Annotated in this window: 55 protein-coding genes and 3 pseudogenes (1 of these 58 cut by a window edge); 30 read left to right on the top strand and 28 right to left on the bottom strand. The window is 49.9% G+C overall.

Annotated features, from left to right (window positions below; translation table 11 throughout):
• A protein-coding gene (locus tag CWE07_RS06870) for a protein adenylyltransferase SelO (protein ID WP_111569250.1) crosses the window boundary here: on the top strand, positions 1 to 105 show its 3' end. The gene continues 1,413 nt to the left of window position 1, outside the view; the window shows 105 of its 1,518 coding nt (coding positions 1,414-1,518); its start codon lies off the left edge, out of view; its stop codon occupies positions 103 to 105.
• Positions 106 to 143: 38 nt separating this feature from the next.
• On the opposite strand, the gene CWE07_RS06865 is transcribed toward CWE07_RS06870, so the two are convergent.
• From CWE07_RS06865 to CWE07_RS06855, 3 genes are all read right to left on the bottom strand, one after another.
• Complete coding sequence (locus tag CWE07_RS06865; RefSeq protein WP_126818989.1) at positions 144 to 2,189, bottom strand: putative bifunctional diguanylate cyclase/phosphodiesterase; 2,046 nt, start codon at positions 2,187 to 2,189, stop codon at positions 144 to 146.
• A 106-nt stretch (positions 2,190 to 2,295) separates the two neighbouring features.
• A complete protein-coding gene (locus CWE07_RS06860) occupies positions 2,296 to 4,413 on the bottom strand; it encodes a tetratricopeptide repeat-containing diguanylate cyclase (RefSeq protein WP_111569252.1) in 2,118 nt (705 codons plus the stop codon).
• A 238-nt stretch (positions 4,414 to 4,651) separates the two neighbouring features.
• Positions 4,652 to 5,485, bottom strand: coding sequence for a hypothetical protein (locus tag CWE07_RS06855; RefSeq protein WP_111569253.1), 834 nt, complete (start codon positions 5,483 to 5,485; stop codon positions 4,652 to 4,654).
• A 180-nt stretch (positions 5,486 to 5,665) separates the two neighbouring features.
• On the opposite strand from CWE07_RS06855, the gene CWE07_RS06850 reads away from it, so the two are divergent.
• A complete protein-coding gene (locus CWE07_RS06850; protein ID WP_111569254.1) occupies positions 5,666 to 6,994 on the top strand; it encodes an MFS transporter in 1,329 nt (442 codons plus the stop codon).
• Positions 6,995 to 6,997: 3 nt separating this feature from the next.
• Positions 6,998 to 7,459 carry an EVE domain-containing protein gene (locus CWE07_RS06845; protein WP_111569255.1) on the top strand — a complete coding sequence of 154 codons (462 nt, stop codon included), beginning with the start codon at positions 6,998 to 7,000 and terminating at the stop codon, positions 7,457 to 7,459.
• On the opposite strand, the gene CWE07_RS06840 is transcribed toward CWE07_RS06845, so the two are convergent.
• A complete protein-coding gene (locus CWE07_RS06840) occupies positions 7,451 to 7,801 on the bottom strand; it encodes a TspO/MBR family protein (RefSeq protein ID WP_111569256.1) in 351 nt (116 codons plus the stop codon). The two genes, CWE07_RS06845 and CWE07_RS06840, sit on opposite strands and share 9 nt — an antisense overlap.
• A gap of 149 nt (positions 7,802 to 7,950) precedes the next feature.
• On the opposite strand from CWE07_RS06840, the gene CWE07_RS06835 reads away from it, so the two are divergent.
• The gene (locus CWE07_RS06835; protein ID WP_111569257.1) at positions 7,951 to 8,901 is read left to right on the top strand and encodes a 1-phosphofructokinase family hexose kinase; all 951 of its coding nucleotides are present in this window, start codon (positions 7,951 to 7,953) and stop codon (positions 8,899 to 8,901) included.
• On the opposite strand, the gene CWE07_RS06830 is transcribed toward CWE07_RS06835, so the two are convergent.
• Positions 8,898 to 9,251, bottom strand: a complete 354-nt coding sequence (locus CWE07_RS06830; RefSeq protein ID WP_111569258.1) for a hypothetical protein — start codon at positions 9,249 to 9,251, stop codon at positions 8,898 to 8,900. The genes CWE07_RS06835 and CWE07_RS06830 overlap by 4 nt on opposite strands.
• Before the next feature lie 9 nt (positions 9,252 to 9,260).
• Entirely contained in the window at positions 9,261 to 10,208 is a 948-nt protein-coding gene (locus CWE07_RS06825; protein WP_111569259.1) for a DMT family transporter, read from the bottom strand.
• Between the two features lie 100 nt (positions 10,209 to 10,308).
• Between CWE07_RS06825 and CWE07_RS06820 the strand changes: the two genes are divergently transcribed.
• Entirely contained in the window at positions 10,309 to 10,890 is a 582-nt protein-coding gene (locus tag CWE07_RS06820; protein WP_111569260.1) for a TlpA family protein disulfide reductase, read from the top strand.
• A 4-nt stretch (positions 10,891 to 10,894) separates the two neighbouring features.
• Here the strand turns inward: CWE07_RS06820 and CWE07_RS06815 are convergent, their stop codons facing one another.
• Positions 10,895 to 11,890, bottom strand: a complete 996-nt coding sequence (locus CWE07_RS06815) for an NADP-dependent oxidoreductase (protein ID WP_111569261.1) — start codon at positions 11,888 to 11,890, stop codon at positions 10,895 to 10,897.
• A gap of 148 nt (positions 11,891 to 12,038) precedes the next feature.
• On the opposite strand from CWE07_RS06815, the gene CWE07_RS06810 reads away from it, so the two are divergent.
• Positions 12,039 to 12,215, top strand: coding sequence for a DUF6435 family protein (locus tag CWE07_RS06810; RefSeq protein ID WP_111569262.1), 177 nt, complete (start codon positions 12,039 to 12,041; stop codon positions 12,213 to 12,215).
• Here the strand turns inward: CWE07_RS06810 and CWE07_RS06805 are convergent.
• The 3 genes from CWE07_RS06805 to CWE07_RS06795 form a co-directional block, all read right to left on the bottom strand.
• Entirely contained in the window at positions 12,195 to 13,256 is a 1,062-nt protein-coding gene (locus CWE07_RS06805; RefSeq protein ID WP_181452262.1) for a homoserine dehydrogenase family protein, read from the bottom strand. The genes CWE07_RS06810 and CWE07_RS06805 overlap by 21 nt on opposite strands.
• Before the next feature lie 69 nt (positions 13,257 to 13,325).
• Positions 13,326 to 13,739 (bottom strand): alternative ribosome rescue aminoacyl-tRNA hydrolase ArfB, encoded by a 414-nt coding sequence (arfB, locus tag CWE07_RS06800; protein ID WP_111569264.1) that lies wholly within the window; start codon positions 13,737 to 13,739, stop codon positions 13,326 to 13,328.
• A gap of 26 nt (positions 13,740 to 13,765) precedes the next feature.
• Positions 13,766 to 14,317: a glutathione peroxidase gene (locus CWE07_RS06795; RefSeq protein ID WP_111569265.1), complete on the bottom strand. Its 552-nt coding sequence runs from the start codon at positions 14,315 to 14,317 to the stop codon at positions 13,766 to 13,768.
• Positions 14,318 to 14,436: 119 nt separating this feature from the next.
• On the opposite strand from CWE07_RS06795, the gene CWE07_RS14490 reads away from it, so the two are divergent.
• From CWE07_RS14490 to CWE07_RS06775, 6 genes are all read left to right on the top strand, one after another.
• Positions 14,437 to 14,937, top strand: a complete 501-nt coding sequence (locus tag CWE07_RS14490; protein WP_241974087.1) for a hypothetical protein — start codon at positions 14,437 to 14,439, stop codon at positions 14,935 to 14,937.
• On the top strand, positions 14,856 to 15,173 hold the full coding sequence (locus CWE07_RS14695) for an FAD-binding domain-containing protein (protein WP_420836541.1): 318 nt from the start codon (positions 14,856 to 14,858) through the stop codon (positions 15,171 to 15,173). The genes CWE07_RS14490 and CWE07_RS14695 overlap by 82 nt, the downstream gene beginning before the upstream one ends.
• Positions 15,122 to 15,295: a hypothetical protein gene (locus tag CWE07_RS14380; protein ID WP_181452270.1), complete on the top strand. Its 174-nt coding sequence runs from the start codon at positions 15,122 to 15,124 to the stop codon at positions 15,293 to 15,295. The genes CWE07_RS14695 and CWE07_RS14380 overlap by 52 nt, the downstream gene beginning before the upstream one ends.
• Before the next feature lie 224 nt (positions 15,296 to 15,519).
• Positions 15,520 to 16,551 (top strand): efflux RND transporter periplasmic adaptor subunit, encoded by a 1,032-nt coding sequence (locus tag CWE07_RS06785; RefSeq protein ID WP_241974086.1) that lies wholly within the window; start codon positions 15,520 to 15,522, stop codon positions 16,549 to 16,551.
• Positions 16,552 to 16,563: 12 nt separating this feature from the next.
• Complete coding sequence (locus CWE07_RS06780) at positions 16,564 to 19,626, top strand: efflux RND transporter permease subunit (protein WP_111569268.1); 3,063 nt, start codon at positions 16,564 to 16,566, stop codon at positions 19,624 to 19,626.
• Between the two features lie 125 nt (positions 19,627 to 19,751).
• Positions 19,752 to 20,267 (top strand): nuclear transport factor 2 family protein, encoded by a 516-nt coding sequence (locus CWE07_RS06775; protein WP_111569269.1) that lies wholly within the window; start codon positions 19,752 to 19,754, stop codon positions 20,265 to 20,267.
• A 3-nt stretch (positions 20,268 to 20,270) separates the two neighbouring features.
• On the opposite strand, the gene CWE07_RS06770 is transcribed toward CWE07_RS06775, so the two are convergent.
• From CWE07_RS06770 to katG, 3 genes are all read right to left on the bottom strand, one after another.
• The gene (locus CWE07_RS06770) at positions 20,271 to 22,334 is read right to left on the bottom strand and encodes a S9 family peptidase (RefSeq protein ID WP_111569270.1); all 2,064 of its coding nucleotides are present in this window, start codon (positions 22,332 to 22,334) and stop codon (positions 20,271 to 20,273) included.
• 343 nt (positions 22,335 to 22,677) lie between these two features.
• Positions 22,678 to 23,277 (bottom strand): NAD(P)H:quinone oxidoreductase, encoded by a 600-nt coding sequence (gene wrbA, locus CWE07_RS06765; RefSeq protein ID WP_111569271.1) that lies wholly within the window; start codon positions 23,275 to 23,277, stop codon positions 22,678 to 22,680.
• A 273-nt stretch (positions 23,278 to 23,550) separates the two neighbouring features.
• On the bottom strand, positions 23,551 to 25,791 hold the full coding sequence (gene katG, locus CWE07_RS06760; protein ID WP_111569272.1) for a catalase/peroxidase HPI: 2,241 nt from the start codon (positions 25,789 to 25,791) through the stop codon (positions 23,551 to 23,553).
• Between the two features lie 298 nt (positions 25,792 to 26,089).
• On the opposite strand from katG, the gene CWE07_RS06755 reads away from it, so the two are divergent.
• Positions 26,090 to 26,887: an acyl-CoA thioesterase gene (locus CWE07_RS06755; RefSeq protein ID WP_111569273.1), complete on the top strand. Its 798-nt coding sequence runs from the start codon at positions 26,090 to 26,092 to the stop codon at positions 26,885 to 26,887.
• Positions 26,888 to 26,902: 15 nt separating this feature from the next.
• Here the strand turns inward: CWE07_RS06755 and CWE07_RS06750 are convergent, their stop codons facing one another.
• The 5 genes from CWE07_RS06750 to CWE07_RS06730 form a co-directional block, all read right to left on the bottom strand.
• The gene (locus tag CWE07_RS06750) at positions 26,903 to 27,775 is read right to left on the bottom strand and encodes a pirin family protein (protein WP_111569274.1); all 873 of its coding nucleotides are present in this window, start codon (positions 27,773 to 27,775) and stop codon (positions 26,903 to 26,905) included.
• A 25-nt stretch (positions 27,776 to 27,800) separates the two neighbouring features.
• Entirely contained in the window at positions 27,801 to 29,813 is a 2,013-nt protein-coding gene (locus CWE07_RS06745) for a PhoX family protein (RefSeq protein WP_111569275.1), read from the bottom strand.
• A 66-nt stretch (positions 29,814 to 29,879) separates the two neighbouring features.
• The gene (locus CWE07_RS06740) at positions 29,880 to 31,196 is read right to left on the bottom strand and encodes an ATP-binding protein (protein WP_111569276.1); all 1,317 of its coding nucleotides are present in this window, start codon (positions 31,194 to 31,196) and stop codon (positions 29,880 to 29,882) included.
• A 31-nt stretch (positions 31,197 to 31,227) separates the two neighbouring features.
• The gene (locus CWE07_RS06735) at positions 31,228 to 31,899 is read right to left on the bottom strand and encodes a response regulator (RefSeq protein WP_111569277.1); all 672 of its coding nucleotides are present in this window, start codon (positions 31,897 to 31,899) and stop codon (positions 31,228 to 31,230) included.
• A complete protein-coding gene (locus CWE07_RS06730; protein WP_111569278.1) occupies positions 31,896 to 32,243 on the bottom strand; it encodes a PepSY domain-containing protein in 348 nt (115 codons plus the stop codon). Before CWE07_RS06730 ends, CWE07_RS06735 begins: the two co-directional genes overlap by 4 nt.
• 159 nt (positions 32,244 to 32,402) lie before the next feature.
• Between CWE07_RS06730 and CWE07_RS06725 the strand changes: the two genes are divergently transcribed.
• The 6 genes from CWE07_RS06725 (at position 32,403) to CWE07_RS06700 (ending at position 38,054) form a co-directional block, all read left to right on the top strand.
• Complete coding sequence (locus tag CWE07_RS06725) at positions 32,403 to 32,840, top strand: PepSY domain-containing protein (RefSeq protein ID WP_111569279.1); 438 nt, start codon at positions 32,403 to 32,405, stop codon at positions 32,838 to 32,840.
• 143 nt (positions 32,841 to 32,983) lie between these two features.
• Positions 32,984 to 33,625 (top strand): cupredoxin domain-containing protein, encoded by a 642-nt coding sequence (locus CWE07_RS06720; protein WP_111569280.1) that lies wholly within the window; start codon positions 32,984 to 32,986, stop codon positions 33,623 to 33,625.
• The gene (locus tag CWE07_RS06715; protein ID WP_111569281.1) at positions 33,615 to 35,948 is read left to right on the top strand and encodes a putative bifunctional diguanylate cyclase/phosphodiesterase; all 2,334 of its coding nucleotides are present in this window, start codon (positions 33,615 to 33,617) and stop codon (positions 35,946 to 35,948) included. Before CWE07_RS06720 ends, CWE07_RS06715 begins: the two co-directional genes overlap by 11 nt.
• On the top strand, positions 35,945 to 36,793 hold the full coding sequence (locus CWE07_RS06710; protein ID WP_111569282.1) for a DUF3034 family protein: 849 nt from the start codon (positions 35,945 to 35,947) through the stop codon (positions 36,791 to 36,793). Before CWE07_RS06715 ends, CWE07_RS06710 begins: the two co-directional genes overlap by 4 nt.
• A 12-nt stretch (positions 36,794 to 36,805) precedes the next feature.
• Positions 36,806 to 37,231, top strand: coding sequence for a group I truncated hemoglobin (locus tag CWE07_RS06705; RefSeq protein WP_111569283.1), 426 nt, complete (start codon positions 36,806 to 36,808; stop codon positions 37,229 to 37,231).
• Between the two features lie 178 nt (positions 37,232 to 37,409).
• Positions 37,410 to 38,054 carry a LiaF domain-containing protein gene (locus tag CWE07_RS06700; RefSeq protein ID WP_111569284.1) on the top strand — a complete coding sequence of 215 codons (645 nt, stop codon included), beginning with the start codon at positions 37,410 to 37,412 and terminating at the stop codon, positions 38,052 to 38,054.
• A 23-nt stretch (positions 38,055 to 38,077) separates the two neighbouring features.
• Here CWE07_RS06700 and CWE07_RS06695 read toward each other — a convergent pair whose 3' ends face one another.
• On the bottom strand, positions 38,078 to 38,761 hold the full coding sequence (locus tag CWE07_RS06695) for an ABC transporter permease (RefSeq protein ID WP_111569285.1): 684 nt from the start codon (positions 38,759 to 38,761) through the stop codon (positions 38,078 to 38,080).
• A 91-nt stretch (positions 38,762 to 38,852) separates the two neighbouring features.
• On the opposite strand from CWE07_RS06695, the gene CWE07_RS06690 reads away from it, so the two are divergent.
• On the top strand, positions 38,853 to 39,236 hold the full coding sequence (locus CWE07_RS06690; protein WP_181452264.1) for a MerC domain-containing protein: 384 nt from the start codon (positions 38,853 to 38,855) through the stop codon (positions 39,234 to 39,236).
• A gap of 149 nt (positions 39,237 to 39,385) precedes the next feature.
• Here the strand turns inward: CWE07_RS06690 and CWE07_RS06685 are convergent, their stop codons facing one another.
• The gene (locus CWE07_RS06685) at positions 39,386 to 39,682 is read right to left on the bottom strand and encodes a hypothetical protein (RefSeq protein WP_111569287.1); all 297 of its coding nucleotides are present in this window, start codon (positions 39,680 to 39,682) and stop codon (positions 39,386 to 39,388) included.
• A gap of 26 nt (positions 39,683 to 39,708) precedes the next feature.
• Between CWE07_RS06685 and CWE07_RS14690 the strand changes: the two genes are divergently transcribed.
• On the top strand, positions 39,709 to 39,795 hold the full coding sequence (locus CWE07_RS14690; protein WP_111569314.1) for a YgaP family membrane protein: 87 nt from the start codon (positions 39,709 to 39,711) through the stop codon (positions 39,793 to 39,795).
• 82 nt (positions 39,796 to 39,877) lie between these two features.
• Here CWE07_RS14690 and CWE07_RS06675 read toward each other — a convergent pair whose 3' ends face one another.
• The gene (locus CWE07_RS06675; RefSeq protein ID WP_111569288.1) at positions 39,878 to 40,087 is read right to left on the bottom strand and encodes a cold-shock protein; all 210 of its coding nucleotides are present in this window, start codon (positions 40,085 to 40,087) and stop codon (positions 39,878 to 39,880) included.
• A 215-nt stretch (positions 40,088 to 40,302) separates the two neighbouring features.
• Between CWE07_RS06675 and CWE07_RS06670 the strand changes: the two genes are divergently transcribed.
• A complete protein-coding gene (locus tag CWE07_RS06670) occupies positions 40,303 to 40,722 on the top strand; it encodes a secondary thiamine-phosphate synthase enzyme YjbQ (protein ID WP_111569289.1) in 420 nt (139 codons plus the stop codon).
• 7 nt (positions 40,723 to 40,729) lie between these two features.
• Here CWE07_RS06670 and CWE07_RS06665 read toward each other — a convergent pair whose 3' ends face one another.
• On the bottom strand, positions 40,730 to 40,924 hold the full coding sequence (locus CWE07_RS06665) for a zinc ribbon domain-containing protein (RefSeq protein ID WP_111569290.1): 195 nt from the start codon (positions 40,922 to 40,924) through the stop codon (positions 40,730 to 40,732).
• A 226-nt stretch (positions 40,925 to 41,150) separates the two neighbouring features.
• On the opposite strand from CWE07_RS06665, the gene CWE07_RS06660 reads away from it, so the two are divergent.
• Positions 41,151 to 41,978 (top strand): MipA/OmpV family protein, encoded by an 828-nt coding sequence (locus CWE07_RS06660; RefSeq protein ID WP_111569291.1) that lies wholly within the window; start codon positions 41,151 to 41,153, stop codon positions 41,976 to 41,978.
• On the opposite strand, the gene yjjJ is transcribed toward CWE07_RS06660, so the two are convergent.
• From yjjJ to CWE07_RS06645, 3 genes are all read right to left on the bottom strand, one after another.
• Positions 41,975 to 43,360, bottom strand: a complete 1,386-nt coding sequence (gene yjjJ, locus CWE07_RS06655) for a type II toxin-antitoxin system HipA family toxin YjjJ (RefSeq protein WP_275541010.1) — start codon at positions 43,358 to 43,360, stop codon at positions 41,975 to 41,977. The two genes, CWE07_RS06660 and yjjJ, sit on opposite strands and share 4 nt — an antisense overlap.
• 169 nt (positions 43,361 to 43,529) lie before the next feature.
• The gene (locus CWE07_RS06650) at positions 43,530 to 44,147 is read right to left on the bottom strand and encodes a thiol:disulfide interchange protein DsbA/DsbL (protein ID WP_111569293.1); all 618 of its coding nucleotides are present in this window, start codon (positions 44,145 to 44,147) and stop codon (positions 43,530 to 43,532) included.
• A gap of 17 nt (positions 44,148 to 44,164) precedes the next feature.
• Positions 44,165 to 45,019: a restriction endonuclease gene (locus CWE07_RS06645; RefSeq protein WP_111569294.1), complete on the bottom strand. Its 855-nt coding sequence runs from the start codon at positions 45,017 to 45,019 to the stop codon at positions 44,165 to 44,167.
• A 191-nt stretch (positions 45,020 to 45,210) separates the two neighbouring features.
• Between CWE07_RS06645 and CWE07_RS06640 the strand changes: the two genes are divergently transcribed.
• Positions 45,211 to 46,911, top strand: a complete 1,701-nt coding sequence (locus CWE07_RS06640) for a class I SAM-dependent methyltransferase (RefSeq protein WP_181452265.1) — start codon at positions 45,211 to 45,213, stop codon at positions 46,909 to 46,911.
• Between the two features lie 170 nt (positions 46,912 to 47,081).
• On the opposite strand, the pseudogene CWE07_RS06635 reads toward CWE07_RS06640, so the two are convergent.
• Positions 47,082 to 48,207: pseudogene (locus CWE07_RS06635) on the bottom strand (IS3 family transposase).
• A gap of 477 nt (positions 48,208 to 48,684) precedes the next feature.
• Between CWE07_RS06635 and CWE07_RS06630 the strand changes: the two are divergent.
• The 6 genes and pseudogenes from CWE07_RS06630 to CWE07_RS06605 form a co-directional block, all read left to right on the top strand.
• A complete protein-coding gene (locus CWE07_RS06630) occupies positions 48,685 to 50,061 on the top strand; it encodes a DNA cytosine methyltransferase (protein ID WP_111569296.1) in 1,377 nt (458 codons plus the stop codon).
• Positions 50,062 to 50,092: 31 nt separating this feature from the next.
• Positions 50,093 to 50,953: a hypothetical protein gene (locus CWE07_RS06625; protein ID WP_111569297.1), complete on the top strand. Its 861-nt coding sequence runs from the start codon at positions 50,093 to 50,095 to the stop codon at positions 50,951 to 50,953.
• Positions 50,954 to 50,966: 13 nt separating this feature from the next.
• The gene (locus CWE07_RS06620) at positions 50,967 to 52,094 is read left to right on the top strand and encodes a ParB/RepB/Spo0J family partition protein (protein ID WP_111569298.1); all 1,128 of its coding nucleotides are present in this window, start codon (positions 50,967 to 50,969) and stop codon (positions 52,092 to 52,094) included.
• Between the two features lie 4 nt (positions 52,095 to 52,098).
• Positions 52,099 to 53,772 carry a DEAD/DEAH box helicase gene (locus CWE07_RS06615; protein WP_111569299.1) on the top strand — a complete coding sequence of 558 codons (1,674 nt, stop codon included), beginning with the start codon at positions 52,099 to 52,101 and terminating at the stop codon, positions 53,770 to 53,772.
• A 9-nt stretch (positions 53,773 to 53,781) separates the two neighbouring features.
• On the top strand, positions 53,782 to 55,011 hold the full coding sequence (locus CWE07_RS06610) for a hypothetical protein (RefSeq protein WP_111569300.1): 1,230 nt from the start codon (positions 53,782 to 53,784) through the stop codon (positions 55,009 to 55,011).
• Between the two features lie 165 nt (positions 55,012 to 55,176).
• Positions 55,177 to 55,329, top strand: a pseudogene (locus CWE07_RS06605) (transposase family protein); the annotation flags it as partial.
• A 40-nt stretch (positions 55,330 to 55,369) separates the two neighbouring features.
• Here CWE07_RS06605 and CWE07_RS14485 read toward each other — a convergent pair.
• Positions 55,370 to 56,851: pseudogene (locus CWE07_RS14485) on the bottom strand (IS3 family transposase).
• Between the two features lie 17 nt (positions 56,852 to 56,868).
• On the bottom strand, positions 56,869 to 56,965 hold a 97-nt coding region (locus tag CWE07_RS14630; RefSeq protein WP_338022191.1), incomplete at its 5' end, for an IS3 family transposase.

Genomic DNA, 56,965 nt, shown 5'->3' with positions numbered 1-56,965 from the left:
CAACAGGCATTAAGCGATCCGTTCACTCAACGTGACGGGCTCGAGGCGTTTGCAACGCCAGCCGCCGCTGACGCGCAAGTAACGACCACATTTTGTGGCACATAGTTGAGTACGTGGCACGTAGCTGCGCACAAAAACATACGTTATGAAGGTAGCCAGCTATCCGCAAATTCATTGATGCGCATGGGGCGCGCAAATAAGTAGCCCTGCGCAAATTGGCAACCTGCTGCCACCAGCCAAGCGGCGTCTTGCTCGGTCTCAACCCCTTCCGCCAACACTTGCATACCCAATTCCCGTACCATACCAATAGTTGCGCGCACTATGGCTTGGCTGCGTTCCTGGTCGGTAATACCCATAATGAATGCTTGATCGACCTTCACCTTAGTCGCATTAAATTGCTTTAAATATGCCAGCGAGGAATAACCCGTACCAAAATCATCGATGGCTAAACTGATGCCGAGTTGCTTTAGTAGTGAGGCAGTTTTCAACGCGCCTTTTGGGTTGTGCATCAAGCCAGACTCGGTGATTTCAAGCTCTAGCTGGTGCCCGTTGATGTCGAACCGATCTAGCAACTGCTCAAGCCAGATACCGAAATCCGCTTGTTCAAACGACGCCATCGACACGTTCACCGACAAGCGCTGAGATAGCCCTCTGCCTTGCTGTTGCCATTGCTGTATGGCTTGGCAGCTTTGCTGCAGAACAAACTTATCCAATGCGCCAATAAGGCCGCGCTCTTCTGCAATGGGAATAAAATCAGCGGGCGAAATTCGCCCCATTAAAGGGTCATGCCAGCGTAGCAAGACTTCGCCGCCGGATAATTCACGCGTGGTGATATTAAATTGGCCCTGCACGTACAATTCTAATCCAGTACCGTCCTTTAGCGCTTGTTGCAGTTGACCTGCAATCGCAACCTCACGCTCCACCTTTTCGCTCATTCTCCGATCATATATCACCACATGGCTAGGTGAATGCTTGGCTTGATACATAGCAACATCGGCGTGGCGCAACAGGTCGGCACTGTTGTCGCCATGGTGAGGATAAATAGCCACACCAAAACTGGCACTGATATCGTAGCGCCCCTCACTCACGCGCACCCCATAGCGCAATGTCGCTAGCAAGCGCTTCACTACGGAGTCCAATAGTTTAGGGTCGGTTTCTTCCACAACCAATACGAACTCATCTCCCCCAAGACGCGCTAACAGGTCATTATCACGCACTTTAGCGGCAAACCTAGCGGCGACTTCCATTAATACTTTGTCGCCCACGACATGACCTTGGGAATCATTAATTTCTTTGAATCGATTCAGGTCAATAAATATTAGCGAGAACTGGTCTGACTGGCGGCGTACTGCGGCTATTTTGCGGTTAAGCTGATCGAGGAAATAGCGCCGGTTTGGCAAATCAGTCAGTGGGTCGTAATAGGCGAGGCGCTCGATACTGTCTTGGGCGCGACGCATCTCGGTGATGTCTTCCTTAACCGCCATATACCGATAGATTTGGCCTTGGGCATCGCGCACGGGCGTAATACTGACGGTTTCAATAAATTCTGAGCCATCCTTGCGCCGATTGATAAGCTCACCGCGCCAGCTATCACCTTGGGCTAACAAGGTGCGCATTTGTTGATAAACCAATGGCGAGGTTTTACCGGATTGGATTAGCTTTGGCGTATGCCCAATCACTTCATCGCGGGTGTAGCCACTATTGTCAACGAACGCATCGTTGACGTAGACAATGCGTGCGTGCAAGTCAGTCACCATCACGCTATTAGAGCTTTGATTAATGGCTTGAACCAACAACGCATTGTGGGCTTCTTCGTTACGTAACGCGTTAAAGTGTTGGCTTAGCTGTTGCTGCATTTCATTCATGGCTTGAAATATGCGTGCCACTTCGCCGTGATCATCCTGGGTCGGCATCGGCGTATTTAAATTGCCATCTGTAATCGCGCGGGCAAAGAGCTCAATACGCGCCATAAAACTTTTAAAATGCCCGACGGTTAACCAAGTAAACCCAAGAGCAAAACTAATCAGGCCAAAAGTAACCACGCTGGATTGCCAGAGGTGCGCACTTTGAAAAATGATTTCTGGCATCATGCTCAGCGCGAGCAATACAACCATCACCAACGCATATAGCCAAAGCCAGCGTGAAAAGGCCATTCGATAATTCAACAAAGCTTTCAGTCTGGCTATCACAGCGCAACCCTTGGTTTAAATTGGTCAGCGTAACATAGCGCAGAGGCCTCAAGTTTGATCTGACGCAACCTTTAACCCGCGCAGTCTAGCGTATTGGACTTCCTGGTTACTTGGGCGCTTGCTGTGGCCCCTCCACATAGACGTGGGTTACCCAGTCGGCCCCAATCACACTGGCGATATCGGTAAATAGTAATGTTTGCGTGTCTGGACTCAATGGCCGATGCACCTTGATCAGGCCATTGACTTGGTTACGGCCATGGGCTTTACCGTAATAGAGCAACACATCCGCCAATTGAATAGCGCGTTCCCAATCGAAGTTCGCGTCACTGTCTGTGCTTAATGGCAGGGTGACAAAACCCGCGGTGGCAGTCACGCGAATGGACTGGCCCGCATAAGTCATTGGCTGCTCACCAATAGTGTTGAGTAGGCGTCGAGCAAAATTTGGTAATGCTTCAATATGGGTGTGCCTTAGTACGATCAAGAACTCTTCACCGCCCCATCGCACCACAAGATCACTGTCACGACATACCCGCTTTAAGCGCTCTGCCACTGTCGTCAGTACTTCGTCACCAGCAGCGTGACCCTCAATATCATTGACTTGCTTAAACAAGTCGATGTCGAGTAAGAATATCGCATCGGTTTCACTTGGCAAACGGCGGTGGCTTTCCATTGCCTGTTGCAAGGAGCGACGGTTCAACAAACCAGTTAACGGGTCTCGAATCGATTGGTCATGTAAGGCTTTATTTGCCTCATTTAATCTGTTGTTCGCGCGGCGCAAGCTGCGTACGAAGAAAATAAGGATGCACAAACCCAGCACCGCCACCAATACAACCAATTGTACAATACGCTGCTGTAGTTGCTGGTTCGACAGTTGCTCGGCCTGTAGCTGGCCTTGTTGATGCAACAGCTCGATGCGACGGTTTTGCTCCTGGCTACGAAAACGTAACTGTAGCGCACTCACCACACGGTCACGCTCGCTACGGAATAGGTCGTCACGCAAGCGCCGCTGCTCTAACAAGGTCTGCGCCTGTTCCTCATAACGCCCACTGAGCTCATACGCGTGTGCCATAAAGCCAAGCCAATCAGCAACTTCAGACTGACGGCCATATTCTCTGAACGCGTCAGTTGCTTGCTCCATTTGCTCAATACCGGCGGCATAGTCACCCTCTAACACTTGAATATAGCCAAGGTTAAAATAAATCACCGGTGTGTCTTGCTCTCGCTCCAGCTGGTTCGCGATGCCAAGCGCCTCCAGTAATATAGCGCGCGCAGCATCGTACTGCTCCGCCAGCAAGTAGACCGAGCCTAAATTATTGCGGCCAATCAAGCGTACCCGCGTATCGCCTAAGCGGTCCGCCCAATAAATAGCTTGTTCAAAACTTTGCTTGGCAGTGTGAGGGTCAAAAGTGCGCTCGATAAAACCCTTTAATACATATAAGTCGGGCAAGCGTGCATGCAGTTCACTGTCCAGTGCAAGCTCAATGGTTTCAATCGTCGTGGCAAGCGCCGCCTCATCATTGCGCAATTCGCTTTGAATGCGCGCAATGTGCAGATTTACAAATATGAGCCGTCGGTTCGACAATTCGCGGTCATTATTTTGCATCACATCGTGGGAGCGTAAAAAGTACTCCAAGGCTTCCTCATATTGAGAGTTTTCCTGCAAAATTCGGCCAATCAGATGGTTAGCAAAGAAACTTAAGCGAGGACTGCTCACTTGGCCCACTTTGTCTTCGAAGCGGAAAATTCGCGCCATGGCTTGGCGTGGTTGTTGGTCAAACAGGAGTAATTGCGCTTCAGCTAACATCGCTTCTAGCTGTGCGTCCCGGCTGCCACTTTGCTGCGCGCGCTGCTGCAAATCTGCTACCAGAGCAAACGCCGCAGCGCCGTCACCTTCTGCCAACAGCAACTCATAGGCACGGTAACTCTTCGCGCGCACGTAGGTATCAATCGGGGTGGTATCGTCAAGTAAGGCTAAAATGGCGTGAAAACGCTCACGATTGGGCGGGTAGAAACCGACCTCAAGGGCAGCATCTAATTGCTGCTCAAGGGCTTCATCACGGAACGTTGAATAACTCGTGGTCACGGCTTGCGTGGCTGTCATTGCGGGAGTTGAAACGGTGGTTGCTGGTGACACTGCGTTTACTATAGGTGTAAGAACTTGCCAGCCGATGAGAACAGCGACAAGTAAAATGGACAGCAGCAACGGCGTCTTAAGCTTAAGCATGATAGTGGATTTTTCTTATTATATTTCTAATTAAATAAGAATATATTATAAGACACAAGTGAACAATCCTTGTTCACTTGTGATTACTAATAAACGACTTACTTTTAACAGTTTACATAGCCTATCTTGCTGAATCTTAGAAGATTAACGCCAGCAAGATCACTAAAGGCAACGGCAAACCAAGCATCCAAAGTAATAAAAATTTCATCGTGTGATTCCTTCTCAAATGAGGTTTAGTTTAAACTTGAGCACCTAATACGCTGTCACGCTGACGCCCACCAAAGGTGGCCATTAACGCAGCGAAGAACGCACCTGCCAGCAATGCGACAAACATCCAAATCGCTGTCCATGCAGCAGCTCGGCGCGCATCATCAACCATTTCCAAGGCTTGCTGGTAATACGCTTCAGCATCGCTAATCACCGTATCAACGCGGTCGGCCGCATTGTTGCGTGATAGGTCTGAACGCGCTTCAACCATGTCAACTAAGTACTCACGGTCGCTGTCGCTCATTTCACCGTCACGTAAGGTACGCACTAAAATGGCACTGACCTCGTCGATGCGGCCCGCATCAGCACTTTCGTCCCAGTTCTCAGTACGTAATAAACGACGCGCATAGAAGTCTTGCTCATCAAGAACTTGCTCAGCCGCTGACATGCCTTGGTCTGCTGCGCCAGATACTGCTTTTGCACCGCCCATCATGATCGCTGCCGCACTACCGCTGAAAAACACTACCGCGACTAAAGTCGACACCGACCATGTGACTAAGCCGTGTGCTGTATCACGAAAATAGACTTCGTCGGTATGCACATCAGGCCACTTGGTGCGTAAGCGCCCAGCTAAATAACCACCTAAACCGGCGGCCGCCAATTGAATGATAATCAACCAAACGATAGAACCGAAGCCAATCGTTTGAGCATCGACACCTTCGCCCGACCACGGTGACACGCTAAGTAAACCAAAACCAAAGCCTAACACCATCAACAAGAAAGATAATGCTGCAGCAGCTGCTGCCCCAGCAAACACAGCGCCCCAGGAAACGGCTGAGGTGCTATTAGAAGAAAGTCCCGCCATATGTGTTGTCCCTAATTAGTTAACTGAAAATATCTCGCGCTAAAACCACTCGCGAGGGTCTATGTGCTGACCGCAGTTTGCGATCCCCTGCCAACAAGCGTAGACAAATGTGGACGAAATGCTGTGAACTTAACGGAATTACGGTAACATTTACACTTTCCCGATTAACGTAGCGCCTCCATGAATACATTCAAACCCGCACCGCCTAAGGTGTATCGCTGGGCCATTTTGTTTTGCGTCAGTTTGGCCATGTTTGGCAATTACTACGTGTACGACTCACTCTGGCCGATTGTCGATTTACTACGCGAAGACCCGGGCTTTAGTTATGCGCAAATTGGCATGCTATCAACGGCATATAATATTGCCGCTTTGCTGGTGTTGTTAGTTGGAGGCTATGCAATTGACCGCTTTGGCACTCAAAAGGCGCTGTTGGTATTTGCGCTTATTTGCTTAGGCGCTGCAGTATTGACCGTCGCGACGTCACGCTATGAAGTGATTTTGGCTGGTCGCTTTTTATTAGGGGTGGGCGCGGAGCCTCTGATAGTGGCTGCAACAACGGTATTGGCGAAATGGTTTAAAGGCAAAGAATTAAGCTTTGCGTTTGGCATTAACCTGTCGATTTCACGGTTAGGTTCGGCTTCGGCCGACTGGTCAACCTCGTTTGCCAGCCCGCTCTACACCAATTGGCAAGACCCGTTATGGCTTGCCAGCGCAGTCGCTGGTATTTCAGTCACCGCTGCCATGTTGTACTGGATTTTAGAAAAGCGTGCCCAACAGCAATACCAGGTCGGTGAAGTCGTTAGCGCGAACGACGATAAAATTGACTTCAAAAGCTTATACAAATTTCCTTTGGCCTATTGGTACATTGTCGCGCTATGTGTGGTGTTTTATGCCACCGTATTCCCTTTTCGTAGTTTTGCGATTGATTACTTCCAGCAAGCCCACGGTATCACCCGCGAAACCGCAGGCTTGTTAAGTAGCTTATTACCCGTCGCTGCGATTATTTTAACTCCACTTTTTGGCTTACTGGTTGACCGTGTCGGCCGGCGCGGCTTGTTTATGGCAGCAGGGGCTATCGTGATGCTGCCATTATTTGTCGCAGTCACCTATTTGCCAGCAGGCCCCGATGTCTACCTGTGGATACCTTTCATCGGCAGTGCGATGGTGCCGCTGACATTGTTCATTGTGATTTTCTTACTTGGCGCTGTGTTCTCGCTGATTCCAGCGGTCATGTGGCCATCGGTCGCTTACCTCGTCGATGCGCGACGGCTTGGGTCTGCCTACGCCTTAATGACGCTGTGTCAGCAAGTTGGTTGGGCCGTAGTACCATTGATTATTGGCCGTTTAAACGACGTGTTTGACGCAGGGCCAACTTACCCCCAGGGTTACGCCCCAGGTATGTGGTTTTATACCCTGCTCGCGGCCATCGGGGTCTACTTTGCGTTTAAGCTTTGGCATCACGACCGCGACAATGCCCGTCTAGCCAGCAGCCCACACACAGGAGCCTAGGTTATGAGTCAGTTTTGGTTGGTTAAATCGGAACCCGATGAGTGCGGTATTGACGATTTTGTTGCGAAGCGTAACGGCGTTATCCGCTGGGACGGCGTGCGCAATTACCAAGCACGTAATTTTATGCGCGAAATGCAAGTGGGTGACGAGGTGTATTTGTACCACTCCAGCTGCGCTGACATTGGCATTGCAGGCACCTTGCGCGTAGCACGCACAGCGTACCCAGACCCACTGCAGTTTGACCCCGAGTCGACATATTTTGACCCGAAAGCAGACCCTGAGCAGCCGCGCTGGACGAGCGTCGATTTGGCCTTTGTCAGCAAAGCACAGTCGGTGCTTAGCTTGGCCAAATTAAAGCAAATGCCAGCGCTGCAGGACAGTCACTTAGTGAAGCGTGCACGTTTATCCGTGATGCCATTAAGCGCCGCCGAATGGGCGGCAATAGCCCAAGCCCTATCACACTGAGTTGAGGCACGCAGGTATCAAGCCTGTGCGCCAGGCAAAGAATAGCCAACTCCAAAGTGAATTGACCGCCAAATGAATTAGAAAAAGTGTCAACACCGGCCGAGTTCGGCCTTCAGCCTGACTGCGCCACACCAAAAATGCCGCGGTTGCCATCGCAATATAAAGGAAGGTCCATGCGGGACCGAATACCCAGCCGGGCGGCGCAAATGCGGGCAGGTTGAGTTGCTGATAAAAGTCGCCTGCCGACGCCGACCCTACACTTCCTAATGCAGCGGCAATGAAGGTGGCACCATATAGGACTAAAATAGCGCGCCACTGAGTAGTTAATATGGCTCTTGTCATTCTCTGATCCCTTCTAAATAAGCGATTCGAAACACTGCCACGTCAGCAATGTGGATAAAACTTGATGTTAAACATAGTCTATCTGCTAAGTTTATAGTCAAATTTAACCCCCAAAGATCGCTTTAACCTTCACTTTAGAGGTGCGTCATATGCCCAACCAGCGTTGCTACCAAGTGGTGACATTTACCATGAACCCTGCACTCGACTTATTTGGCCGCACTGAGCATATTTTTGACGACAGCAAATCACGCTGTATCCAAACCGCGCTATTACCGGGTGGGGGCGGCTTGAATGTTGCGCGTAATGTGCGTCGCATGGGAAGTGACAGCTTCGCCATATTTCCAAGCGGCGGTCCAAATGGCCGCTATTTAGAGCAGCTGTTAAAAGACGAGCAGCAGCCATACCAAGCCATTGCGATCGACCAGCACACTCGGCAAAACCTTGGAATTACAGATGTGGGTCGCGGTGTCATGCACCATTTTGTATTTCCCGGGCCACGCTTATCGCGGTCTGAACTAGCCGCGTGCGTTGCAGCGATCTGTCAGCAACACGCGCCATGGTTAGTGCTAAGCGGCAGCTTGGGTGAAGGTGTAGAGGCTGATTTTTATGCCAAGATTATTGCCCGCGTGCGCCAGCAGGGTACGCGAGTTCTGCTAGATACGTCAGGCGTGGCACTGCAAGGTTCGCTGTATCAAGGCGCCTATTTGGCCAAGCTCAACCGCAAAGAATTCGCATCACTCGGTTACCCAGAAGATGCCTCCGTGGCTGAATTAGCTGAACAAATGCAAGATTTAGTGGCTAAAGGCGCGGTCGAAGTGCTGATTGTCACCCTGAACCGAGGCGGGGCGGTGCTCGTCCAGCGCGACAGCCAGCCTGTGTATGTCAGCGCGCCAGCAGTTCATATCGTCAGTCACGTAGGCGCAGGCGATTCCTTCATGTCAGCCCTAGCCCACCAACTGAATCAAGGGGCACCGCTGGTTCAGGCTTTTCGTTACGGTGTTGCAGCCGCGCTGGTGACCGTGCAATGTGAGGGTAATCAATTAGAAGACCTCGACTGGCTTGAGCGTGCCTATACCGAGGTCGTGGAAACCCCGTTCTAATCGCTCTCCAGCACGGTAAGCTCGCGGGCATCTATCCAGCGCCCGCGCTCACGGTCGGCGTGAAACTGTCCGCGTACTTGCACACGTTCGCCCACTTTATCGGCCAGTAAATATTGCGGGTGCACTGCGACACGATTCATGGCGCTGTCTTCTAACCAATAATGCTCTGGGTCATCAAAGCCTCTCACCACGCCCTCAGTGATCACATGCTGACCGCTGACTTGCTGCTGATTATCCGCCAACACTTGCAAACTTAACTGCTGCGGCGCTGGCGTACACGCGACCAACCACAGTAAACCGATTACCGCGCATGCCACGCGCCTTGTTGCAGCCTTTGTTGTTAACACCATAAGTGGCTCCTAAAATTCAGATTTTTTACCGCGCCAGCGCTTAGGCGGTAGCCAGCTTTTTAGCGCCAGACGTTGCACCAGTAAACCGATAATAATCATACACAAGCCAAACACAGTGGCAGGGTAAATCGTTTCCCCGATAATACTGGCCAGCAGTAGCAATGAAATGAAGGGTGAAATAAAAATCAAATTGCTAATCAGTGCGACATTGTCCGCTTCACGCATCGCTTTGAGCCAAAGCAAAAAGGTCACGCCCATTTCAAACAGACCAACATAGGTCACCGCCAGCCAGCCTTGCCAAGGCACCCCGGCTGCATGAGTGAAAAAGCTAGCGCCTTCAAGCAACCACACGGCCGCCCACAGCACAGGGAGTGACACACTAAACCCAAGCCAAAGGCTAATAACTGGTGAACACGTACGACGCGTATTAATAATCCAGTAAGTCGCCCACAATAAGGTTGACAATAATGCCAAAGCCACCCCAAGGGGGCTTTGCATGGCGCTGAAAAAGCCGCTCACATTGCCTTTGGTGGCTATCACTAAGACCCCGGCGTAACCCAGTGCTGCGGCGACATAATCACGCTTGCGAATACGTTGCCGCAAGAATATCGCCGCCATAAACGTCAGCGCGATAGCCCAAGTATAGTTGAGCGGCTGCGCCTGTGAAGCGGGTAGCAAGGCGTAAGCGGCAAACAGTATCCAGTAATAAAGGGCTGGATTAATCAACCCCATCAACACATACAACCAAGGTGCCGAGCGCCATTCTGCACGGGCACTTGGCAGCAAGCCTTGATGCCAAACAATCGCCATAAACACCGCCCACGAAACACTGCTGGCAATAGCGACCATGTGCAAAGGCGATAAGTATTCAAGCGTAATTTTAAATGCGGTGGCGACAGTGGACCATAGCAACACCGCGCTTATTGCAAACACCAACGCTCGTTGCCCGGGTGCCATCGGCGCTTCCTATACCAGTAACTGGAGGTGACAAAAGACTAGAATATCTGCCATTATTCACAATCCAACTATTGGCACAAGCGATTCCACAGGAACTTACATGCAACTGGCTGTTATCATCTTCTTTCTTTGTATTTTTATCGCCTCAATGGTCGCTATTGTGCGCCACCAACAAGGTAAAGCAGCGTTGCGCCCGGCGCTGGTAACTTTTGTACTTGGCATCGCGCTGTCCGGTGGGCTTTTGACCTTTGTATACCAACAAGGTAGTCGGGTGCCTGAAGCGCAGTTAGTGGATATGAACGAGCAAACAGGGGTGCTGAGTGACTACTTTGATGGTCGTCCGATGATAGTGAACCTGTGGGCTTCGTGGTGCCCGCCATGCGTGCGTGAAATGCCCTTGTTAGAAGCCGCAGAACAGGCCAACCCAGATGTGCGTTTTATCTTTATTAACCAACGTGAGCACCCTGACGTGGTGGCAGAGTTTTTAGTCCAGCACAGTCTCGATCTCGCGACGGTATTGCGTGACCACTCGGGTGATTTCTCGGCGGCAGTTGGCGCGCATGTCATGCCGACTACGCTGTTTTTTGATGCCGATGCGCGTTTACAAAAGCGTTTCTACGGTGAGGTCAACCAAGCCGTGTTGGACCAAGGGTTTAGCTTGATCCAACCGACGGCTGACTAACGGGTTATAGTTTTACAATCAGCTTGCCGTTATTTTTGCCAGTAAACAGCAAGTTAAGCCCGTCCATCGCGGCTTCTAAGCCATCAATGGTGTGCGCGCGATACTGAATTTTACCGCCCTGCACATAGGGCGTTAAAGTTTCGAGCAATTCCTTAGTGCGATGGAAGTGGTCCGGCATGGTGTAGCCTTCAATCCGCAGACGCTTCTTAATAATGTTCATCCAGTTCGGGCCCGGCATAGGCTCAGCTTTGGTGTAATCGGCTATCATACCGCACACCGCGATACGCCCGTGGGCTCGCATGCGCTCAAAGACTCGATGCTGAATCTCGCCGCCTGTATTCTCAAAATATACGTCGACCCCCTCAGGCACCAATTGGTCTAACTGCTCGCCAAGGTCATCGGTCTTGTAGTTAATCGCGCCATCGAAGCCAAGGTCTTGGGTAATCCATTTGGCTTTCTCTTCACTACCAACCACACCAATTACGCGCATGCCGATGGCTTTACCTAACTGACCGACAATAGAACCAACCGAGCCCGCGGCACCGGTCACCACCATGGTTTCGCCTTCCTTCGGGTCAGCCACGAAGAAAAAGCCCTGGGTTGCAGTTAAACCTGGCAATGCCAACACCGACAACACCATTTCAGGGTGCAATGCACTGTCAACCTTATGAATGCCCTTCGCGCTGCCGGTATAAATTTCTTGCCAGCCAAACATGCCGGTCACTTTGTCGCCTTGCTTAAAGTTCGGGTGTTCACTGGCAATCACCTCGCCGTAGCCAGACGAGCGCATCACGCTGCCAAGCTCCACCGGAGGAATATAGCTTTCTGTATCGGGCGACATCCACCCGAGCATCGCGGGGTCCAAGGACATATGCGATTGACGCACCTGAATGTCGCCATCACTTAATTTGGGGGTTTGATGCTGTTTAACTTCAAATAGCTCTGGGCCAATGCTAGCGCGTGGGCGCTGCACTAAATGGATCGCTGTATACGTCGTCATGCTTACTCCTGTTGGCAAATCACTGCTTAAAGCTAGCAGAAGACTGGTCTGACGTCACTGATCGGCTGAGAGTAAATAGATAGCTGGCAATCTTTTTCCAGCCCTTACGCGTAATTAAGTCACTGTAGTACAAGCCCGAGAGGTCGCTATGTTTGGCTTATTTAAAAAACACCCAACCCGTCAATTACGCAAAGAGTTAGCCCAGTTGCAGGAAAAATCGATGCAAGCTCAACGTAACGGGGATATTCGCACGCACTCAAAGTTATCTGCACAAGCGGATGAAATATGGCGCGAAATTCAACGTTTAGAGGCGCAAAGCAAGTAGCGCCAGGATGTCGGAGTGGACCCCTGCGGCTGTCACTTCACGACCAGCCCCTGGGCCTTGAATTAACATTGGGTTGCTATCGTACTGAACGCTTTGTAATAAGAAATTCGCATTACCTGGTGCTAATTGCGCGTAAGGGCTGGTGGCATCAATCGCCACTAAGCGCGCACTCGCGCTGATTTTCCCGTCTGCTGTGCAAGCTATTTTGCCGATGTAGTGAAACTGCTCGCCATCGCGTGCAGCCATTGCCGCATCTAACTGCTCCGCTTGCTGCCAAAACTGCGCCAATGGGATGTCTTGTAACCCTTGTGGCACTAAGCTCTCAATATCAATATCTTGCAGCTGCAACTGCCAACCACATTCGCGGGCCAGAATAAGTAGTTTGCGCGCCACATCCATGCCAGATAAATCAATTCGTGGGTCTGGCTCTGTCATCCCCAGCTCTGCCGCTTGGCGTAACCAACTCACCAAACTGTCACCGCGTCGATATTGTTGGAATACCCAAGATAGGGAACCAGATAAATTGCCTTCTATACGAATCACCTGGTCGTGACAGCTTAAACGTTCACGAATCACACTTTGAATCGGCAAGCCTGCGCCAACGGTGGTGTTATACAGCCATTGGCGCCCTTTGTGTGCCAGCGCCTCACGTAATGACTGATAGTATTCAATTGCACTTGAACCTGCGTATTTGTTAGCGCAAATCAGATGCGCACCCGCATTTACCCAATCAACATAGTAACGGCTGACTATTTTACTAGCGGTTAAATCGACCACCGCAACCTGGGTATGTGGTGATTCAGCGGCTAACTGCTGCAGCATAGTCAGTACGGCGGAACGTGTGTCTTGATGGGGCTTATGCTCTGGCAATATTTGGCTGCGACTATTGAGCACGCCATGCACAACCACTTGTGGGGGTAAATGGGGGGCAAACTGTTGTAACCAAGCTTGAGCTATATTGCCATGCCCCACAATGATGAGCGCAAGTTCAGGTGCTAGCGCGACCGATTGCTTGAGCTGCACCAAATTCGATTTAGCCACGTCAAACTCCACTGTATGCAAATACCTATGCACACAGCCTACTGCAAAGCAATAAAGAAGTCTAGACGTCTAAATAGGCGTTTTTCTCAAAGCTTTCTTCTCGCCACGTTGCTTCTTCGCGTCGACTCGCTTGCGTTTAGCGGCTTTAGACGGCTTGGTGGCGATACGCCGCTTAGGGGTCACCCCGACACTTCGCACTAATTCAATAAATTGGGCGAGGGCCAGTTCGCGGTTATCAAGCTGAGATCGGGTTTGCTGGCATTTAATGATAATTTTGCCGCTTTGGGTGATACGGTGATCAGCGCGCCCTAACAGGCGCTGCTTGTAGAAATCAGGCAGCGACGAGGCCTGAATATCAAAGATAAGCTGTGCCGCCGTCGCTACCTTATTGACGTTCTGGCCACCGGCTCCACTTGAGCGTATGAACTGCCATTCGAGCTCATGCTCGGCAATACTGACACGCTGTGAAATCTCAATGCTCATATACGTCGTTTAACCTTTTATTGTCGTTACGCTTTGTCGAGTAAGCTCTGTAGCTTGTTATCAAAGTTTTCACCAGTGACTTCGACGTCAGGTGCAAAACGCGCAGCCACATGACCATCGGCACTGACTAAGAATTTTTCAAAGTTCCACATGATGTCGTTGTCAGAACCGTTTAACAGGCCTTTTTCTTTCAATAACGCTTTCAATTTACCGTCTTGCTTTGCAACTGCTTCGGGTTGCTCTTCAATCAATACCTGGTACAACGGATGGCGGCTTGGGCCGTTCACGTCGATTTTGCTAAACATGGGAAACTGCACCCCAAAAGTCGCACGGCAGAATTCTTGAATTTCAGCTTCACTGCCGGGTTCTTGGCCAGCAAACTGGTTACAGGGAAAGCCTAACACCTCTAAACCGTCTTGTTTATGCGATTCATACAAGGCTTCTAACTGCTCGTATTGCTTGGTTAAGCCGCACTTAGACGCAACATTCACAATCAGTAAGACTTTTCCGCGATACTTGTCCAATGCCTGGGTTTGGCCTTCGATTGTCGTGACATCAATATCATATACAGCACTCATAGCAGTCTCCAGAGTCAGGGTTAGAGTTAGGCGCGCTTCGCGCTAAGAAGATAATTAACAGGCATGCTGGTCGTCACGCGCCAGCGGCGCGTGAATGGATTAAACCCTAAGCCCGCAGTTTGCTCAACAACAAAGTGTTGAGCACTCAGCATAGCCATCAGGAAGTTGGTATTCAGCGCACTTTTGAGCGTGACCTATGGGTGCAGCATTGGTGCCAACAGCACCAAATACCTTGGCAACAAGCGCCCTATGGCGCAGTGATTCGTGGGCGTGCACATCGCCGCGGCTGGCATCAACATTGGCAACGGGTGATGCAATCGAAGCAGGCCAATGTGTCGCCCAATCAATGGCAGCACGTGCAAAGCTTAAGCGCTGAACAATTGGGTCTGCCTGCGCTTCAAGTGAACCCCGCTTGGCTTGTGGAAGATTCATCGCGTCAATCTGGCGGCAGCCAACACGCCTGGCATGTACTCAAAGATTTCTTTCAAGCCCGCGCTTGCATTGGCGCTGCCACTTCGTACAAAAATTTGAAGCCAATATTCGCATCGAGCAGCACCATTTCAATCCCGCGTATCAAGCCTTCGAATATCGTCAAGACGCGCAGGTCGAGCGTGATTTAGCACGTTGGCAGACAGGTCAAACCGGTGTGCCTATGGTCGATGCCTGCATGCGTAGCTTAAACCGCACTGGCTTTTTGAACTTCCGCATGCGCGCGATGTTGGTGAGTTTTCTAAGTCACCATTTGAACATCGACTGGCGTTTAGGTGCGCCGCACCTTGGTTGCTCACTAACCTTGAAGAAACCATGTACGATTTTCGCCTCGGCGAGGATTACCCCAGACCTTGTATTGATGTAGCCGCCAGTAGTCGTGAAGCGCGCGAGCGGCTGTGGGGATTTCAGCAGCGTAGTGATGTTCAGGCGCATAATCCTGCGCTTCTCAAGCGTCACACCACTCACCCCCGAATGCGCCAAAGTTAAACGGATAAGTTAAGCGCTGAGCAAGGCTTCAAGTGCACATTCATTAACACTTTTTAATTGCGCTTTTTTACGCCAGATCGCGTATCATATGCGCCCCCACAGGCACGATGTTTCACCTAATTTGCGAGATTCTTGGCATGCTTAAACGAATGATCCTTATGTTAGTTGCCTCTGCAGTCGTTTTTGGCCTTATTTTTGGCTACAAAGCGGTTGGCAATTATTTTATGAACCAATTTTTTGACAATATGCCAGTACCCCCGGTGACGATTACCGCCGCCGAGGTACAGACAGATACTTGGGTCGACTCAGTGCCGGCGGTTGGAAGCTTCCGCGCAGTCAATGGCACCATGTTGCCAGCGCAAATAGACGGTGAAGTGCTGGAAATTTTATTTGAAAATGGTGACATCGTCGAACAAGGCCAAGCCCTATTTCGCCTGGATTCAAGTATCGAACGCGCTGAACGCGACCGTCTTGCGGCGGCACTGGATATCGCCCAAAGCGAATCAGAGCGCTTACTGCCACTGCGCGAGCGCCAGGAAGTGTCAGAATCTGAATTACGCCGCCAACAGAACCAAGCGGCGCAAGCCCGTGCAGCGCTTGCGATGCAAGACGCTATGTTAGCCCGCAAAACCATTCGTGCTCCATTTGCTGGCATGGTCGGTTTACGCCAGGTCAATTTAGGCGAATATGTAACCCCCGGCACCGACATGGTCAGCTTGCAGTCATTCGACCCGATGTTTTTAAACTTCACCCTGCCTGAGCAGTACTTAGCGCAAATAACCCGTGGTCAGCACATCGTTGCCAGCGTCGACGCATACCCACAGCTTGAATTTGACGGGGAAGTTTTGGCGACCGAACCTTCGGTACGTGAATCAACACGCACCATTGAAATTCAGGCTCGCTTTGAAAACCCAGAGCAGTATTTACGTGCCGGTATGTTCGCGCGTGTACGTCTGGATTTGGGCCAACCTCGCGACGTCTACATGGTGCCGCGTACCGCCGTACAATTTAACCCATTTGGTAATATCGTGTTTGTGATTGAGCAAGACGGTGACAACTTAGTGGTACAACAGCGTTTAGTGCGCACTGGGCAGAATCGTGGCGACATGGTGGAAGTTACTGAAGGTCTGCAACCTGGCGAGCGCGTTGCGTCTTCAGGCCTGTTGAAGCTGCGGAATAATGCCGTGGTGCGTATTAACGATGACCCGGAATTACAGCCGCCAGCCAGCACTAATCCACAACCTGTGAACCGATAAGCGAGGCTGGCGATGAAGTTTACCGATATTTTTATTCGCAAGCCGGTGCTTGCGACTGTTATCAGCCTGCTCATACTGCTGATAGGGTTACGCGCAGCACTTGACCTCAACGTGCGCCAGTTCCCCGAAATTCGCAATGCTGCGGTGACGGTGACCACCCAGTACATTGGTGCCGATGCCGACTTGGTGCAAGGCTTTATTACCACGCCTCTGGAACGTGAAATTGCCGCTGCAGAAGGCATCGATTACTTGGTTTCAAGTTCGTCTGCAGGTGTCAGTACGATTCAAGCATTCTTGCGCTTGGATTACGACCCGAATGCCGCGTTGACCCAGATTGCTGCTGAGGTCAATAAGATGCGTTCAGACTTACCAGAGGACGCCCTTGATCCAGTGGTGCAACTGTCCGTGGGCTCCGATGTTGCGGCCATGTATCTGTCGTTTTATAGCGAGATTCTGGACGCCAACCAAATTACTGATTATTTGGTGCGCGTGATTGAGCCGCAGCTTTCCACCATTGAAGGGGTGCAACGCGCAGAGATCTTAGGTGCGCAAACTTTTGCCATGCGTATTTGGCTCGACTCAGCGCGGATGGCGGCAATGAGTGTCACCGGCTCCGATGTCATTCGTGCCTTGCAAGCAAATAACGTGCTATCCGCCGTTGGCCGCACCAAAGGCAGCATGGTGGCGATTGATTTAGTTGCTGATACGGATTTACGTAGTGTCGAAGCATTTGAAGCCCTGATTGTTCGGGCCGACAACGGCTCTGTGGTGCGCTTACGTGACATCGCTGAAATTGAGTTGGGCTCTGAAAACTATGAGGCTTCAGCGCTCTACAATGGCGAGCAGGCCACGTTCATCGGGGTTGAAATTGCACCCGACGCCAACGCTCTGGACGTGATTGCCGAGGTTCGTCGGGTGTGGGACCGCGATATCATTCCCCAGTTACCTCAAGGCCTGGACGCAAGTATTTCTTATGATTCAACGGAGTACATCCAGAACGCTATCGACGAGGTCATGGTCACTATCGTATTGGCCTTGGTCATTGTACTTGCGGTCATTTATGCGTTTTTAGGTTCATTGCGCTCAGTCATTATCCCCGCCGTTGCAGTGCCGTTGTCCCTTATCGGTACGTTCATGGCGATGCTGGCATTAGGCTTCTCGATTAACCTACTGACCTTGCTGGCGATGGTATTAGCCATCGGGATTGTGGTTGATGACGCCATCATCATGTTGGAAAACATCCAGCGCCATATCGAAGACGGTATGTCGCGGATGGACGCGTCCATTTTAGGTGCGCGACAACTTACCGGTCCGGTGATTGTCATGTCGACCACATTGGTCGCTGTGTTCGTGCCTATCGGTTTTATTGGTGGTTTAACCGGTACATTGTTCGTCGAGTTCGCATTTACGTTGGCCAGCACCGTTATCTTATCCGGCGTGGTGGCTTTAACCTTAAGCCCGATGATGTGTTCGCGCATGCTGCGTTCGCGCGATGAAGGTAAGCGACCGAAGTTCGAACAATGGCTCGACACCCGCTTTAATAACCTCAAAGACGGCTACCAGCGCCGTTTACATAGTGCGCTGGAAACCAAAGCTGTATTTGCGGTATTTGGCGCTATTGTGTTGGTGTCTTGCTACTTCTTATTCGTGACCAGTAACTCAGAATTAGAACCTCAAGAAGACTTAGGTTTCGTGTTTGCGATTAGCCAAGCCGACAGTTATGCGACCCTTGATTACATTGAGCAAAACAGCGCCCAATTCGCGCAGCTCGAGCGTGACATTGACGAAATCGATATGGCGTTCGTGATTAACGGGATGTTAGGCCCAGGCAGTGCTGGCACTGGCTTAGGGTTAGCACCATGGGCTGAGCGCGACCGCACTACGCAGCAAGTACTGGAACAAGATATTCAGCCGTTTATTGATAATATCCCCGGCTTACGTGTATTTGCGTTAATCCCGCCGTCATTGCCAAGCCCAGGTGGCGGCTTGCCTGTCGAGTTTGTGATCAGCTCAACGCAACCACTGGCTAACTTGCAAGAGATTGCGACCGACATTATGGGTGAAGCCATGCAATCGGGTCGCTTTATCATGCTGGACAACGACCTGCGCATTGATCGCCCGCGTGAAACCGTCAAGATTGACCGTGAAAAGGCCGCCTTGATGGGGGTTGAAATGAACCAGGTATCGGCGGATTTAGCCGCCATGTTGGCTGGCCCTTATGTTGGCCGCTTTGCCCTAGAGAATCGCTCTTACCGGGTGATTCCGCAGGTGCAGCGCAGTGAGCGCCTGACGCCGGAGCAGTTAACTCACTTTTATACACGTAACCGCGATGGTGAGTTAGTGCCGATGTCTGCTTTAGTTGACCTTGAGTCATCGGTGCAGCCGCAGCAGTTAAGCCGCTTCCAGCAACTTAACGCCGTGACCATTAGTGGTATTCCACGTCCGGGTGTTTCACTTGGCGAAGCCTTGGGTATTCTTGACTCAATTGCTGCCCAGCGTTTACCCGCTGGGGTCGTGGTTGACTATGCAGGACAATCACGCCAGTTTAAGAGCGAAGGCCAACAGCTACTGGTGACCTTCTTCTTTGCGCTGGTGATTATTTTCCTGGTGTTAGCGGCTCAGTTTGAGAGTTTCCGCGACTCCATTATTGTCTTAGTGACGGTGCCGATGAGTATCTGTGGCGCGCTAATCTTCGTCAGCTTGGGCTTCACATCGCTGAATATTTATACCCAAGTAGGCTTGGTGACTTTGATTGGTCTGATCGCTAAACACGGCATTCTAATCGTTGAGTTCGCCAACAAGCTTCAGGAAGAAGGCCGCAGCAAGCGCGTGGCTATCGAAGAGGCTGCCGCGATCCGCTTGCGTCCAATTCTGATGACCACCGCCGCTACGGTACTGGCGACTGTGCCTTTACTGGTCGCCTCGGGTCCAGGTGGGGCATCACGCTTCGCGATGGGTCTAATTATCGCGGCTGGTATGACAATAGGTACATTATTTACCTTGTACGTGTTGCCGGCTATGTACCTGTACTTAGCTAAAGACCGCTCGCCACAAGGGCAACCAGCTAACGCGTAATGTGTAGCATATGCAAAAGGGCCTTGTTGGAAACCGTTACGGTGCCAACAAGGCCCTTTTTGTTTGTCAGTCACAGCATTGCCAAGTAAGCTGAAACGGTCAACCTATCAATTGCGAGAACGCTTATGTCAGTTTTTACTTTACCCACCCGCCTGTTGGCGACCAGTATATGTTGTTTGAGCCTGGTATTCGCCAGCCAAGCGGGTGCCCAAAGCACAACCCCAACCGCGACGAATGACGAGCAGGTTCACCCACTACAGCAGCCAATTCAGCAGCGCTTAGATTGGTTTATGCAAGGTGCCAGCCGCGGCGATGGTGACGTACACGGCGAGTTTTGGCATGCAGAACTGACCTACACCAGCTCATCAGGGCAACGCATGGACAAGCACCAGTTAATGCAAGGTATGTGGGGCTCTGCACCACTTCGCGATGAGCAAGTGACACAATGGTATCACGCGCGGGAATTGGAGTTGACGGTGCTGGATGATGTCGTGATTGCGAATTTCATTCTGGTCGCCGAACCTGTCGACGGTTCAGAAGCGAGCTACTTTTATAATACTGGAGTGTTAGTAGAAGACGAAGGCGAATGGCGCGCCATCAACTGGAACGCCACTCGCTTTAGTGACAGTGCAACGCGCTAGAACTTAGCGCGGACCAGCACCTAGATAACGGTCAAGCCACTGCTGAAACTCACCAAACCAATGCACTGAGTTATTGGGGTTGAGAATCCAGTGGTTTTCGTTCGGGTAATACACCAAGCGTGCGTCCAAACCCATGCCTTTATACACGCCATACACTTCTAAGCCTTGGGTTACTGGCACACGGTAATCCAGCTCACCGTGCATAATCAACATCGGCGTAGAGAAGTTATGCGCATGCATCGCTGGGCTCCAACGTAACATATCGTCTAAGCCGTCCCATGGCGTGCCGCCATAAGCTGCACCGCGATGCGCAGTTGTATCCGAAGCGAACTGCCCCATCAGGTTATACACGCCCGCATGATTGATAAGTGCTTGATAGCGATCGGTGTGGCCAGCAATCCAGCTTACTAAGTAACCACCGTAGCTACCACCTGCCGCGGCTAAACGGTCAGGGTCCACATAATCACGCTCGAGCATAAACTCAACGGCACGCTCTGAGTCGATAAACGGCTTGGTTGGGTGCTCACCATGAATCGACACGGTGAAATCTTGCCCGAAGCTACTTGAGCCATGGAAGTTGGGCATAATCGTGATGTAACCAGGGGCAGCAAACACCTGCGAGTTCCAGCGAAAATGGAAGAAGTCACCAAAGTTGCCATGCGGTCCACCATGCAACAAATTAAGTAGCGGGTACTGCTTGGACTCGTCAAAACCTGGTGGGTACACCACGAACATTTGTACATCGGCACCGTCAGCACCGCTGAACGTGACGTTTTCTACCCGCCCCCAATCGATACTTTGCTGCAGTTGGGTATTTAAATTAGTGATTTGCTGCTTGTGACTTGAATCAGCTGACAAGCTGAAAATTTCCGGCATTTGTACCAAGCCGTGGTGCACAAAGAGCAAATCGCCATTCGCGGCTTGTTGCAGCCCACTGTTGGTGCCACTGCGATACAGCTCTATGACCTCGCCCCCATCTGCTGGCATGGCAAACAACGAGCGCATGGCACGGTCATCGGCCTCAAATAAAATTTGCTCACCGTCACGAGAAAATTGCCAATTACCCGGCGTCCGGTCGAAATCTTCGGTCAGTACTTGGGTATCGCCACTGGCAATGTCGTGACGCACTAGATTGATTTGGTCAGCATAAAAGTCGCTGCGTAAGCTGCGGCCATACAAAATACTTTGCCCGTCGGGGCTAAACACCGCGCCAATGTCGCGCCCTGGGTTGCCTTCGGTGATGTTGGTGTAATCACCACTGCCATCTGCTCGTAATAGTAAAATATCGGCATTCAGACTGTCATATGGTGCAGGCGTCGTATTTGCAGTTAACGCAATGTACTGGCCATCTGGCGAAATATCATAACTAACACCACCGCCAATATTAAAGAATCGGCTCCAACCTGGGGTCAGCTCATTAATTTCGCCACTCTCAACGGCTACTTTGAATAAGCGGGGGTAGCTGTCCTGAGTCAGAAATTGGTCGAAATGACGATATAAGCGGTTTTCCGTAGTAAAGGCTGTAACATGACTGTCGCGTTGCTCACGTTGTTGCTTGGCTAGTGCGTCCCAGTCGCCGTCAAAGTCGCTTGGTACCTGAGCCATAAACACTAAACTTTCACCGTCGGGCATCCACTGATGCGCAGAAACACCTACAGGTAAATCCGTCAGACGCTTGGCCTCACCACCGTCGGTGCGCAGCATGAATAGTTGATTGCTTGAACCGCCGCGACGTGCGGTAAACGCGATCTGCTCACCATTCGGGCTCCACTGCGGGTTGCCTTCAGCACCGTCATCAAAGGTTATTTGGGTGATCTCGTTGCTACCAACTTCGAGCATATGCAGGTGGCTTTTACGGCCATCGGTGTCGAGGTCAAACTGGGTAACGGAAAAAATAGCACGGTCGCCTTGTGGCGACATGACGGGCGCAGAAGGCCGTTTAACTGCCCAAATGTCTTCTGCTGTCAGCCCTTGGGTTTGTGCCTGTGACGAAGCCACTGCACACCCCATAAGCGACGTTGAAAGCAGGCCTAATAAGCCTGCATACATGGTCGTGGTGAGTTTCATAGTCGTTCCCCTTGGTACGTCCTGATATTACACATGATTACTTGAGCCAAACCCTACCACAGCACGTACTTATTAGCGGGGTTAAACACGACCTACATGCTGTTATGCGCGATGTAGCGCAGCGAAAGGCAAGGGTTATCTGAGTTGAAAAAAATGCGTTAACATGGCATTAACGTGTATGTAAGTGGCCAAACGAGAAACGTGACATGAGTGAAAAAAAGCAAGATCAGCGGGTGTACAAGCACGGTGTACTGACGGTGGTGGGTGTCGCGGTGGCGCTAGCGGTCATTTTCGCGATGGCAAAAATAACCGCCGGCCTGTATTGAGCAGCCTTGGTAAGGAACTACCCAAACACCTTACTAGCTAACTTAGCGACTTGGGCGCCTTGGAATTTGGCAATCGCTAACTCTTTTTCAGTTGGCTGACGCGAACCGTCAGGGCCTGCGATGGTTGAGGCACCATATGGCGTGCCGCCACCGACTTCAGAAATATCCGCGACACCTTCATGGCTGTACCCAACCGGTACAATCACCATGCCATGGTGGGCTAACGTAGTCCACGTCGACGTGATTGTCATCTCGTCGCCGCCACCCGTACCAGTTGAAGTAAAGACACTGGCAATCTTGCCCGCGAGCGCACCTTTCGCCCACAAGCCGCCCGTTTGGTCCAGAAAGGTACGCATTTGGCCAGACATGTTGCCAAAACGCGTCGGGGTACCGAATATAATCGCATCGTAATCGGCCAGCTCAGAAGCCTTCGCAACATCCGCCGCCTGCTCGGTCTTGCCGCCAGCATTTTCAAACGCATCTTTGGGCATGGTTTCAGGCACACGTTTCACTGTAACTTCAGCGCCTGCTACTGACTTTGCGCCCTCAGCCACCTGATAAGCCAAGGTTTCAATATGTCCGTACATGGAATGATACAACACTAAAACTTTTGCCATGGTAACCCCTTTGCTGACATTCAAGCCGGAAGCTAATACTCAATGGTTAGAAGTAGTTAGCGCAACTGAATGTGTAGTTTATAAAACAGTCATACACTGCTGTGTGTTACTTCAGTCTAGTTGCCAACCTGCCGTCGCGCCAGCCAACAACATGCACAATATCGAACATCCACATGCAAGGTTTATGAGTGTCAGGTGCTGCTTTGGGGCATAAAAAAACCCCCAGCGCGTACGCTGAGGGTTGAGTCTTTGAGCTTTGCCCGATGCGACAATTTAAATGTCGAAGCGGTCCAAATGCATCACCTTGCTCCATGCTTTAGCAAAATCACGTACAAAACGCTCTTTTGACGTGTTCGCAGCATATAACTCTGCAACTGCACGTAGCTCTGTGTTTGAACCGAAGATCAGGTCTACAGGCGTAGCTGTGTATACTTGCTCACCACTGCGACGGTCATAGGCAACATATAAGCCCTCATGCTCGTCAGAACGCTGCCAGCGGTACTTCATGTCTAATAAGTTGACAAAGAAGTCGTTGCTCAGCGTGCCCGGACGGTCGGTCAATACACCGTGTTGATTGCCATCGTAGTTGGCATCCAGCACGCGTAAACCAGCCACCAACACACTCATTTCAGGCACAGTTAAGGTCAGTAAGTTTGCACGGTCAACCAACATTTGCGGAGGTGCTAAGCGGCTGTCGGTCGAGTAGTAGTTACGGAAGCCATCCGCGTATGGGCGCAGCACGTTGAACGAGTCAACGTCAGTTTGCTCCTGTGACGCGTCTGTACGGCCAGCAACAAAGTCGACGTCAATGCTGTAACCAGCGTCACGCGCAGCTTTCTCAACTGCAGCAGTACCGCCTAGCACAATCACATCGGCCAATGACACACGCTTGTTACCGCGGCGTTGCGAACGGTTGAAATCGTTCTTAATACCTTCCAAGGTGTCTAATACACGGCGCAATTCTTCTGGGTTGTTGACGTCCCAGTTGATTTGCGGCTCTAGCGCAATACGCGCACCATTTGCACCACCACGCATGTCGCTACCACGGAATGTCGAAGCCGACGCCCACGCAGTGCGCACTAACTCAGGTACAGTTAAGCCTGAATCTAAAATAGTGGCCTTCAGGTTGCGAATATCACGGGCATTGATTAAGTCGTGATCAACCGCAGGTACTGGGTCCTGCCAAATCAAGGCTTCTTCTGGCACCATGTCACCTAGGTAACGTGCACGAGGCCCCATATCACGGTGGGTCAGTTTGAACCACGCACGTGCGAACGCATCTTCAAACTCTTCTGGGTTCTCCAGGAAGCGTAATGAAATTTCGCGATAGATTGGGTCTTCACGTAACGATAAATCGGTGGTGAACATGATAGGTGCGTGACGCACATCAGGTAAGTGAGCATCTGGCACCAATGACGATGCTTGACCGTCCACTGGAATCCACTGAATACCACCAGCCGGGCTGCGTGTTTGCTCCCATTCAAAACCGAACAGGTTTTGCAGGTACATCATCGTCCACTGTGTAGGTGCGGCTGTCCAAGCACCTTCTAAACCAGAGGTGATGGTGTCTTCGGCATTACCTTTGCCACAGGTATTCACCCAACCTAAACCTTGCTCTTCCACACCAGCAGCTGCAGGCTCTGCTTCCAGGCAGTCGTTCGGGTCGTGCGCACCATGGGCTTTACCGAAGGTGTGACCACCAGCAATCAAAGCCACGGTTTCTTCGTCATCCATTGCCATGCGGCCGAATGTCACGCGAATATCGTGGGCTGCTGCAATTGGGTCTGGGTTACCGTTTGGACCTTCCGGGTTGACATAGATAAGTCCCATTTCCACGGCGGCCAGAGGGTTGTCGAGGGTACGGTTTTCGCCGTGGCGCTCGTCACCCAAGAATTCATTTTCTGGACCCCAGTACATAATGTCTGGTTCCCAGTCGTCTTCACGGCCACCGGCAAAACCGAAGGTTTTGAAGCCCATTGACTCCAGCGCTACGTTGCCTGTGAGCACCATTAAGTCAGCCCATGACAGGTTCTCACCGTACTTTTGCTTAATTGGCCATAGCAGACGACGAGCGCGGTCTAGGTTGACGTTGTCTGGCCAGCTATTCAATGGTTCGAAGCGTTGTTGGCCACCGCCAGCACCACCACGGCCATCACCTTCACGGTAAGTACCCGCGCTGTGCCATGCCATACGAATAAAGAACGGACCGTAATGACCCCAGTCAGCTGGCCACCAGTCCTGTGAATCGGTCATTAACGCTTCGATGTCAGCCTTAACCGCAGCTAAATCCAATTGTTTGAACGCTTCAGCATAATTGAAGTCTTCACCCAAAGGGTTTGAGCGTGGGTCATGTTGACGCAAAGGCGATAGGTTTAATTGTTCCGGCCACCAAAAGCTGTTTGCACGACCATGGGGCTCGTCAATTACGGTTTGAGCTGACACTGAGCCAGTCACTAAGAGCGTGGCGAGTGCAACTGACAATGCAGTTGGTACGCCGATTTTTGTTTTTAACATGTTGCTGTCCTCAAGGTTCAGTTAGGTATGAACTGCCGCCAAACTATAGCGCTGTCTGCTGAAGATTAACCTCAGGATTTTCAGATTAGGTTTATCGGATATTCTGAATCGACAGCGCTACCCCCTGTGGCTCATACAGGTTGCGAGTGTAAGTAGGACGTAAACTGCTACGCATGTCTATATTAGTTGATGCTTATAAAATAGCCATAGCATGTATAAGCTGGTAAAAAATTTATCTGCTGGTATGTTAGTGGTCTGATGTGTTTCACCTTATTCATATAACCACGAGACAAGCCGTATGCAGTTTTCCCAAACCTTATCCAGCATCGCTATCGATCAAGCCGAACAAACCTTAGAATTACCATCGGGATGGGCGCAAGGGCGCGCGTTTTTCGGGGGCTTTGGTGCCGCTGTCGCCTATCAACATGGCGCCAATGGGGTCGCGAGCTCGCAGCACTTACGTGCAATGACAGTGTCTTTTGTTGCACCCTTGGCGCCGGGCCCGACAACCTTAGTGCGTCGAATTCTGCGCGAAGGCAAAAATGTTACGCAGGTCAGTGTCGAATTAATTCAAGACCAGCAAGTAGGTTTAAGTGCGTTACTGACCTTTGGTCAATCGCGCCCATCAGCAGTTGTCGTCACCGAGACCCCAAGTTCACATGTACCACCGCGGGAAGCCGGCCAAGGTATGCCAGAATCTAGTGTGGTGCCAGAGTTCGCTCGGCATTATGAGTACTGCCTGAACCTTGGCGCGATGCCATTTAGCAACCAGCCAAAACGTGAATTTGGCGGCTGGATGCGGTATCGCGACGAGCCGCAGCCGATAACCATCGGGCTGATGTTAGGCTTAGTCGATGCCTGGCCACCAGCGGTACTTCCGCATTTATCACAACCAGCGCCAGCCAGCTCACTGACCTGGACAATTGAATTTCCTGAGCCTTTGGCCGAGAGCAGCAAACTGGCCACGGACTGGTGGCAGTACGCCGCATACATTGACTACGCCGCCGATGGCTACGGCCATACGCAAGCTCAGATATGGGACGCTGATGGCAAGCTGGTTGCGATAAGCCGCCAGACCATTACGGTATTTGGTTAGCTAAACTTCGCGTTGCTATTCAGGTAAAGGCACAGGTTCACCGGGATCGCCCGGCACACTTGGGAAATGTCCTGCTTGCCAGTCATCGCGCGCTTGGCTAATCATATCGCGCTGGCTGGCAACAAAGTTCCAATGAATATGACGTTGACCTAAATTATCGCCGCCAACAATGGCCAGCAAACACCCAGCCAGACTCGTTACGGTAACCGCGCTTTGGTCGAGATCACGCAGCACCGCCATTTGGTGGGCATGATAACGCTCGGTTTGACTGTCACGGGTGATTTCAAGCTCACCTTCAACCACGTACACGCCCAGTTCTTGTGCATCGGGCAACGTCAGTGTTTGGCCTGCTTGCAGCTGGGCCTCTAAATACAGGGTCGGTGAAAATGTCGGCACAGCAGAGCGCTGCTGATAAGCTTCACCAATCAGCACGCGCACAGCTACCCCGTTGACCTCAACATTTGGGATCTGCTCAGCAGCAATATGGTGAAACGCGGGTTCGCATTGTTCTGACGCTTCAGGCAGTGCTAACCACAGTTGCAAGCCATGCAAGTCACGCGCTGCTTGCTTAGCCTCAGCGGTCTCGCGCTCCGAGTGAGTCACCCCTCGCCCCGCGACCATCAAGTTAATCGCGCCTGGGCGAACGGCTTGTTCAGTGCCAAGGGAATCGCGGTGTAAAATCTCACCGGCAAATAAGTAAGTGACGGTGGCAAGGCCAATATGCGGATGGGGCGGCACATTCAAGCCCTCACCCGCAGCAAATGTAACGGGCCCCATATGGTCGAAAAACACCCAGGGACCTATCATTTTGCAACCAACCACCGGAAATACACGCCGCACAGTAACGGTCCCTAAGTCGGCTTGCTTGGCGGTTAATCGATGCTGCATGGGCGTTACTCCGGTTGTGTTCGTGTTAAGCGCCAACCACCCCGCCGTCGTCGCGCGTAATCACGACAGTTGCAGAGCGTGGGCGGGCACCATTGCCATCTGGCCAGTGACTACTAAAGCCTGCGCTTGCAGTACCTTCACCAGGGTGTTGAATGTTGACAAACATAGTACGTCCGTCGGGCGTTGTCACCACACCCGTGACTTCGCAGTCAACAGGACCGGTCAAGAAGCGGCGTACTTCGCCGGTCTCAGGGTCCGCTGCCAACATCGCATTATGGCCAAAGCTGCCTTCGCGTAATATTGCGCCGCTCATGTCGGTTTGAATCCATAACACGCCACGGTTATCGAACCATAAGCCATCCGGGCAGGCGAAATGATTGTCGCTGGTAAGTGTCACGCCTTCGCCACCTGTACCTGGCGTATGCGTGCCCGCGTCGCCACCGAGCAAGAATAGGTCCCAATCAAACACCGCCGCAGCGTGGTCGCCGCGTTCATGCCAGCGCACAATATGGCCATGGGCGTTTTCTGCTCTTGGGTTGACAGCGTCCACCTGCGACGCATCGCGGCGAGTATTATTGGTTAACGTGAAATACACGTCGCCCGTATGAGGGTGAACCGCGCCCCATTCGGGACGATCCATTTTAGTCGCACCCATCACATCTGCGGCTAAACGAGTATTTAACAGCACATCAGCTTGTGAGCTGAATTCGACGCCTGCTTGTTCGGCCCGGGCAATAAACTCAGGGTCATTAATATCCAATGCCAGCCAATCGCCGCTGCCGTCCTCGTTAAAGCGCGCAACGTACAAGGTGCCCTCGTCAAGCAATTCGCCTGACGCTGTGGCCTGATGATAAGGGTGCTTGGAGACAAATTTATAAATGTACTCAAACCGCGAATCGTCCCCCGAGTATGCCACCACGGGCTGTCCCTCGACCGGTGGTGCAAATACCACACCTTCATGGGCAAAGCGGCCTAGCGAACTGCGTTTAATCGGCGTGCTTCCAGGCGTAAATGGGTCAATTTCGACTATCCAGCCAAAATGGTTGGGCTCGTTACGGTAATCTTGGCTGGCGTCGCCACCACGCACAGCAGCATTGAAGCGGTCAGTGTCGTCACTGGCAGGCTCGGCACTTTCCCAGTGGTAATTACTGTGGTTTGTACGCACCCCATAGCGGCGATGTTCGCGTGGCTGCTCACTGTCGGTATTGGCAAAATTGCCTGCCCAGTTTTCTTCACAGGTTAAATACGTGCCCCACGGGGTAAAGCCATGGGCGCAATTGTTCATGGTGCCGCGCGTCATGGTGCCATCCGGGCTGTAACGGGTTACCAGCTTGTCATCACCCGCCACTGGCCCGCTCATACGCATCGGCGTGGCTGCAGTTATCCGGCGGTTGTAAGGACTATTTGGCACTAACGCCCACTGGCCGTCAGGTTGACGCAAAATGTGCGCAACTGAGACACCGTGGGCCATCAACTCTTTGAACACCTCTTGCTGCGGGCGCGGCAGTTCGCTGGCACGCTGCGCATGCAAAATATCGGGGTCGACGTATTCATGATTCATCACCAACAAACCTTCGTCCGAACTCTGCCCACCCGATTGCACATCAATGGGAAAAAAGTGCATGCCGTCATGGTGCGAGCCTACCTGACGCGACTGTTCGAGAGCGCTGTTACTAGCATCGGGCTTGAACGCAGCGGCGCCAGCAACTAAGGGAGTGCCCCAAGGCAAAAAGGCTTGGGCACGGTAGCCCGATGGTACTTTTACGGTGTCTTCGCGATTTGCAGCAATAGCATCAAAACCTAAACCAGATACGGCTGGAGCAGCCGCCTGCGGTGACGAAGGTCGTGAGCATGCCGCCAGCAACGGTGTAGTCAAAAATGCACCGACTGCGGTGGCAACACTGCCTTTAAGAAACTTGCGTCGACTCATGCGACGATTGACGATGGTATAGAAATCTACACCGTCACTTTGATTAGTAATCGGGTCAACCCCCGAAATATCGAATTGGATGAGCTTATTGTTAGAGGGCTGACGCATAGTGGGTTCCTAATCGCTAAAGGCAGGCTGCAAGGCTAACCAAGTAAAATGACAAAATTGTGACGCTTAGGCAATTGCAGTCGGAAACTGAATGTGAACCTCTAAGCCACCCAGCGGCGAAAGACCCAGCTGAATACTGCCAGCGTATGCATCCACCAACTCGGCAACAATGGCTAAACCAATGCCGCTACCTGGGGTTTGCTCGTCTAAGCGCACACCGCGCTGAAATATATTTTCACCCTCAGCAAGGTCAATTCCGGGTCCATCGTCACTGACTAAAATACCTAACTGCGTATCAAAGTTGAGCTCAATCTGGCTATGTGCATGCTTGCTCGCATTCTCAAGCAAATTACCAATAATTTCCTGTAGATCTTCAGCGGCTATCAACCACATGCAGGTGTCACCGCGCACGTTGAACGCTAGACCTCGGTTCTGGCATACACGGCTAAACATCGTTAGCACCGGCGTCAGCGCTTGGCGCGCATCAATTGCTTGGGTGAGTTGATGGGCGCCAGCCGCATTCGCACGCGCAAGCTGGTACTGAATGACTTGCTCCATACGCGTAATTTCTTGCCCCAGCATGCGCCCGTGCTCTGGTTGCAACTGACCCACATAGGTTTTAAGAACCGCTAACGGAGTTTTCAAACTGTGGGCTAAATTGGCTGCGGTTTCACGGCCGCGCGCGAGTAAACGTTCGTCCCGTGCTAGTACATCATTTAATGCATCCACCACGCCTTGCAGCTCGACCGGAAAGCGGCCCTGCAACCGGGTTTGCTGGCCGCGGCGAAAACGCGCCAAACTAAATTGCATACGCCGCAGTGGCGCCAATGACCAACGCAGCTGGAGCACTAAGAAAACCCCCAACAAGGCACCAATGGCAACTATCCCTGGCCATAATACACTTTGAAACGCACGCACCTCGGCGACAATTTCGCGCGTATCGCCACCTACCATGACGTGAATCACATCTGGGTAGCCAGTCAGTAATACGTCACGCTCGGCAACGCGTAAACGCTGATCTTGCGGCCCAATACCGTCGCGCAAAATTAAATTGCCCACGGTGCCATCGGGGTTGGGGGTTAAACGTTGGTCCCATAACGAACGTGACGCTGCAATCGGCTCGTTGTCAGTGGCGAGTTGCCAATACCAGCCGGAATACACCTCATTAAAACGTCTGTCTCCCAATGATTCAACCATACTTAAACCACCCTCCGGAGTCACGTGGAGCTCCGCTATCACCACATTCAGCAATGCCTGCAGGCGGGCGTCAAAGCTCTCGGTCACCGCTTTGGTGAAGGCAAGGTTGAGTAACCAGGCAAAGCTTGGCAGCACGAAGAGGATAAGAAACCCGCTGGTAATCACCGTACGGCGCTTAATGCTCATGGGTTACTGCTCATGGGTTACTGCTCATGGGTTAATCACTTGGGCGGGGCGCAACAAGTCGATACCCCTGACCGCGCTCAGTGACAATATAGTCGCCGCCCAACTTTTTACGTAGGCGTCCGATTTGCACGTCAATTACATTCGAATCCGGCTCTTTGTCGCGTTCATAGACGTGCTCAGCAAGTTCGGTGCGGCTAACAATGGCAGGTGCAGCATGCATAAGGTAACTCAGCAAACGTAGTTCCTGGGCTGTCAGTTTAAGCGCCAAGCCGTGCAGTAAAACTTGATTGAGGTGAGTATTGAGCTGCAACTCGCCAATTTGTAACTGCGGATGCGCATGCCCTTTGGCGCGACGAATCATAGCTTTTAGACGAAATAACAGCTCAGCTGGCTCAAAGGGTTTGGTTAAATAGTCGTCTGCCCCAGCATTAAAGCCTGCAGCTTTGTCGCTCCAGCTACTGCGGGCAGTCAGAATTAAGGTGACCAATTCGATGCCAGCATCACGCCATTGCTGTAAATAGTTCGCCCCTGAACCATCGGGCAAACCAAGGTCAAGCACTAAGGCGTCATAGCGCTCAGTTTGAATTAAGAAGTCTGCATCCGCACCTGTGTTGGCCACGTCGACGCGAAAGCCGTCGGCTTGCAGTAGTTCGCATAGTCGCTCCGCTAAGGTGCGGTCGTCCTCAACCACTAGCACTTTCATCGCAGCACCCTTTCCTGAATACGCATCTGCTGTAACCGCTTGCCTTTAACTGATATGAGCTCACCGGTGGCAGCATCAAACTCAAATTCAGCCTTTTGCCCCTGAGGCCCAATCATCTCAATTTCGTAAATATAAATTCCGTCGTCATATTCAAGATCAATATCAATAATTTCGCCACGGTAACTTTCCCGTAAGCGCTGCAGAATATCCTCAAGAGGTTTAATCTCCCCGCGCTGCACCAACTGGTAAGGGTTCGCCCCTGAAGCGAGTGCCACAGGCGAGGAAGGGATTAAATAGAGCGCGCATACGGCACTCAAAATGATGCTATAGATACGTGTTTTCATGGGGGTAGTATCCCACGGGAAAGATGAACCAAAGATGACAATCGTGTTCACGACCGTGACAGCTGCACTTGGTTATAGTGACTCTGCAATTTCGAGATATCGCATCCTTTGATGCCAATCATTTGATGCAAATAACTGTCACAAGATAAGGAGTCAATTATGACTATCAAACAATCTATGATCAACATCGCATTAGCCACTGGTGTATTTGGCGCGGCTGTCGCCTTCTCTGCACAGGCAAACATTACTGAAGCGTCATTACAAGGGCCACAAAACTTTGGCTTCACCCATATTGAAAAAATTGAGTATGAAGGTCGTGGCCGCATTGAAGTGGACGGCTGGGGTGAAGACGGCTGGTATTTAGAGGTCGAGTTCGATGGCAACGATGTGCTGGAAGAAAAGCGTCAACGCACGGTTGTGCAACCTTGGGGCTTAACCTTTGAGCAAGTCAATCAAATACTTGCCTTGGCTCAAGAAGAAGGCTTTGCCCGAGTTGATGAAATTGAAATCGAGCAAGATGGTCGCATCGAAGTCGAGGGTCGCGATGCGAATGACCGTAAAGTCGAAATTAACATCCGAGTTCAGAGCCTGAACTAAGATATAACGTCTCGACACAGCAGCAACCACAGCAAAGCTGGGCATCTAGGTGCCCAGCTTTTTTTATCGCTGGGCGTGCCCATTCAGCTTGCATTTTCGTATAGTAAAAGCAAATATATGCTTATTCTAATTTTGGAGAAACGATGATGCTCAGCGCATGGATAAGCACCATTCTAGCAGTTGCTGCACCCGCATCTGTGAGCGTCACCGATGCCTCGGGCGCACCTTTGGCCGATGCTGTGCTGGTTCGCTTTGAGCAAAACTTTACCCCGCCAGCTGCACCTCAGCAGTTTCAAATGCAGCAAAAGAATCACCAATTTTCGCCCCTGTTACTGGTCATACAGCAGGGCGACAAAATCGACTTCCCTAACAATGACGCTGTGCGCCATCATGTCTATTCGTTTTCAAGTCCACGCCCATTTGAATTCCAGTTGTATTCAACGGGTGAGAGCCGCACCATGGACTTTCCTGAGCAAGGCCTCGTGGTTGTCGGCTGCAATATTCATGACCAAATGGTCGGCTATATTCTTATCGGTGCCGACACCTATGCAGTGTCCGACGCGAATGGCGCGCTCAGCCTGCCAGCGAATTACACTGCAGACGGCAGTTGGCACGTGTGGCACCGCTGGATGCTGGAGCAAGGCATGCAACCACAACCTGTTACTTACACGCACGAAGCGCTTCAAACGGGTAGCTTCCAAGTGAACGTCAGGCAACCAGCGCCGACCACAGATTCCGAACTTGATTCCCGGTTTCGCCGGAGAACCCTAAACCGTGGCAATTAGCTTTCGCGCCAAACTACTCCTATCGTTAAGTGGTTTAGTCGCGCTCTCTCTGGGCGTGCTCATCGTGGCGATTTTTTTAGCCACCCAAGCCAGTGTGAGCCAAAATGTTGAGCGCCAACTTGAGGTCAGTGAGCGCGTCTTATTTCAGTTACTCGAACAACGGGAAAGTCAGCTAACGCAAGCCGCTGCGGTGCTTGCTGACGACTTTGGCTTTCGCCAAGCCGTGGCAAGCGGCGATGAAAACACCATTTTAAGTGCGCTGATTAACCATGGTCAGCGGATTGACGCTGAACTTATTACCTTAATTTCACCCGACAGCGAAGTACTGGTCAGTACCCATGATATTGACGACCCGGATGCTTTCCTGAGAGCAACCCAAAGTTCAGATGCTGGGTTTGGTTTTACCGTATTAGAAAGTGATTTATACCAATTGGTTGGGGTTCCCGTACGTGCGCCACATCTATTGGGGCATGTGGTGTTAGGTTTCATGATCAATGACGACTTAGCCTACGAATTACGCCAAATTACTAGTAACCACTTAAGCTTTATCCGGATTAATCCAACAAGTGCCAGCCTGCTAGCTTCCAGCTCACAGTTACTCAGTACCAGCGAGCTGGACTGGAGCTTACCGCAAGCAGAAGTCGACAGCTGGCTAAGCAATCAAGATCTTGCCGGCGACTGGTTTGTGCTGAGCGAAAATGCGTCGCAACAGGAATTGATCAAAGTGCTGATTAGTGCCTCGGTAGAAGACGCATCCAGACCCTTTGTGCCATTGCGCCAACAGTTATTGCTAGTCGCGTTAGTGACCTTGTTGGCCAGTATTCTGCTCGCCTTAGTCACTGGGCGTCAGATAGCCAATCCAGTTCGAATGATGGCAACTGCAGCCAATTACATCGCCAAAGGCCGCTATGATGCGACGATTCAATATAAGGCCAAAGACGAACTAGGTATGCTGGCTGACAGCTTCACCGCTATGCAGCATTCCATTGCCGAGCGTGAAACGCGTATCTACTTCCAATCAACACATGACTTGCTGACAGAGTTACCGAACCAGCGTTTTTTACATGACAAAGTCAATGCGCTGATTGAGCAGGACACTGAATTCTCCTTGATGGTGGTGAATTTTGACAATATTCGTCAGCTGAACGATATGTTCGGACAGTCGGTTAGCGACGAGGTACTGCGCGAGTTCGCGAATCGATTACGCCAGCAATTAAGCCCTAGCCAGTGGGCTGCTCGCTTGGCTGGCAACGAGTTTGTGGTTCTGGATATGCAAACAGGCACGCCGTCGGCCAGCAACTTCGCGACCTTACTTGAGCACGCGAGCAGTGCGCTAACGATTCAGCACGTCCAATATACGGTTAAATTGTCTGCCGGGGTTGCATTGCATCCGCATACTGCCAAGCGCCTTGATGAATTATTGCGCCAGGCGCAATTTGCACGCATGCAAGCCAAAGCCAACCAAGCTCAGTATGCAACCTTCCAAATAGGTGACGACAAACCGTATCAACGTAAGCTTCAGATCGCCGCCGCACTGCCCAATGCGATTGAGCAAGGGCAATTCTTTTTGGTCTATCAACCCCAGATAGCGCTGAGTACTGAGTCGGTGTACGGCGTTGAAGCGCTGATTCGGTGGATTCATCCCGAATTAGGCTTTATTAGCCCGATGGAGTTTATCCCACTAGCTGAACAATCTGGTGAAATCTTTAAGCTTACGCATTGGGTGGTTGATGAAGCCATTCGACAAGCCGCAGAGTGGCATCAACAAGGCCTGACGCTGCGTATGTCCGTCAACCTGTCTGCTGCCGATTTGTCTGATGAGGCGCTCGACAGCCGAATTCTGCACGCGATGTCCGCAGCACAGTTAAAACCCCAATTACTATTGGTTGAGGTCACTGAAAGTGCGGTGATGCAGGACCCTAAAACGGCCATTCAAACTTTACAGCGCTTGCGCAAAGCTGGGGTCGGAGTTGCCGTAGACGACTATGGCACCGGCTATTCGTCGCTAGAACAATTACGCCAATTGCCAGCAGACGAGCTGAAAATTGATCGCACATTTATTAAAGACTTACCCACCAGCACCGATGATCAAATTATTGTCGCCTCTACCATCAAGCTTGCCCATCGTTTGGGCTTAAGTGTGGTGGCTGAGGGCGTCGAAGACTATGCTGGGTTAGTAGAGCTGATTGAGCGCAAATGCGATATTATTCAGGGCTATTATTTTAGCAAACCACTAGCAGCAGCTGATTTAACCGCGTGGGTCGAACGTACCGATATTGGCGCGATGTTGCATAACAAGCCTCATTCAGGAGACACCCAGTGAATCTACGATACTCAACTTTAGCCATCGCGTCAGCGCTGTGCCTTGGGCTCAGCACGCAGGCCCATGCCGCCGGTGGTGGCTTATTAGCAACGGGTGGCGTCACCACGGTGGAAGGCAGCGCTGGTGGCGGTATTGTGCCTTGGGCCGTTATGTCCGGCTATGCGGAAGAAGGCGAATGGGGCGGCACTGTAAGTTTAAGCCGCGCATCCGTCGATGACTTTAACTTAAGCGTAACCGCAGCAAGCTTTAGTTTTGACAACCGCTTCGAGTTTTCCGTAGCGCGCCAAAGCTTTGATTTAAGCACCATTGGCGGTGAACTCAACCAAAACGTTATTGGCGCTAAGTATCGCCTGGCTGGTGATTTAATTTTCGACCGCTTACCGCAAATTAGTCTGGGTGTGCAGTACAAGCAAAACAACCGTTTCGGCTTGCCAGAGGCCGTAGGCGCACAGCGCGATTCTGATTGGGACGCATATATTGCCGTCAGTCGCGCTTGGCTGGCCGGCCCATTTGACCGCACTTGGTTAGCCAACGCGACCGTGCGTGCAACCCGTGCCAACCAAACCGGTTTGTTAGGCTTTGGCGGTGACGAGTCAGATAGCTACGAATTGGTCGCAGAAGCTGCGGTCGGGGTATTTTTACACCGTTCACTGGCGGTTGGTTTAGAGTATCGCCAAAAGCCTGACAACTTAAGTTTTGCCAAAGAAGACGATTGGATGACCGCATTTATCGCCTGGTTCCCGACCAAGTCGGTGTCAGTGACTGGCGCCTTCGTCGATTTGGGTGACATCGCAGGCTTAACCAGTCAGCAGGGTTATTATTTAAGCTTACAAGCTGCATTTTAAGGAGCAAACACCATGAACATCAAAGCTTTATTCAGTGCAGCGAGCGTGTTTTTCCTGCTCAGTTTTAGCGCCAGCACATCGGCGCAAAGCTTATACCAAGACTTGGGCGAGCTGGAGGGCATTGACCAACTCAACGAGCGCTTTGTGATTAATTTGGTAGAAGACCGTCGCATTAGCCATCACTTTGAACAAACCGATCTTGCGCGCTTGCACCAAATGCTCACAGAGCAGTTTTGTGAACTGGCGGGCGGCCCTTGTGTATATAGCGGTGATGACATGGTCACCTCGCACACAGGGCTCAACATTACCCGCTCGGATTTCAATGCGTTGGTGGAAGCGCTACAACTGGCGATGGACGATCAAGGTATCGCGATTGGCGCACAGAACCGTCTATTAGCATTGCTAGCCCCTATGCATCACGAAGTTGTGAACCGCTAATACCTCACGCTAAGTCACCAATAAACTGGCGAATTTCACTGAAATTTCGCAGTTTGCCCAACTCATACCGACCTAGTCTTCATTAAATCTATATTTATCAATTAGATAAAGATTGGCGCGTTGCTTGCTTACTCACTTGTTATCATACTGATAAAACCAAGTACGAAAGGTGAACGCCATGCCAGTCAAATTAGAAGACCGCCCTATTGAGCAGGTCCGTGAAGAGACCATCGATAAGCTTATTGTGAATTACAGCCACAGCGTCATTTCGGCGGAAGCGTTTGAAAGACGCCTCGACGAAGCGACCTACAGTGAATCACATCAGCACTTGGTCGATTTAGTCGCGGATTTACCGATGGAAGCCGACAGCCAGTACAGTCGGTATAAAGACACCCAGTTAGGCCCACAATACCAAGCGGTTGGCGAGCAAGATAGCGAGCGCTTAGTGTGTGTATTAAGTAGCGAAGAGCGCAAAGGCAAGTGGGTGGTGCCTCGCCACCTCACGGTTTACAACGTGTTAGGTTCCGTCGACCTCGACTTTAGCGAAGCGATTTTTACCCACCAACACGTCACCATTGAAATTAAAGGCGTACTCAATTCCACCGAAATCTGGGTTCCTGAAGGCGTTAACGTGTCGACACGAATGGCGGGCGTGCTAAGTTCAACGGACAACACAGCGCCCTCCGTAGGCGGCCGTCAAGCGCCTCACATTACCATTGAAGGAATGTCGATACTCGGCTCGTTAAGTATTCAAGAGCGCAAAACTTTGCGTGAAAAGTGGGTCGCTTTTGCCAACAAGATTAAGTCCGCACTGAGCGAGTAAATGCTTGCCCAGTGCAGATTCGTTTAAACCCGTGGTGCCAAGCTCTGAGTCAGGGCTTGGCGGTACGCCGCAACTGCCACAGTGAACGCCAGCAGTGTGATCACCACCACCTCAAGTTGAATCAGGCTAAATATATGCCAAGGTCGCGCCCCTGATGCCCGCAAAATCGCTATTTCGCGTTGGCGCTCTTTCATCGAAGCAAGCAACATAGTGACCAGCCCCGCGAAAGCAGAGAACAGAACTAAATAACTCACCAACGCCAGCAGGCGTTCGACAGTGCCAAGCATCTGCCATAATTCGCCCAAGGCCACACCCGGCAAAATTGCCGATAACGGCTCTTGACGGTATTGGTTAATTTGCCGCTGCACCATAAAACTAGCGACACGCGAGTCCATACCCACCGGTGTACCCGTTGGCTGCAAAATACCACTGACCCGAAACGGCAAGTCGGCATGATGCATAAAGCTGGTGGAGCCCATGCCATGGCTTAAGGTCAGCGAATCACCTAAGCGATAACCCAATTCACGCGCCACCTCAGCACCCAGCACGACGTCAAATAAGTCGTCAAACTCAACGCCCTCACGAAACTGTAACGCACGCCGGTCGGCGTATTTAAAATGCTCAAAATAATCGGTAGTGGTGCCGATGACGCGATAACCACGGTGAGAATCCCCCAAGGAAATCGGCACTGTCCAGGCAATGCGCACACCGCGCGCGCTGACCGATTTAACCGACTGTTATCACGCATAACGCCTCACCAACACACTCATGGAAACAGCTTTCACTGATTGCTTACACATGCAAACCGTCAAACAAGATACCGCCGCACTTTGGTTATCGGGGTTATGTATCGTGCATTGTATCGCCGCACCCGTGGTGTTCCTTTTAGCCGGCACGGGGCTGTTGACCACCGCGTTCACCAGTGAATGGGTACACGTACTGCTATTCGTGCCGATGTTAGTGCTGATTGGCAGCACGGTATTTAAATCCGCCAAGCGCTATCAATACCGCACCCCACTCAAACTCGCCGCTATCGGCATGCTGATTTTACTTGCCAGCCTAAGCGTGCATGGGCCAATTGAAAGTGTCATGGGCATTCTCGGAGGTAGCTTGGTGTTTATCGCGCATTGGAAAAACCGTCGCTTTCTAAAAGCGCAATTTCATGATTCCGCATTGTCCTGAGGTGTCTATGTCACTATCACTTGCAATCGAAACCGAGCACGCACAACCACCCAGCTTGGCGCATACACATTTTAGCTCGGACCCTTTAGCGTTGACGAAAATACTGGACCCTGCGATGACACTAGATTTCGCCACCTAGCTTGCGTCTCTCAGTGCAGTGCGTGTTCGCGGCGGCCATGAATCTGGCGGGCGGGTAAGGTTGCACCGATAATCGGCGCCAGCGCTTGTTGAACACGCGGCACCAAAGCTTGTAACCCAGCCAGCAGTTGCGCGTCGGATATGTACTCGTCAAACACCAAAGTGACTTGCAAGGTCGCAACTAGCTTTTGGTGGTTCGCTTCATGGGTCAACCACGCGAAGCCAAGGTGCTCGTTCTTGGCTTGTTCACACACCTCGGTTAACGCCCGAATGATGTCGTTGTCTCGTTTTTTATCTGTTTTGCGCATTTATAACTATACTTTAAGGACAGTGAATACTCGGTGCTGCGCTCATTGCGTCTGGTTTGTTCCGGTTCTGTGGCCTGTACCGCTTACTCGGCATCAACACCTGTAAAATCTAGGGTAAAACCTAAATAGCAGACACAAAAAAACGCACCTAGGTGCGTTTTTTGCGATTAAGCCGAAGCTTAATTGAATCTTTGCTTAGATAGCAACGATGTTTTCTGCTTGAGGACCTTTAGGACCTTGAGTCACAGAAAATTGCACCGCTTGGCCTTCAGCTAAGGTTTTGAAACCATTACCGCTGATAGCGCTAAAGTGAGCAAATACGTCTGCGCCACCTTGTTGCTCTAGAAAACCAAAACCTTTAGCTTCGTTAAACCACTTTACAGTACCAGTTACAGTATTAGACATAATAAATATCCTGAAATTAAAAAATGAGCTCAAAATTGAGTTACATTGGGTAAGGAAAATAACCAAGTATTAAAACGACAGGACGGAGATAATTACGAATAATTCTGCTACGAAGTGAAGATCTAAAACATATTTTGCTATCCAACGCCGACTACAATACGCTGATCTGACATATAGTCAACCATTATCTAAAAAATAACCAAGGAGCCCGCTGCATGCCAGTTCAACAAACCACCTTGAGCATTCGCCCCAAACCGCGCGGCTTTCACCTAATCACCCGCGACATTGAGCAGGCGTTGCAGCAATTTGGCAAGGTAGAGGCTGGTTTACTGCATGTTTTTATTCAGCACACGTCAGCGTCACTCACCATTAACGAAGATGCCGACCCCAGTGTACGACAAGATTTCGAGTCCCACTTCAACCATATGGTGCCTGAGAACGCGCCCTACTACCTGCACACAGACGAAGGCCCGGACGACATGCCTGCGCACTTAAAAGCCAGTTTACTTGGCAGCTCAGTTACCCTGCCGGTAACCGACGGCCGCTTAAATGTCGGCACCTGGCAAGGCGTGTATTTGTGTGAACACCGCAACAACGCAGGGGCACGACGCTTAGTGTTGACCTTAACAAGTTAACCGCACACTACTCGTCGTCGGTACGCACAATTAATTCAAAATCACCGTCAAACCCCTCGAGCACAGTAATTTCAATCGGCTGACAGCAAATTTGGCAATCCACAATTTGCTGCTGCCCTATATCGTTCATCGCATCAACTTCAATCGCGTTGTCTGCCATGCAATACGGGCAACTAAATAGTTGTTCATCGGTGAGCGACATCGGTTTTCTCCTGCGCTGGTTGAGTCTTGTCATGTTAATACGTCAGCAGCAAAACTAAGTTTAATTAAACCGAGAAATGCACCTAAGCCCGCGTTCGTTGCCTTGCCCAGATATATTTTCAACCGCTGTAATCCATTACTGAACTTCCAGCATATATTAGTCAATCGCCACGCTGGCGTGGTGTTACCCAATTGATATACCTGACTACAGGTTTGGAATACAAAGTATGAATAAGATAACTGGCTTTCTGCTCGCAACCCTCACTACCGCTATGTGTTTACAACCCGCGTTGGCCCAAGAAGAGCGCACCGCGCTGGTGCCATTGCCGTCGCTGGACGATTTTAGCCGTGGTAACGACGGCTGGAGCTTAGGCTTAGGCCTTGGCGTTGAATATGAAACCGCCTACGAAGGCTCAGACGAATTCGAATTTGAACTTGACCCAGCCGGTGCCCTGCAATGGCGCCGTGGCGATAATATCTTCTTCTTTGCCGGCGAAGCTCTGGGCTGGCGTGGTTTACGTAATGAAACCTGGCTATTGCAAGCCTTGGTCGGCTTTGACGAAGGTCGGGAAGAAAGTGATTCCAGCGACGGTCGTTTAGACGGCTTAGGTGACGGTGATGAAGGCATAGAAGTCGTGCTCGAAGCGCGCCGTGCATTTGCCAACGACTGGCGCACTTGGTTAGTCGGCCGCGTGGTTACCGGTGAAAACGGTAATTTAGGCCTATTTGGGGTTGGCCACCGCTTCGGTGACAAGTGGGACGGCTCCGGCCATGAATTCAACCTGGTCGCAGTATTTCACGACAGTGAATTCGCCAATAAAGACTTCGGTATTACCGCCGCGCAATCACTGGCTTCCGGTTTGGCGGAAACCAATATGAGCGGCGGTTTCCGCTCTATCGGCGCAAACTATAATTACCGACACATTATCAACCGTAATTGGCAAATATTCGGCGAAGCGTTATACGAGTATTACAGCAGTGACGTGCGCTCAAGCCCAATAGCACGCAGCAACTACGAAGCTGAAGTCGGTATCGGTTTTATCTACGTGTTCTAATTTGCCATACGGTGGATAACCGCTGCGAAGTCTTGCACCACCTCCAACTGGCGTTGGGCGAGCACTTTAAAGTGCTCGCTAATGCCTGGGTGTTGAACCACCTGCTGCCATAATTCAATGGCCATCGGGTACGCCAGCTCCCAGTGAACTTTGCTTACATGCGAGCACAGCCCAATGGCGCGAGTTTGCATTGGCAAGTCACCGGCAGAAGTCGGCGCAAAATGCATGGGTAGCATGTCGTAAATAGGTGCTAAGCGGTAAGGTCGCCCAACTTCATTGAGTACCGATAAATTACCCAAGTGCATGTCTGAATTAGCGATCAACTGGCCGAACGCCCAAACTATTTTGCTATGTACCAGCGCCAATTCAGTGACAACATTTGAGTTCGCCAGCGCCTGCATAATGACAGGCCAAGGTTGGTTTGCCTGGCCGACAAACTCAGCGTCTAAGCTACTAAGTGATATCACCCCAACTCGACCACCCGGAAGCGTCCTATCAAAGCGCCGAGACGCCATAAAGGTTCTACCGTTCTCGCGAAAACTACGGTTATCTGCGGCGATATCAGGTAGCGAGCGATTCAAAACCTTTGAGCTAAGCGCTTCCACCTGCAACAAATCCGCCCATCGGTTTGCCACTGTGTCCATCGCAGTGTGCTCAACGCGCCCTGAGAATTTAACAATACATTCTACTCCAGCACGACAGGCTGTGAACTTTGGTTGCTCTCCTTGCGCAGAGGAATTGAAATGCTCGCCGCGAGCAATAGACTCAGCTCGCTCTGCAGCTTCTGAATCACTCATCGGCAATGTTTCAGAGCGCAATAGCCATGCTTGGTAGGCTTGCTCACCGACAAGCAGATTGCCAATACTGTCTTGCGGGTAGGCAGCAAGCACCGACAGAACCTGGTCTTCGCTCCAGGTCCGCGGGTCAGCGTCAATTAACTCGCCCTTTGCACGCAATTGATTGGCGAATGAGCGCCCCAAGAACCCTTGTGGACGCATGTCAGTCAACCACCAAGGTAGCGACTCAAAATAAGTCCATTCCACAATCGTTTCTGGTTGTTGATCAGTGTTGCCTTCGCGAAAGTATTCGACAAGGTAACTCTCGGCTGGGTATACCGCATACAAATGGGCAATTTTGCTCACTGTTCCAGCTAAGTCCACTCGGTACACCGGCAGCATATGCAAACCTTGAGTTGCTGCCAACGGCCGCGGTAAATACCAACGCGTTGAACGCCCCGCCCCTGTTTTAATTACGCGCTGGCCTAAGCGGTTCAACTGCCGACTCACAGTCGTAGCATTAACCCGTAAGCCTGCCGCGATTTCCGCCGCAGACATAGGCCCCGCCCTTAATGTTAACAATATGTTTGCAGCGATGTCAGTCATCAGCATTCCCGCTACTCAATTAGCTTTTTTATATTTATATATGCAGGGTTTAACTAATTATAAAAACTAATTAAATACAGACATTTAACTAGAAATACCATACATACACGCATTGTTATTTGCATGTATAAAGTATCAGTGTTTAGATGTTATAGTAAAGAGCTTTAATTTACGGCTTGGCGAGCAAGTATTCCGCCAGCGCAAGGTAATCAGCGAAGAAGTCACTGCTGTTGCGAAACCCGCGGTTGTCCATCACATAGCGGCCATTCACCACGTAGGTTGGCGTGCCCGACACTTGGTATCTGCGTTCCGCTTGCGCCATACGGTTGCTTAAGCTACGAACCTGAAAGCTCGCCATGGTTTGTTCTAAACGCTCTGCACTAACGCCTAAATCTGCGAAAATAGCTTCCATAGCTGTGCTCGAAGCGACTTGGTCACGCGCGACGAAGTTGCGGTCGAATACAACTTGAGCAAATTCTTTATCGACTTCAAGCAACTGCGCAGCCGCCCAAGCGCGCTGCACTTCGGGGCCTAAATTGCGCGGCGCAAGAAAACTAACATGATACTTCGTCAACACCCCAGGCCAGCGCGCTTCCAGCATTTGGTTAAATGCTTGGTGGTGATAACAACTGGCACAATAAAACGAGAAAAACTCAGTAATCGACGGCGCATCGGTACGCGGCGTGTCGAGGGTTTGATAGTGTCGACCTTCGACAAATTCCATTGCTTTGACTGGCGTGCTAGCGAAAGCTAACAGAGCCGTGAGGGCAAACATCAATGTACGCATAGGGGTTCCTTGGTTATTTATGATGGGAGATCTTCATGCAAGTTAATGATGGATTTACAGCGTGGGTAAGCCGTACACCCGTAAAATTGACGACCTGCATAGTTGCCCCGCGTAGCAGTGCGCACCACCATCGGGCTTTGGCAATCAGGGCAGGTGATTTGAGGTAGTGAAGCGGCAGGTGTTGCTTGCACAGGTGAAACAGGCAAGTTGATATCGTGTGGCGGTTGTTCTGGACGAGTTTTCAACACATCTTGGCCGCGAACCAGCTTAATTTGCGTCGACTGGGCGAAACGCTCGGCCTCTTTAGTGAACGCACCGGACGCAACAAGGTAGCCGCCAGCGGCGCCTTTGGCCGCAATCACGCCAAACAGCTCTCGTACCATCTGCACAGGCACTTTACGGGCTCGCCAATGCTTACACTGCACGTAGAACACCTGCGTGCCTTTCAGGAGCTTCAAATCAACGCCACCATCCGCACCACCTTGGGTTTCAATCACGAAGTAATCTTTTTCACGAAAGTACGCCGCACATAGCTGCTCGAACTGACGCCATGAGATAGACGCGAAAGGGTCAGCCTCGCTCGGTGCATGTCGTGCACGCTTCAGCAGTGCGCCTTGCCTAAAACGGTCAATCACAGAAGCAAACGCGCCCAAGAGTAAAATTGCGGGAATTGTATATTGCAGAATCAGCGTTACAAAAATCTGGAAGCCATCGAAAAGCGCCTGAGTAAGCGGCTCATCGAAACCCGCAGAGAACGCGACATATAACCTAGGCACCGTAAAATAGAGCAACCCAGCCAGAACAACGCTAAACCACACCGGTATGCGCCGCGCGAGTTCAAAGGTATCGCCAAGAAGGTTCGAGCGAGCCATAGTAGTATCTTCCGTGAAAGTAACGCTTAAATAGTGCCCAGTTTGGTTTAGTTTGGCAAGTGGGTGTAAAGTTAGCTGCTCCAAGCCTATCAATGGTATAACTGAGCTGCAATATTGTGCTCATTTGAGCAACTTGCTGCTGAACCATACGTGCGCTGCACTATTAGATATAAAACTGCGAAGGGATGAACATGCAGGCCATCGACAACCGCACACTTGCATATTACGCCACCCACGCCGAAGCGATTTTTGAACGCTACGAGCAGGTAGCGCAGAGCGGCGTTGCCGCGCACTTTAGCAACGCGTTTTTACCAGGCAGTAAAGTGCTTGATGTGGGTGCAGGTTCCGGTCGTGACTTACGCGAACTACTCAACCACGGTTTTGACGCCTATGGCGCAGAGCCCGTCGCTGAATTGCGCGAGATTGCTATCGCCAAGCACCCCCATTTGCAAGGCCGCTTATTTGAAGGCAGTTTGCCGAGCGGTGTCACCAGCTATCAAAAATATGACGGCGTGCTATGTTCTGCGGTGCTGATGCACCTGCCACACAATCAATTGTTCGACGCTATATTGGCGCTGCGCGACCTATTGGTAGAACAAGGGCGCTTGCTGATATCAATACCCGCCGCGCGCCCCGACATTGATGAGCAACACCGCGACCCCGAAGGCCGCTTGTTCAACCCCATTACCCCAGAGCAATTGAAGCTATTATGCAAACGCTTGGCATTTGATTGCATTAGCGAGCATGTCAGCGATGATGCCTTAGGTCGCGCGGGTACCAGCTGGCATACACTACTGTTTGTTCGCCGCTCCGCGATTGGCAAACCGTTAGACCGTATCGAATCTGTGCTGCGTAACGACCGCAAAAGTGCCACCTACAAACTAGCGTTGCTACGTGCTTTTTGCGACGTGGCGGAACAAGACGACCACGCCGTCGATTGGAACCCTAACGGCACCATCGCCATTCCCGTGATGCGAATCGCCGAACTATGGTTAGCCTATTACTGGCCGCTTATCGCCACGCCAGAGCTGATACCCCAGAGCAACGCCGAAACCAAAGGCACTAGCTATATCAGTTTTCGCACGCATTTAAGCAGCTTAATTTCCGATGCCAGTGTGCACTTTGGTATTGCTGATCGTAGCGGCCAAGCGCTGTTTTCGGTGTTTATGCTGACATGGAAAGCAGGCAAGTTACCTAAACCAATCAGCCAGCAACTGCAGCGTACCCTAAAGAAAATTCGCCATGCGATCATTACCGGACCAGTCAAATTCGCCAGCGGCGGTGATATGTTTGCCCACGATAAAGCCAGCGACCGTATTGTCGTCGAAGCTGATTTGTGGCTGGAATTTTGCCTTACAGGCTACTGGGTGCGCGACTCTTTAATAATGCGCTGGGCCGAATTATGCCGCCAATTCGGGGCAACCCTGCCCCATGTCACCATAGGCCGCGTACTCGAACGTCTGCTAGTGAAGCCCGATGTCGCCCGCGAGCAAAGTATTGCGCGTAAAATATACCTGAATAGTCCCGATCTGCGCTGTGTATGGAGCGAAAAGGCATTAACTACCACGAATATGGACGTCGACCACGCGTTACCCTATAGCCTGTGGCAAAACAACGATTTATGGAACCTACTACCCAGCCACAAACGCATAAACAATCAAAAGCGTGACCAAATACCCAGTAATGCACTGCTACTCGACGCCATGGACCGCATTATCGACAACTGGCAATTCGTCCACAGCGCCGAACCAGAGCTATTCGAATTTGAAGTCACCCGCACCTTAGGCGAATTTTCGCCACGGTATTGGGAAAAACCGCTGTTTGACCATATGAAGCGAAAGGCCGAAGTCGCCGTGTTCCAGCGCGGGGCTGTGGTTTGGGGGTTTGGTTAGCTGGCTAGTCTAAATAAATAGAAATGTTCAAAATCAAAGCATGGGTTCAAGAATACCTAAATCCGGCTGGGGTTGGATCTTTCCTAGGTTACAAACTGGACAGGTTTCACCCACTGACCTCTCCCCCAAAAATAGAACCATGACATCGATGAGATTTCCATTAAAATGGGTCAAGTAGTATTGCCCACGGGTTTGTAGCTATTCCAGTACCGTTTCTCCGACTCTGATGATGTTAACCCACCGTTGTACGAGTGCGGTCTCAATCGACTGTAATAACCTAGAATATAATCGCTGATCCGTTGCTTAGCTTCAATAAAACTCCAATAGCCGGTAGCCGGCACCCATTCCGTTTTTAAGCTTCTAAAAAAGCGCTCCATGGGGCTATTGTCCCAACAATTTCCGCGTCGACTCATGCTTTGCGGCATTCGGTAACGCCATATTAATCGTCTAAATTTGCGTCTGGTATAGTGACAGCCTTGGCCCCTGCGCTCAAACGCCATTGTTAGCGCCTAACACGTTAAATTGCTGTCTGGAGAGTGGCTCATTGCCCAGCCAACAGGTTGTCGTGCGAACAAGTCAATGACAACGGCCAGGTAAGCCCAACGGTTATCTGTCCAGATAAAGCTGACATCGCCGCACCACACTTGATTGGGGGCGCTCACTGCAAATTGCCTGTCCAGTAAGTTTGGAATCGCAACATGCTCTTGTGCTGCTTTTTTGTATGCATGTTTCGGCAGCTACAACTAACTAGTTTTAGCTTTTTCATCAGGCGACTAGCACGATACCGGGACAGCGTAATGCTGTGCGTATCATCATTGGTGATCATGTCCGCAACCGTTCTTGCACCGGCTGAGCCGTTACTTAAGCGGTGCGCTTTGCGCACCAGGCTGCGTAGCTTAATCGCCTCCGGTGAGATACGTTTATCTCGCCGTTGCCAGTACTTATTCGTGCTGCCGTGGACATCCAGTACTTCGCACAAGTCTTTTACCGAATACCGGCGTGTATTGCTCTGACTCAGTCTCTCGATTAACGCAAGTGTTTCATGGAGTCCGACATCAACAGAGCTGAAGCCTTTTTTAATATGTCTTTTTCCAGTTCAAGGCGTTCGACGCGCTTCTTAAGTTCGCGAACTTCAACTTGCTCAGGCGTCATTGGGCTGGCTTTCGGGGATTTGCCAGCACGCTCTTCACGCAACTGTTTGACCCATTTAGTCAGCATGGAATACCCAACGCCCATGGCATCGGTGGCTTCCTTGTGAGAATACCCCTGGTTGACGACTAACTGTGCTGTTTCCAGTCTAAATTCTGGGCTGAAGCTAGGACGGTTTTTTTTGTCATTTTGTCAACTAATTTTGCTATGCTGCCATCATAACAGCTCTAATCAGGTGGCCAAATTAACTATGCCACTACACTGTGTATTGTGATTTGTGCATAGAGAACCTCTTTGCTTTAGCTTAGCGGAATTTTCTACTAACAACTGCTCCGGTTTTCCGGGGATTAAACCTTGGCGTTTAGTAAACCGATCGCTATTCATTTCACAGTTGATATAGGAGACTATTCGATCCACCTAACGTCAACAGATCATTGCCAAATCCGATCAAACTCGTCAAACTGGTCAAACTGGTCAAACTGGTCAAACTGGTCAAACTGGTCAAACTGGTCAAACTGGTCAAACTGGTCAAACTGGTCAAACAAAAATAACACGTTTACATGTAAACATAGATAAAGTATCGTTGACTTATAACCACTCCACATATTTCACTCGATAATAGCCATGAATCAGAGCCTTGTAGAACCTAAAGTAGAGAGAACCGCAGCCATCAGGAAATGTCAATCTGAACGCCGTAAACGACTCAAAACCTTGACGATAGAGGTGGATAAAGAAACACACGCTAAGATAAAAATGTTAGCAGAAATGAAGCAAACCACTTTACAAGCTTTAATCTCTAATAATCTTAAGTCAATGGTCGATGCTAGTAGCGACTTCCCCCCTCGTCCCTGGAGCGTATTTGATTCTTTGAGAGATGAAAGCGAATGCAAAAGAACGCATGTAAGCCTTTTCTCAGGCTGTGGCGGAGTGGATCTCGGATTCAGGCAGGCTGGATTCAGAACCGTTTTTTCAAACGATATAGACCCAGATGCATGTTCAACTTACCGTGCTAATCTAGGAGAAATAGTTAACGGCGACATTCATACCATCACGCCACCAAAGTTAACTGAAAAACTGGACGTCCTTACTGCAGGCTTCCCATGTCAACCGTTTTCAAATGCGGGCTCACGCAAAGGAACTAAAGATGAACGCGGCACCCTATATCAAACAGCTTTGAAATTTATTGAAGAGCTAAAGCCAAGAGCAGTCGTTTTCGAAAATGTTAGAGGGCTATTATCCTTTAAAACAGAAGAGAAACTTTTGATTGAAGAGATTTGCGAGCATCTAGATTCCTTGGGATACGATGTCGTATTTAGTCTAGTCGATGCTTCTAAGCACAATGTACCGCAAAAACGACTACGAGTATTCATAGTTGGGATTGAACGAAACGAGAATCGAGGGAAGTTCTCCTTTCCGGCAGCTGTGGAGAGAGACGATTTATCGCTTAAGCACACAATACTTGATTTAGAACCAAATGCGCTTAACCAATCGGAACTTATGCAATTAAATCCCCAAGCTATTAGTATTGGGTCAATGGTTCCGGAGGGAGGGTCCTGGAAGAGTATTCCCTACGAAAAGCTTCCAGAGAGACTAAAAAAAATAGCCGACAATATGAGAAAATACAGATGGCCAAATTTCTATCGCCGCTTTCACCGTGACGAAATAGCCGGAACAATAACGGCTGCATTTAAGCCAGAGAACGCAGGTGTATGGCATCCTATTGAACAGCGAGTATTTTCGGTTCGTGAGATAGCCCGGATACAAAGCTTTCCAGACTGGTTCGGGTTTGAAGGAAAAAGTATTAAGTCAAAGTATCAACAAATTGGTAATGCAGTACCACCAAGACTTGCATACGAACTAGCCTTACAAATTAACAAATGCTTGAGTGGTGAAGATATACAAAGTGAAACCGATTCTCTTACCTTTGAGCAATTCGTCAATACAGGAAAGCCCCTTAGAGCTTGTGATAGAGACGTAGTATTTTCACCGAAAAAAATTTAAATTATAAAAATAACGGTAATAGAGATTTCCTATGAGCTTATATTTCAGTCCCGAATTGGTTGAGCAGTCGTTTAATAGATTGACCCCGGTTTCTACTGCTGGGAAAAAGTCATTGGAACGAACGTCAGCTCTGATGTATTTTATAGCGTTTGCAGCAACTATAAGTAGGCTTGGCGTCTCATCCTTAGACATGAATCCTCGAACATTTGAGGGTAAAACTAATCGACAGGCGATGGAGCTAGAATATGTCAAGCTAGTTCAACTTAAATCATTTGATGATGGGGTCATACGTCACGTATCAGTTTTAGGAAAGATAGATATAGGTGGTAAGCATCCCGAGAAGAGAATTTCTTCAAATTTTTTTACTGTCCCTTTAACTAAAGCCTCAAAATCAACTACTGAGTATGACTACCCTAGCAGGCCAGCACCGATAATGAAAATGGGGTTATCAGCCACTCAGATTAAATGGGGTCTGAGTTATCATAGTGACAGGAAGAAGAACCTCCCTAAACTATTCACTGAATTTAAAAGTAATACACCATTTACGGATCTTGCAGTCTTTGTCTCCCGGTACGATTCTCTTCCAGAGAAGGTCGCCACAATACACGAAGCACTCACTTTTGTAATACGTGATCGGTTCGAGGAAGACTTTGCCAATTTTTGGTTAGCTCGTATAAATTCTGAAAAAATATTTTTTAGACCGATGGACCAACCTTTTAGCTCTACCTTTTCAGATGCACTGGTAACAGATAATAATTTTAGAACAAGTAGTAACACCGATGAAGAAGCACTTAGGGCTCTTGAAAAAGGCGTTCTCGAAAAACGAGTCATTTATTTAGAAAGCTTGCTCGATGCGCAGGATATTAAATACCAACCAATTATAGAAGAGTAGGTAGGAAACCGACATGGCTAAGCATCCTGATTTTTTATTATCTGATTCAAATGGTCCACAAATCCGTCAGCGTTTATTTAACGGAAGAAAATTGATGGTATGGGACGGAAAGGTAAAAATTTCTTCGATACAAGGTTGGGTTGATAATCCACGAATCCAGCTCGCAAAAAAGACAATGAAAGAGAAAGTTGGCGATCGGGCACTCTCTCAAGAAGAAGTTTTTGAACTAATGAAGAATGACTCGGAAGTTAAGTTGCGTCAGCTTCGCGATGACATTATAAAAAACGGGCTACGAGAACCGTTGACATTGTCATTCGACGGAAAACTGCTTGATGGTAACCGTCGCTTTTTTGCTATTAAATATGCATTAGAAAGCATACCTGCAACTGATCCTAACAAGCAAGATTTGGAGACTGTAGAAGCTCACGTTCTCGCCGAGAATGCCTCCAAAGAAGATGAACAAAATGTGTTAGTTGAGGAAAACTTCTCGGCTTCTTTGAAAATTGAGTGGCCGGAATACGTTAAAGCTCTGATGGTATTTGACGCTCACGAATCAGGTCTTGGAATTGATGATATATCAAAAAGATTTAGTTGGGCTAAATCAAAAATAAAACAAACTCTGAAAATCCACCAAATACTATCCGAGTACATTATTTTTGCCACCTCAGAATTAGATCCCGAGGATGAATATGGCGGTGGTTTCGGAATGACAGAACAAGACGCTGAGAACGAAGCGGCAAAAAATTATCAATTCTTTAATGAAGCTCAAAAGTCATTCTATGAACAACTGAACACAGATATTGATTTCAAGATACAATTCTTTAAATGGATACATGAAGGAAAATTCTCTAGTTTTCAAGAAGTTCGGGTTGCTTACAGAGCTTGGATACATCCGGAAGCCAAAGCTGCACTACTACAACCCGAACCGACTGCAGCCAAATCCGCGAAAGCAATCCTCGACTATAATGCCCGTGTTGTAAAAAGCCAGGATGAAGCAGTAGGCCGCATAGATAATTTTGCAAAATTTCTAAGAGAACTAACTGCCCAGCAGATCGAGGTTATCCCTAAATTGTCCATCGACAACTTAAAAGAATCTTTAGAGCTCGTCATTAAGATGGGCGAAGCTACGGCTGATAAATAATAGTATGAAAATTTCACTGGCCGATAACGAAGTACGTATAGAGTGCTCAGGCATTGAACAAATCAAACTCAAAGCCCGACTAAATAATAGGTTAGGTGGTGTTCTCAAAGCTGATAAATACACTCTAACTTTTCCAGTTAGCGCTCTGCCCCTTGTTCGAGATCTAATTGAAGATACTGAAAATACTAGTGAAATAAAAGATGCTTTCCGTAAGTTCGATTTACACGCTCAAGGTAGAAAAATGGCCTTAGAGATAATAGAAAACAACTACTCGGAAGGCCTCCCAATACATTGGGCTAGATTATTAGATCCAGCACAATCATGTGCAGTATCCGCTATGGCGGTACCCGATATTCTTGGACTTTGTCTTTTCGATGAGCAAGGCAGCGGAAAAACTGTGATGACAATTGCAGCCTTCGATATTCTCAAAGAAACAGATAAGATAGACTCAATGATTGTCGTTTGCCCTAAAACAATGATGAGTGAATGGCCAAAAGACATAGAAAAGTTTCTTCCAAGAAAATATAAAGTGTCTATAGCGGGCGGTGACCGACAAGAAAAATTTAAAACCGCACTCAAAGACTTTGACGTCTTAGTCACAAATTACGAGGGCGTCGAACACATGCAAGTTGCGCTTTCTGCAACGGCAGAACAAAAACGCTATCTTCTCGTTGTAGATGAGTCCTATTACGTGAAGAATGTCAGCTCTGCGAGAGCAGAGTCAGCTAAAAGACTTCGTGCATCCTGCGTTAGATGTTTTGTCTTATGTGGAACTCCTGCCCCAAACTCTCAATATGATCTAATAAATCAGTTTAACCTCGCCGATACCGGATACACCTTTGCAGGTTTCCGTAAGAGCGCAGAGCCCAGCGCTGATAGAGAAGTTATTTCTGATCTAATAGAAACACGTGGAACTATAATAAGGCGCTTAAAAACTCAAATATTACAACATGTTCCGGAGAAACACTTCCACGTGGTCAGTTTACCTTTAAAAGGGCGTCAAGCCCTACTTTATGAAAAGGCTCGTTTAGAATTGGAGCTTGAACTTCGTTCACTCGATAATAAGATGTTTAAACGTAATTTAGCAACTTACTTCCAGCGGCGAGCTGTGTTGCTTCAGATTTGCTCTAATCCCTCCACTGTTGACCCAACATATACGGACACCCCAGTCAAAAATGAGCACTTGGATACACTGATCGCCGATTTGATTCAAAAAGGACGCAAAGTCATACTTTGGTCATTTTATAAAAAGAACATTGATGATTTGATGGATCGGTATAAGTCCTACTATCCATTACGCATAGATGGGTCTGTCGGGAATGATCAACGGAGAGAAGCCGTTCGCTTATTTCAGGAATCTCCTGACAGAATGCTTTTCATTGGGAACCCAGCTGCAGCTGGTGCTGGAGTTACGCTGCATGCCTCGTACGATGCCGTTTATGTTTCTTATTCAAATCAAGCGGCGCATTACCTTCAGTCGCTTGACCGGATACATCGGCGTGGACAGATTTCGGAAGAAGTTAATTACTATCTTTTAGTCTGTAAGGGAACAATTGAAGAAACTGAAGTAATCAGACTTCGAGATAAGGAGCTTCAGCAGCATTCTTTGCTCGGCGATCATATATCATGGCCTGCTTCATTAGATGAGGCCCTTAAAGAGCTAATCCCTGATGAATAAAGACCATCTATGAGTAACTATATTTGGATACTTGACTCCTCATTAGCGCTTCCCCTCCGGGAAGAATCAGGCGTGTCCACATCATACGTTGTACCCAAATATTTTGTCCCAGAGCGTCCAGAGAATTTGGCAGGAGCCACAATTTGGATAGTGTTTAATAATCGAAAGGGGAGTTATCTATTTGGCAAAATTCATATAAATCTGGTCGAGCTTTTCGAGGATGGTATCAACGCCGGAGACGTCTGTCTCACAGTAGATTCATCACGGTCGCTCATATTTTCGCAAGCCATTGTCTCCTCATCCGATTCTTTCAAAGTAGATATTTCAGAAACACTTAATGTTGGCTTACATACTATAGAGGAAAGCATTGTCTCCAGTTTCATAAAAATCGTAATAAATAACGTTATGGTGAAACTGCATAGATTTCCGGAAGAAACTCTAAAAAAAATGGGGAGTGTCCCTTTAAGGGGAGATCCTTTATCAAAAGCCCGAGCACTGATTGCAGCCGCATCATCGGCATTTTGCCTCGATGAATTATGGGGCTCGCGTAGTAACGGAAAAATGCCTCCCTTCGCTAATTTAGCTTATCAATGGATTAGTGAGTATCATAAAAGTGAAGCAACGAAAGAACTAGCCTCGGCGCTTTCGGAAATTGACCCTACTAGGACCCTGTCGTTTAACAAACGGTCTTCTTCAAAGAAACGAAGCAACGATATTTCCGTTCCGAGAGTCGATACAAATCTCGCGTTGATAGACCCTGATAAAATTTTTGCACGGCGTTTTGTGGCGCAAGATTCTACCGGTTCTGACCATGTTGATGCAGTCGAGAAGACCGAGCGTGCTGAAAAACGCCACCAAGATATGCTAAGAGAAATCGCGTCGAGGTTCAGGCTTTTAGGTTTAAAACCTATGCAATCTTCGTCAATTGACCTCTTTATACCTTGCAGTGAAAGGAGTTTAGTTTGCGAACTTAAAACTGCGACAATCTACAACCTTATTAGTCAGAGTGCTAAGGGACTTTTTCAGCTCGGTTGCTATCAAGAAGCGATGCAAACGAGTGGTTACGGCAACACAGATCAGGTACTTATCATCGAGTCTACAAAGCAGACTGCTCTTAATGCATACGTTACAAAAATACTTACGAACTATGAGATCATCGTATTATTCTATCATGCTGAAAAACCATGGCCTGGAAAGGTGTCAAATGGCCAAGCTACACTAGAAAGCCTAGCTCTCTGATAGAATTAGAACTAGTTTTCCTTTTTAGGTTTAGTAAATTGATACACTCCCTTCATCCAGGGCGAGATCGTGAACGCTTTTTGACCAGTTAAACAGCTAAATAATCGATCGATTTGACGATCAGTTCTAGTCATGATCATATACTCTCTTTTACGGAGAGCCGCGATGAGCCTGACTTTGCTGACTGACCACTTTGCCGACATTGAAGACCCAAGGCAAGCATCAAAAGTAACCTATGAACTGTTTGATGTCCTGTTTTTAACGCTGACTGCGGTCATTTCCGGCGCAGAAGGCTGGGAAGAAATCGAAGATTTTGGCCACCCGGTGTTTTTCAAGCTAGTTGTCACCATCAGGCCGTTTAAGCAGCCTGCTTTTGTTCCTGTTTCACCTGCTCTTTTGCCGGGTTAAGGGTGGTTGGCCCAACCGGCGTGCAATTGCGAACCTGACGCTTACCCCAACGAACTGAGTGCTTTGCTTTCGCCGCTTCCATCACTGCTTTGCGATTCGCGAGTATCGCTTTATCTTGACCTGTGTGACGCTGCTCAGGCGTCACGAAGCGTAGCTTGCTGTGCTTGTGCTCGTAGTTATACCAGCGCGTGAACTTGAGTACCCAGTGCCTTGCGTCATCAAGGCTTTTAAAGCCTGCAGATGGCCACTCAGGGCGGTATTTGCAGGTCCTGAACAACGATTCAGCGAACGGGTTGTCATTGCTGACGCGCGGCCTGTTGTAGGATGTCGTCACACCCAGCTCATAGGCTTTTTCACGCATCGTTTGTGCCTTCATCGGCGCACCGTTGTCTGAGTGCAGAACTAAGCCACTGTGGGCGCATTGTTCGCGTAACAACGTACGCTGCAGCAGCTCCGCTGCTAGCTAGCTCGCCTGATTCCTCTGCGTAGACTTCCCAGCCAACGATTTTGCGGCTGTATAAGTCTTCCAGCATGTACAAGTAAAAGAACTGCCCCCGTACATTGCTGGGTAAATAGGTGATGTCCCAACAGAACACCTGACGAGGTGCTGTGGCCGTGAACGTCTGTGGCGCTTTTGATACCCGAGGTGCAATACTGCGTCCTCGGTGATTCAACTGCCCATATTGCTTTAACAGCCGGTAATACGTCGACTCAGAGCCATAATAAAGCCCATCATCCAGTAACGCCGGTACAATCTGCGTTGGCGGTAAACTGGCGAAGCGGCTTTCATTGCACACATCCAGAATAACCTGTTGCTCATGCTCGCTAAGCTTATTCAACGGCGCTGGACGTATTGCCTCAGGGCGTTTGTCGGCGGTAACCTTGCCGCCGCGATACCAGCGTTTGTACGTGCGTAAACTGATGCCAACTTCATCACAGGCAAGGCGTAATCGGGCACCTGCTTGATTCGCTTCACGTATCCACGACACGTATTGAATGCGCTGTGAGACCGAGGTCAATCGTCCTCGTCGTCGTTCTCCCAGAGCGCATCCAGCTTTTTTCGAAGCACCAGAAGCGCTGCCGTTTCAGCTAAGGCTTTTTCTTTTTCACGCAGCTCACGCTTAAGCTGTTTAATTTCTTTGCGGTCAGTCTTGCGCTGACGCTTGGCTTCGAGCTCTTGCTCGCGTGAGCTGGCAAAACCTTTGAGTGATTCGGCTTTCCAGGCTTTTACCTGTTCAACGTAAAGCCCTCGCTCACGGCAATACTCACTAAGTTCGGCTTCACTCATGGAGCCGGTTTCAATCACGGTCGCAAGCTTCGCTTCAGCAGACCACTGTTCGGGTGTTGATTTATTTCCTGGCACTGGACGACCCTGTTCTCTGGCTTTGTTACGCCAATTATAAAGGGTTTGTTCGCCAATGATCCGTACCACTAAAAGTGGACACTTTGCTAAGCACTATTTTTTAATTCAAAGTTCTCTGGGCTGAGATAGCCAATAGCACTATGCCTTCTTGTCTTGTTGTAATCAACTTCGATGTACTCAAAG

The organism is Aliidiomarina maris, assembly GCF_003987335.1.
GTDB classification, from domain to species: Bacteria; Pseudomonadota; Gammaproteobacteria; order Enterobacterales; family Alteromonadaceae; genus Aliidiomarina; species Aliidiomarina maris.
The sequence above is the reverse complement of the archived record's forward strand: the minus strand, read 5'-3'. Positions and strand labels throughout refer to the sequence as shown.

What these genes read in the sequence shown, in the direction of transcription:
- CWE07_RS06610 (WP_111569300.1), top strand. Translation starts at nt 53,782, where the DNA reads ATGAGTAACTATATTTGGATACTTGACTCCTCATTAGCGCTTCCCCTC.
- CWE07_RS06720 (WP_111569280.1), top strand. Translation starts at nt 32,984, where the DNA reads ATGATGCTCAGCGCATGGATAAGCACCATTCTAGCAGTTGCTGCACCC.
- CWE07_RS06665 (WP_111569290.1), bottom strand. Translation starts at nt 40,924, where the DNA reads ATGTCGCTCACCGATGAACAACTATTTAGTTGCCCGTATTGCATGGCA.
- CWE07_RS06830 (WP_111569258.1), bottom strand. Translation starts at nt 9,251, where the DNA reads ATGGTGTTAACAACAAAGGCTGCAACAAGGCGCGTGGCATGCGCGGTA.
- CWE07_RS06825 (WP_111569259.1), bottom strand. Translation starts at nt 10,208, where the DNA reads ATGGCACCCGGGCAACGAGCGTTGGTGTTTGCAATAAGCGCGGTGTTG.
- CWE07_RS06620 (WP_111569298.1), top strand. Translation starts at nt 50,967, where the DNA reads ATGGCTAAGCATCCTGATTTTTTATTATCTGATTCAAATGGTCCACAA.
- CWE07_RS06770 (WP_111569270.1), bottom strand. Translation starts at nt 22,334, where the DNA reads ATGAAACTCACCACGACCATGTATGCAGGCTTATTAGGCCTGCTTTCA.
- CWE07_RS06735 (WP_111569277.1), bottom strand. Translation starts at nt 31,899, where the DNA reads ATGAAAGTGCTAGTGGTTGAGGACGACCGCACCTTAGCGGAGCGACTA.
- CWE07_RS06855 (WP_111569253.1), bottom strand. Translation starts at nt 5,485, where the DNA reads ATGGCGGGACTTTCTTCTAATAGCACCTCAGCCGTTTCCTGGGGCGCT.
- CWE07_RS06845 (WP_111569255.1), top strand. Translation starts at nt 6,998, where the DNA reads ATGAGTCAGTTTTGGTTGGTTAAATCGGAACCCGATGAGTGCGGTATT.
- CWE07_RS06815 (WP_111569261.1), bottom strand. Translation starts at nt 11,890, where the DNA reads ATGACGACGTATACAGCGATCCATTTAGTGCAGCGCCCACGCGCTAGC.
- CWE07_RS06820 (WP_111569260.1), top strand. Translation starts at nt 10,309, where the DNA reads ATGCAACTGGCTGTTATCATCTTCTTTCTTTGTATTTTTATCGCCTCA.
- CWE07_RS06745 (WP_111569275.1), bottom strand. Translation starts at nt 29,813, where the DNA reads ATGCGTCAGCCCTCTAACAATAAGCTCATCCAATTCGATATTTCGGGG.
- wrbA (WP_111569271.1), bottom strand. Translation starts at nt 23,277, where the DNA reads ATGGCAAAAGTTTTAGTGTTGTATCATTCCATGTACGGACATATTGAA.
- CWE07_RS06615 (WP_111569299.1), top strand. Translation starts at nt 52,099, where the DNA reads ATGAAAATTTCACTGGCCGATAACGAAGTACGTATAGAGTGCTCAGGC.
- CWE07_RS06685 (WP_111569287.1), bottom strand. Translation starts at nt 39,682, where the DNA reads ATGCGCAAAACAGATAAAAAACGAGACAACGACATCATTCGGGCGTTA.
- katG (WP_111569272.1), bottom strand. Translation starts at nt 25,791, where the DNA reads ATGTTAAAAACAAAAATCGGCGTACCAACTGCATTGTCAGTTGCACTC.
- CWE07_RS06700 (WP_111569284.1), top strand. Translation starts at nt 37,410, where the DNA reads ATGCCAGTCAAATTAGAAGACCGCCCTATTGAGCAGGTCCGTGAAGAG.
- CWE07_RS06785 (WP_241974086.1), top strand. Translation starts at nt 15,520, where the DNA reads ATGAACCAATTTTTTGACAATATGCCAGTACCCCCGGTGACGATTACC.
- CWE07_RS06630 (WP_111569296.1), top strand. Translation starts at nt 48,685, where the DNA reads ATGAATCAGAGCCTTGTAGAACCTAAAGTAGAGAGAACCGCAGCCATC.
- CWE07_RS06675 (WP_111569288.1), bottom strand. Translation starts at nt 40,087, where the DNA reads ATGTCTAATACTGTAACTGGTACTGTAAAGTGGTTTAACGAAGCTAAA.
- CWE07_RS06755 (WP_111569273.1), top strand. Translation starts at nt 26,090, where the DNA reads ATGCAGTTTTCCCAAACCTTATCCAGCATCGCTATCGATCAAGCCGAA.
- CWE07_RS06625 (WP_111569297.1), top strand. Translation starts at nt 50,093, where the DNA reads ATGAGCTTATATTTCAGTCCCGAATTGGTTGAGCAGTCGTTTAATAGA.
- CWE07_RS06640 (WP_181452265.1), top strand. Translation starts at nt 45,211, where the DNA reads ATGCAGGCCATCGACAACCGCACACTTGCATATTACGCCACCCACGCC.
- CWE07_RS06690 (WP_181452264.1), top strand. Translation starts at nt 38,853, where the DNA reads ATGCAAACCGTCAAACAAGATACCGCCGCACTTTGGTTATCGGGGTTA.
- CWE07_RS06705 (WP_111569283.1), top strand. Translation starts at nt 36,806, where the DNA reads ATGAACATCAAAGCTTTATTCAGTGCAGCGAGCGTGTTTTTCCTGCTC.
- CWE07_RS06840 (WP_111569256.1), bottom strand. Translation starts at nt 7,801, where the DNA reads ATGACAAGAGCCATATTAACTACTCAGTGGCGCGCTATTTTAGTCCTA.
- CWE07_RS06750 (WP_111569274.1), bottom strand. Translation starts at nt 27,775, where the DNA reads ATGCAGCATCGATTAACCGCCAAGCAAGCCGACTTAGGGACCGTTACT.
- CWE07_RS06660 (WP_111569291.1), top strand. Translation starts at nt 41,151, where the DNA reads ATGAATAAGATAACTGGCTTTCTGCTCGCAACCCTCACTACCGCTATG.
- CWE07_RS06670 (WP_111569289.1), top strand. Translation starts at nt 40,303, where the DNA reads ATGCCAGTTCAACAAACCACCTTGAGCATTCGCCCCAAACCGCGCGGC.
- CWE07_RS06795 (WP_111569265.1), bottom strand. Translation starts at nt 14,317, where the DNA reads ATGAGTGCTGTATATGATATTGATGTCACGACAATCGAAGGCCAAACC.
- CWE07_RS06780 (WP_111569268.1), top strand. Translation starts at nt 16,564, where the DNA reads ATGAAGTTTACCGATATTTTTATTCGCAAGCCGGTGCTTGCGACTGTT.
- CWE07_RS06810 (WP_111569262.1), top strand. Translation starts at nt 12,039, where the DNA reads ATGTTTGGCTTATTTAAAAAACACCCAACCCGTCAATTACGCAAAGAG.
- CWE07_RS06645 (WP_111569294.1), bottom strand. Translation starts at nt 45,019, where the DNA reads ATGGCTCGCTCGAACCTTCTTGGCGATACCTTTGAACTCGCGCGGCGC.
- CWE07_RS06860 (WP_111569252.1), bottom strand. Translation starts at nt 4,413, where the DNA reads ATGCTTAAGCTTAAGACGCCGTTGCTGCTGTCCATTTTACTTGTCGCT.
- arfB (WP_111569264.1), bottom strand. Translation starts at nt 13,739, where the DNA reads ATGAGCATTGAGATTTCACAGCGTGTCAGTATTGCCGAGCATGAGCTC.
- CWE07_RS06775 (WP_111569269.1), top strand. Translation starts at nt 19,752, where the DNA reads ATGTCAGTTTTTACTTTACCCACCCGCCTGTTGGCGACCAGTATATGT.
- CWE07_RS06730 (WP_111569278.1), bottom strand. Translation starts at nt 32,243, where the DNA reads ATGAAAACACGTATCTATAGCATCATTTTGAGTGCCGTATGCGCGCTC.
- yjjJ (WP_275541010.1), bottom strand. Translation starts at nt 43,360, where the DNA reads ATGACTGACATCGCTGCAAACATATTGTTAACATTAAGGGCGGGGCCT.
- CWE07_RS06740 (WP_111569276.1), bottom strand. Translation starts at nt 31,196, where the DNA reads ATGAGCATTAAGCGCCGTACGGTGATTACCAGCGGGTTTCTTATCCTC.
- CWE07_RS06835 (WP_111569257.1), top strand. Translation starts at nt 7,951, where the DNA reads ATGCCCAACCAGCGTTGCTACCAAGTGGTGACATTTACCATGAACCCT.
- CWE07_RS14380 (WP_181452270.1), top strand. Translation starts at nt 15,122, where the DNA reads ATGTACGATTTTCGCCTCGGCGAGGATTACCCCAGACCTTGTATTGAT.
- CWE07_RS06650 (WP_111569293.1), bottom strand. Translation starts at nt 44,147, where the DNA reads ATGCGTACATTGATGTTTGCCCTCACGGCTCTGTTAGCTTTCGCTAGC.
- CWE07_RS06850 (WP_111569254.1), top strand. Translation starts at nt 5,666, where the DNA reads ATGAATACATTCAAACCCGCACCGCCTAAGGTGTATCGCTGGGCCATT.
- CWE07_RS06725 (WP_111569279.1), top strand. Translation starts at nt 32,403, where the DNA reads ATGACTATCAAACAATCTATGATCAACATCGCATTAGCCACTGGTGTA.